Consider the following 47,771-nt stretch of genomic DNA (forward strand, 5'->3'; position numbering starts at 1 on the left):
CACGTTATGCCGACGTCGGCATAACGTGCACGTGATCCGTAAGCTTCCGCTACTGTCAGCGATGGTCGAAAAGTGAGCCAGCACCGCGGGGGCATCGACAAGGCGCTCAAGCCCGTCTACACGGCGCCGTCGGAGCAAGCGGCGAAGGTCTGGTTCGCCGCGTTCACTGCCGAATGGGGCCAGCGATATCCGGCCATCGTGCGGCTCTGGGAGTCCTCCTGGGCCGAGTTCGTGCCGTTCCTGGAGTACGTCGTGGAGATCCGATGATCTGCACGACGAACGCAATCGAGTCGATCAACGCACGCTACCGAAGGGTGGTAAGGGCCCGCGGGCACTTTCCGAACGAGACGGCGGCCCTGAAATGCCCATATCCAGTCACCAGATCTCTTGATCTAACTGGCAGCGGCCGTGCACGTCGGGTGCTGCCGGTTGAAGCCTTCACTGAGCGCGTTCTCCATTGCCTTCGCTGGCCGGTTCGAAAGAACCACTCAAAATGAAAACCGGCCGGACTCCACATACCGTTTATCGGAGAGCCCACTTCGACATCCATCCCGCCCCGAATTCGCGGGTTAATCGCCCGTTTGGCCTTCGTTGTCTCCGCCAGGAACTTTGGCGATCTGCATATGCTTTCCATTGCGGTCTATCTCATATTCCCAGAGGGATCGGACTGTGCCTGCGAGTGCAACCCGGTATGCGTTTAGCAGAACTTGAGGATTCATTAGTTGCGCTTCTGTCAGACCCGAGTGCGCCGGTCCAGCGTTTCTGGCGCAAATATTGGCGCGTCGAACTTTATTGCTCTCCGTTAGCAGGAAGTACCTGACGGATAAGAGGTCAGTTACTCGGTGCCAGTTCTTGGCCGGCTCGGGTGAGGAGTAGTAGATACGAAGTTGCTGCTCGATTACTTGTCCGCCCAAGCGGGCCCTCCCGTAAAGTTCGTCCAGCTTCTCGCGGGCTTCGGATAAGTCCGGCGATGTAGCCCGGTCGCTTATCGGCACGTCCCGTGCCTTCCGCCAAAACGCCTGCAGACCAAGGTATAGGCTGTTGCCTGTCTCTGTGACGCCCTTGGTGAGCACGTCCCGTGTTTCGTTAGCTTCCCGTCGGCGTTGCGCCCATCCGGTCACCTGATTTAGAACGAACAATGCCAAAACAGCAGTCAGGACAGGTCCGGTCGCGGCAACCAGAACACGCTCCCACAGCGGATCATCCATGCTCAGACACCTTCCAGTATTTGCTGTAGCCAGCATCTCGGTTCGGCCCAAACGGAACTAGAGCGGCCATTACCTCTTCGTCAGACCGTGAATATTCTGGCAATGCTCGTCGGATTGGATTGGACGGCTTACAGCAGTCGAGAGACAGCCACCTTCCGTTTCTCGAGTGTCCCTTGTCCCAAGGAGTTGTCTTCCTTCCTTTGGCTGGCAAGACGCGATTTCCGGAAATGACTGTCCCCGACACGATGTTGTTCTTCGAATCAGTTACAGCCGAGTTGGTCATATCTGGCCCGTTGCTCGCGAACACGGTTCTGTGCTGCGTTGATCTGCCGGACAATCTGGGCTTTCTCGCCAGGAGCGGCGTTGGCAAGGTCCTGCTGCAGGGCGGATATATCGGCCTGCAGCTCGGCTATCGCTGCCCGCACCGATACACATTCCGTGGCCTCCTCGACGCCGACGAATACAGCCGGCGTCATGGATCCGAACCATTCGTTGCCCTCCTGCAGCATGCGCCATTGAAAAGTGGCTCCCGGAGGAGGAGGTGCAGTAATAGTGAATGCAAAAGTCACCTGAGCCCCCGGTCCCACTGCGTTGGGGAGCTCTTGACGGCCTGATCCCCAAACGAGGTTGTCTTGCGGCGACTGCGAACCGAGTCTGTGGGAGTTGGCCGGAGTCCACGTGGTTGTACCGGAATTGCGCATGGTTATAGTCACGGGCAGGCTCGCACCCCTCGGCAGGGAGTTTGGCACCTCCTGCCTGACAAAAACAGCGTCATTGAGCATCCCTGTCCAAGGGTGGAGTTCCAGCGTTCCAACCCAGCGTTCGATATCGTAAGGCATCGGCGCACCCAGCCCTGACCGTTCGTCCAGAAGCGTCTGCAGACGGGCCTTCCCTGCATCTATGTCCCCTTGGAGGGCGGGGTCCGCCGCCTGCGCCCGCTCTGCCGGTCGAGTCGGGTCTTCATGCCCAAACCGGCGGTTCTCGAGGGACCACGTATCCCGCCTTTGCACGGCAATGTCCGTGGCCAAGGCCCACCGGCGCGTCTCCGTCCCGACCTGATCGAGGGCATCTGCCGCCCGCATGTACCCGTAGTCCCGATTAATTTGAATGAGTCCCGGGTCAATGGTTGTCACGTCGTGAATTTCCACATCGGGTGCTATGAGGAAAATCTTGGGGACCGGGCTGGCGGCGGGCGGTTGCACCCGGGTGTCATCGAGTCCAATTTCGTTGAGCATCAGGTCCTCAACCGAACGGGCCAGAATTTCGGCGAGATGTGCCCGTGCGAATGAGTCCCGCCGACTGACGTTGAAGGTGAAGGCGCTGACCGCGTAAATCGTGTCGGCGCCTAGGGTGACGGCAGCCTGGATGGGCAGGAGTTCACGAACTCCGCCGTCGACGTAATGCTCATCACCGATAGCGACAGGCGGGAAAATACCCGGAATGGAGGCCGATGCCAGAACGCCGGTCGAGAAGTCAACAGTGAGGGGAACCGGAGGCTGTGCCTTGCGGCAGGCTTCAAAGCCGGCCCGCGCGCGTTCAAGGGGCGCCCGTAGACGGCGGATCTCACGAACAATCTGTGCTTTTTCTCCGGGGGCGGCATTACGCAAGTCCTCCTGAAGGTCGGCAATGTCGGCTTCATACCCTTGAGCTTCCCCTAGGATCGTGGCGCATGCCGGAGTCAGAGGTCCGGCCCATAGAATAGGCGAACCGTCACGCTCGATCACCGTCCCGGCCTCAGTGACATAGCGGAGATTGCCGCTTTCTAGTGCAACCGCTGCCAACCGGAGCTTGCCACCTGCAGAAGCCCAGCCGTTCACGGCTGCCATATCAACTTCGTTACGGAGCCGACGTTCGATGGGGCCAAGGTTATAGAGTGCCCTCGCTCTTTTGGCGACAACGTTGAGGGATTTCAGGAGGTCGGCACCGTCGTCTATCAGAAAGCCGATATCACTGATCACCTGGATCAGCGGACCCAGATCACCCCACCGCCCGGCATCCGGGTTTGGGGCCGAGATACCCAAACCCTTGGAGCGGCCCGTGAGGACATCCCGCACACGCACATCCATGTCTGGGTCGTTAAGCCAGTCTTCCTCCGAAAACATATCGGAATTTCTTTGAAGGGCTGACCATTGTCGTTCGAGCCCGGCCAGTCCACGGTTTGGGTTGCCGGGGTCCTCGCCTTCGGCGAGTTTGATCGCATTGACGGAGCCAACGGAAGTGCTGCAAAGTATCGTCGGGCGAATACTTCGGTCGTACAGATACCGCAGCGCTCCAACTTGGAAGTCTCCCTTGGCTCCGCCACCGCTGAGACAAATACCCACTGTCATGTTCCTGCGCTCCCCTCCACTCGGCCTGCCCCGGTGGGCAGTCGCCACGTCTAGTCAGAATGGTCATGAAAATTCAGATGTGGGCATCTGGCTTCGTCCTAGATACCCGCGTATTATCTGCAGCCATATTTGTGGCTATTACCTCGAGTGTGGAGGCAGTCCGTTACCCACGCGTTACTATTGCCCGCTAGAGCGATTGCTACCGGTGTCGCGTCAAACGCCAGCTTCCGATCCGCTTTGAGGCTTACGCGTTACCGGATTTAGTTCTAACCCAAACTACCCGCTCCCGGCTGACTTGTTTTTGACCCGGAGCTACACCTTCGAGCCCCTCGCTTGCCCCTATCTCAAGCCTGCCCTCGCCTGGGGGGCGTGGTTCTACATTCGTCCCCCCTGGGAGCCCTTCCATTAGATCCTGTGCCCGCTTGTCCAGCAGACGCGAAAGTGCCTGTTGTGCAAAACCAAAGATGAGAGCATAGGCCAGAATTTGGCCTTGGGAGTCTAGACGGGAAAGACCCGGCACAAAGTTTCCCTGAACTGCGACGAGGCCCAGGATGGCAGCGAGCACTCCGAGCGGAACCTTGAGAAAGGCAAGTGCCATCGGCACGTCGTACGGTGTCGAGGATCCTTTCAGGTTCCGTATGGAGAGCGTGGCGGCTGTAGCACCGCCCAAGGCCCCCAAGAGGGCCACGACGAGAATATCGCTTCCCGTGGGCGCTGCCTGGGGTCCTGAACTTGTTGGACAATGCGTTGCCTGGATGACCGTTGGCGCGTTCGGTGACTGCTCTCCGGGAAAGCAGAATGGAATGAATGTTGGGTGCGTGGTGACAAAGGACACAGTCAGGACCAGGAGTAGAAGAAGGAAGCGGGCTGAGATTAGGACAATGTTACGGAAGCTTCGGAGCTGGGCATGCTCAAGGTCGAGTTGCTCGTAGCTGTCACCGACCACACGGCGCATACGAGGCCGAAGATTTTCAACGCTTTCCTTCTGAAGCTCATGGATTGTGATGCGTCTGGGATCGTCCCGATGAAGGGTGGCATTAGCTCGGGCAACCACCATCGGTATCTCTGCACGGAGCTCCGCTGGGCTATATAGGTCGATCATTTGGGTGCGGGCTGCATGGAGATTTCGATAGGCCGCCTCAACCAGCGTGCCTCGCCACCAGTTGGCAAGGGCGCGCGGTGCCGGATCCTCTTTGTTAGCCGCAAGCCAGGCTCTCTGGGAAAAAGCGCACACGGCGTTGGCAATGGAATCTTGGTAGGGAGTCAACGTTGGTTCACGCTTTCGTATTGCCCTTACTCGGCTCTCAATGCGGGCCGTGTCCACATCGACATGCTGGACCCAGATCCGCCTGCGTTTCTGAGGCCGGACTATTACATCCATCGCCACGCAATTTTCGGCAGCCCGGGTCCCGTCATCCTGCTCGTTCACGGCTACTTCCTCAGAGTCCATTGCGCATGTGGTCCAACATTTGCGAACAACAACTAGGTTTTTCCCGTTTCGGCCATGCATGTGTCCAAGCCATGACCTCAAAGGGTTGCTACAACCTAAAATTCAGGACCACTGGGTGGATCCCACAGCTGCTGAATACATGAGGTGAATATAAGTCATTGCCCGTTACAGGCGCGTTACTACCTCGCCTCGCACGAGCATTCTTTCCTTGCCAAAGCCTGCATGCCCTATCGCCCTTCTGGATAGCCCGGATTTCGACCTCTTCCGCGCTCTTAGAGATGCTTGACAACAATTCCCTAAGAATGCAATCCCTCGAATAGGAGGCTGATTCTTGAACTGCTAAAGCAAAGCCAATAGTTCCGGTCCAGAAGCTGACTCCCGGAGCGCCGTGCTGAAGATGAGCAGCCAGGGAAGACGGAGGACCAATCTAAGTGACCGCCTATAGAGCACGAGCCGCGCTCTGCGCTGTAGCCGTTAAGTGATAGCACGGAGGCCCCGTTCCGCGGCCCCCAGCAGACTGGGAGGACACTTTCACCACCTAGGGCACAAGGGATCCGGCAATGACTGAAACTACGTGGACTTTGAATCTTTTGGGCTGTTGGCAGTTACGGCGCCTCGGCCAACCGGTGCGGGTGGGGATCCGGCAACGACGCCTGATCACCGCTATTGCCCTCCTTGGGCCACGACCCAGAACGGCCATTGCGGGGCTGCTCTGGCCAGACAGCAACGACAACCAGGCGGGAGCCAGCATGCGGGTGGCACTATGGCATGTGGCACACGAACTCCCGGGCCTTCTGGTGGACGTGGAGGACCCGCTAACCCTGGGCCCAACAGTGGCCGTTGACCTCCACATCCTGCAACACTCCCTGACATACGCAGACGGGGAGCCTGTTCCGCTCGAGGAGTTGCGGACCGGAGAACTACTGCCCGGATGGTATGAGGACTGGGTCATCGACGAACAGGAGCGTTTCCGCCACCTGCGGGTCACCGCCCTGGACAGAGCAGCCGAGCGAGCGCTCGCCGCGGGTGATGCAGAGACGGCGGAAACGGCGGCGATGGCGGCAGTTAACCTCGAACCTCTGCGCGAAAGCTCGATGATTCTGCTGGTCCGGGCAGAACTCGCTGCCGGTAACATCAACGGGGCCCAGCGTTCGTATCGCCGTTTCCGCAGTCTCTGGCAGGACACGTTCGACCAGGAGCCCAGCTTCCAGTTAGGCCAGTTAATGCGCTCGGAGTTGCGGGCGCGCGTTTCGGCGCTCGCTGCATCCTGACAACGAGGCCCCCTTGCACCGATCCCCACTCAGGGGCGGGGATCGTGTCCGGCACGCAGGTAAGTAAGAACGGCCAGCACCCGCCTGTGGTCCTCTGGCTCAGGGTGAAGCCCGAATTTGAGGAAGATGCTGCGGACATGCGCCTCGACGGTACGCTCGCCCATAAACAGCGCCGAGGCTATTCCGTTGTTAGTGCGGCCCTCCGACATCAACCCCAGTACATCCTTCTCCCGACTGGATAATTCCTGACTGTAGCGGTCCGCGGTCCGCGGCCGGGAGACCATCCGAGTGACCAGGTCCGGGTCAATGGCGGTTCCTCCGCTGGCAACCCGCTGCAGTGCGTCCAGGAAGTCGTCCACGTCCGACACGCGTTCCTTCAAGAGGTATCCAAGGCTGCGGGCCCCGTTGCTCAAAAGGGCCATGGCGTTGTCCGTTTCGATGTACTGGGAAAGCAGCAAAACCCCGGTTTCCGGGTGGTCTCGGCGGATTTGTTCCGCCGCCCGGATGCCCTCGAGGGTGTAGGACGGCGGCATGCGAATGTCGACCACGGCCACGTCAGGTCGGTGGTTTGCTACCAGGTCGAGCAGGCCCTGTGCTTCCGAGGCCTCCCCGACGACGTCGAGGCCTTCGGAGGCCAGCAGCACCGCAAGTCCCCGCCGCAGCAGGGCTGAGTCATCAGCGATCACCACACGCAGGGTCATGGCAGGGACCGTTCGGCGTCATTGACGAAGGGTAGGACTGCGGTGATTGTGGTTCCCCGCCCAGGTGGGCTGGTAACGGTCAGGACGCCACCCAATGCTTCCGCGCGGTCTGTGAGGCCGAGCAGGCCGCCGTCAGGTCCAAATTCGGCCCCGCCGCGGCCGTCATCGGTAAGAGTCATGAAGAGTTCCTTTGTGGTGCTGGTCAGGGAAATGGCCATGGAAGTGGCCGCTGCGTGTTTGACGGTGTTGGTGACCGCTTCGGCGCAGATGAAATAGGCGGCCAGCTCCACCGTGGGCGGTGGCCGAAGGGGAAGGTCGGCCTCGACTTGAATGGGTAAGGCCGTGCGTTCAGCAAGTGCGGTCACAGACGCGAGGAGGCCGCGCTCGCGTAGTGACGGCGGGTAGACGCCATGTGCCAACTCCCGGAGCTCGGCCAGGGCCTCGTTCAGGTCCTGGCCCGCCTGCTCCAGGAGGAAGCGTATGTCTTTCGGATCCTCGACCCGCCGTGCCCTGGCCAGTGCCATGGCGACGGCCACGAGCCGCTGCTGGGCGCCGTCGTGCAGGTCCCTCTCCAACTGCCGCCTGCGGTCGTCGCCGGCCGTGACAATGCGCTGCCGGGAGCGTCTGACCTCGATCAGCTGTTCGCGCAGCTGCTGCTCCATATGCTGGTTTTCGAGGGTGAGGGCGGTTGCGCTGCTTAGGGCGGCGAGGAGTTCCGGTTGGTCCTTGAGCGTCTCGTCAAAGACCAGAGCGCCGAAGGGCGTGCCGCTGCGTTCGAGGACGATAGCAGCCCTGCCTGACGTGTCATTGGGCAGGGCCTGCGGCCGCCCGTCGTCGTCGATGAACTGCTCGGCTTCGGCGGACCAACGCCACAGTGCCAGGGTGGGGTCGTGAACGGAGCGGCGCAGGACGCGGACGAGCTTGTCGCTCACAGGTGCCGCGCCGATTTCGACCATGACCTCGCCGAGGGTGCCGCGGGCAAAGCGGTAGCGCCATAGTCCGAACAACACCGCAAAGGGCACCACCGCAGTCGCGGGATACTGCCATAACAGCGCTGCCGGCGAGAGGCTCCCCGATAGCTGCACTACCGCCAGAGAAACCCAGATGGTTGCAGCGGTCTTCAGGATGACGGCCAGCCATAGTGGCAGGAATGAGGCTCGATATGCGGGTGTCCCGGAGCGCCACCGTGCGACCAGGACAGCCACCACCGCAAGGCCCACGCAGATTTGGAATACCCTCGCCGTGTTGCCGATCCGGTTGGTGATCTCCGGACTGTTCCACAACAGGAACAGATTCTGCGAGCTTGAGGCGTGCCCGGGAATCTGTTGCCGCGGGTCGAAGAAAGCCCACCCGGCGATCGCAATGAACAGCCAGGAGGCAAAGAAAAAAACGACGAACCGTTTCTCCCACTTGCTGCGCAGTACGCCCCCGGGAAAGGACAGGGCCAGCTGCAGCAACGGGGGTTGGTACATCAAAGTCAGTGTCACCCCGAGGGTGAAGGCCAGAGGATGGCTCGACAGCCGCAGGCCGGCCGCCAGCCACATCCAGCCCGACACCACGAGCAGCAGACCTGGATTCCGGTTGGGCCTGCTGTGCCATGCAGTGATCCCTGCTGCGACGAACGCCAGGCCAACGGCGAGGAATAATACGAGTTCCAGAACCGAAAACGGGGTCCGGTCGGGATTCTGGCTCCAGCGCAGAACACCCTGAGCGTTCAGAAACAAGGTACGGGCTGGATCCGTCACGGCGGCCGGAGACCAGTCGACGTTGACCAGCACGAAGGCCATAAGTGCAGCCGTTGCGGCCAATACACCCCAGAACTGCCGGAAAGTCATACAGAATCCGTCCCCCGGCTTAGGAGTGCGGTGGAAGGGCGTGGGAGGCAAGCATGTATCCGATGGCGTCACGGGGCTTACTCCGCGTGCGGTTGATGCAGCAGCTTGCCCTGATCTGTCGTGAAGTTTCCATTTGCAGCCAGTCTCAGATCCTCGTTAGTTTTACTTCCAGATCTTCATCCGGACCACCCGCGAGGACCGGGTAGGCCTGCGTGGTGAGGTAGTCACCGGGGGAAAAGGTTCCGGTGCCAGCCAGATCAACATGCACCTGAAGGATATATGAGGGCCCCACGGTGTTTTTGGGCACAGAGACCTCAAACGGAGTCTCCGAGGCGAGATGAGCGTCTGTGATTATCTTCTCCACGATCACCTCGGAGGCGGCGTCGGCACGGCCCACGTCGAGGACCCGGACAACCAGCCGAGCGGCGTGCTGCGGTACCTCGCCGGGTACATGTAAGACACCATGAACCGTCCGTTCAGGGCTCTCTGGATCCCTTTCCTCGCTATGTTCTTCGCTCCTGGACACGGTTACCCCTCCTTGTCGAAGCGTCTCAACAGGCTCGCCATTGCCTCAGTGATCGGCTGCCCTGAGCGGTCACTCACGAACAGCCACTCGCCGGAAGGATTGACCTCCAAGAACACCAGTCTGCCATCGGGCAGGCGCATTAGGTCGACCGCCCCATAGACAAGTCCAAGCTCAGCCATCAGGCGCCGAAGGTGGGCGACCCACATCTCAGGCAGCTGCACGGGGCGGAACTCGGCACTTTCCATACTCATTCTGTAGTCGTGCGGGTAGAGATCGGACTGTTTATCAATTTCGACGGCGAATACCTCGTTCCCAACAACGGTGACTCGCAGGTCTGACACAGCGTCTATGCGCTGCTGGAAAATTGTTGGGGCGAGCCGCAGTTCATCGAGCCGCTCGAGCTCACCTTTTCCGACGAGGCGGGTCTCCCGCCACTGCTCCTCGGTCGCCCGGAAGCTCTTGAAGATCGTCCCGGCATCATTGTTCGTTTTGATGAACTCCCTAGCCCTCTCCGGGTTAGTCGTAATTAGCGTCCGAGGGAAGGGTATGCCAAGCCGCGCGGCGATGGTCAGCTGGTAGGGCTTGTGGGAGGCGCGTTCGTCGGCATAAGGCTCATTGACCCAGGAGGCCGGGGCGGAGGCCAGAATGCCGGCGAACGCCTCGTGGCACTCCTGGTACGCCCACTGCACAGCGGATGGGTCGAGCTCAGGGTGGAGCTCGTACGGCCTCGGACGCCGCCACCAGCCAGCGCGACAGACATCTAGGCTTACGACCGCACCATCCCTGGCCTCTATCACCATCCTTACCTCGTCGGCGCCTATCGATGCGTCTAGATGCATCTCAGTCGGAAACCTCGCAGTGTCGAGCAGCACGGCCGGGTGCTCGTCGCGCCCGAGCACATCGAGCACCGCAGCGGCGTGATCGTCCCCCGCATGGGAGACGATGAGGATCATTTACAGCCCCATTGCCAGCATGAGAGCGTCCCGTTCGTCGCGGAGTTGCTGCAGCTGGCTGGCGATCGTGATGAGCGATGCCGTAGCCTCCTCGATCAGGGTGTCGTAGGCAGTAAACAGGTCCCCCGTATTCGCATCCCCTGCGGCATACGCGGCAGCCATCGGGTCTTGGTGGCCGGTGGCCAGGCCGAACGGCAGGACGGCACCCTGCGTCGGGCTTACCACTTCGCCGGGTCCTGGCCTGCTTGGGAAGTCAGCAGGGGGCTTAACGAACCCATCGTCGCGCAGCTTTTTGATCCCGCCGGTGTCGTCGCGCAGCTTTTTGATTCCGCCGGTGTCATCGCGCAGCTTCTTGACCCCACCGCCGTCGTCCAGCAGCTTCTTGACCCCACCCCCACCGCCGTCATCGCGCAGCTTCTTGATTCCACCAACGTCGTCCCGCAGCTTCTTGACCCCACCGCCGTCGTCCCGCAGCTTCTTGAATGGGCTTGGATAAAGCTCCGGGTACATGGCACGAATTGCCGCGATATCACCCGCTGAGAGACCGTTGCGCTGACCGACCACAGCACCGGCTTGGACGGGAACAATCGTCGGCATCCCGTTCCTGCTGAATGCAGTGGCCGAATAGTGCATCACGGAGCCATAATCGTACGCTCCGATATCGTCACCATCGGCAATGTGCTGGTTGAAGTTATGCTCCATGCCAGCTTGGATGTTCACCCATTGAATCGTGACAAAGTTGTCGCGGTCCTCTCGGCTCTGCTCATGCCACAGACCAACAGTGTGGCCGATCTCGTGGATCGCGTTGCCGGTGCTGCAGCCCGGGCCCAAGCTGATCTGTTGTTTGCCTCCCTGGTGTCCCACCCGAGACCAGCAGGTGCCTCCGTCGAAAAATTCGACGTAGTCGGTCTCGGTGGTCCGGGCTACCAAGCGGATCGCCGTATTGGCATGCCAGTGGTTGATTGCGTCCGTGACTCGCTGCTGGTTCGGCATGCTGCCGGCGATCTCGAATGGAATGCGGCCGCCGGGCCAGCGGTGCCCGGTAATGGCGACGCCTGCGGCAACAGTCGGGTCGAGGGCGGCACGTACCGCGTCGTTGTGGGACTCAACCTCGTCGACCGGCCCGAGCGAGATGTCACCCTCGAACATGGCCTGTCCTTCGACAGATGCGTAGTTTAGAGCCCTGACAGCGAAGGTATCACCGGTGATTAGAGCGGTACCAGCGATATTCGAGGCGGGATCCTCGCCCCTGAGCTCGGCAGAATTATTCTTATCAGATTCATTTTTTGCCATTACGACCTTCTAGGATTATTACACCGGAGCCCGAGGCCGGCGGGAACGCACCGGCCGTCAGGACCTGTCCCATCGGGGTGCACAGACGGGCAGAATCACAGCGAAGTCTCTTGACCGCCGACTTTGGGCAGCACGAGAGGAACGAGTAAGGCCTTCTGCAAGGCCGCAATAATCTGATCTATACGCGTGGAGACGCCAATCGTAAAATCGCCGGTAACTGTAACAAATTGGTTCAGTGATGCAAGGGATGAGAGAGGAACGCTTTCGCGCTCCTCAACAGTGTGAAGATTTTCCTCAAACTCCTTGACGATCCGGTTCAAATAGGATTCTACGCCCTTGTACTCGCGCTCAAGATCAAGTGGAACGTTAACCACCCGGCTAACAGCTGGATTCGAATATAAACGCCGATCATTAAGCGTCGGCGCCGTTCTCTTCAAGTATTCAAAGGTCAGCTGATAGTTGTTCAGATCAAGTAGATGCCGCCTATATACCTCCTTTGAGATCGACTTTCGGCCCACAGGTCCTGTCTCTGCCTTTAATACTCGTCGGATCCTCTTCACACCATTGTAGGTTTCAAGAGTGTCGTTCAATATATTGCGGAGTGCAGCGTCCTGTCGTTCCCTCTCATCGCGAAGATTTTGGGTTTCTCTGCTGAAGTTCTCCCGTCGAAAGGTCCATTCTTGTTGAAAGAGAAATGTAGCCAGGGCCACGAAAGCACCAAAGAGAATTACCCCAGCAATCTGAAGGAAAGTTTTGGCGGCTTCAAATTCAAGAGTATTCGCTTCTACGCGCGGGTCGCGATAGAAGAACAGCGTCAGGAAAAGTACGCTTGCTAGCACAAAGGCAAAAATCAAGGCAATCACTACAACGGCAAGAATGCGCCTACTCCCAAAGTTTCCCATTTAGTTCGCCTCTCCCTTCCCTTCCAAAGCACTTCAAAGTGCGAGGGCCAATAACCAGTCTGGCAAGACACTCGGCCACTACACAGAGAAGTCATAAGCCAGCCGAACGCATCGACCTTTCTCGCGCCCAGACTACGGGCGGAACGTTACACCTGCGTTATCGTTCTAATATCTTCCGACTGAAGGATCGCGGGCACGGCGTCTTGTTGCCCGGCATCCCTCCTTAGGCGGATGCCCGCAGCAGTAGCACGTTCGCCATAGTGCATGTCTGGAGTCCGTTGCGCGCCCAGCAATCGACGCCGGTGTACCGCTGCGCCTTATAAGTGGACTGCTGGCGGCACCTTCCCGGCCGAAGAAGTCGGTTTCATGGTGGCCTAGACACCGCCGGACCCACGAACCCGGTGTGGTGCACATCAGTTTTGGGCACACAAGTTCCCGCTGGTTACCGGGTTTCTGGTTGTTGAACTGTAAGCCGATCGCCTCGCTTGATGGACGAGACGCACGTGCCGAGTAACAAGCCAACCAACTATGTGTGCTCACGCCGCTACCGTCTCAGCGAAGCCCGAGTGTCGTGTGCAAGCACTAGGGCATTCCGGCTGTTCTGATCGGAACTGTGCAATCAGCTGGCCTACGGAGGTGGCCAGTGCCCAGATTGCTGCCTTCCGCCGAGCGGGCTTGCCTGGAATGGGCCAGCCGCGCGAGAAGATCCGCAGGCTCAGTGGTTCAGCACACGATGTACCCCTTACATGAGCTTTAGTTTCTTGAATCTATTACAGCGAGCCGCATTTTCGCGCTGTGACTGCGGAGGAGCCGCGTCCTGGGGTAGCGCGTACTGTGGGGCTGCATGGCTCAAGCGGCACCTGAACGCGGAGTGACTGTGAGGCGCATACGGGCACCGGGGACTGCCTCCGGTTTTGTTGACTCCTTGACCTAGCGAGCTTGTGCTCGTGGAAAAATGTTGACCATGCCCACGGCTTATGGGGCGGAGTTCGGGCTCTCGGTCACGACGCTCAAGATCCATCAGTCGCGAGCAGCTGGAAAGGCATTTCCTGCATGGTTGGATGTACTAACCCGATCGGATGGTTTCACGGCCTGGGGATGCAGCTTCGAACGCGAGCATGGAGGGTTTGTGCGGTTGCAGTGCTCGAGCCATAACTTCTGCCAGCGCTGAGTCAGGCCTAACTTTGGCGTATGGCCCGATTGCATGTCGAGGGAGAACTCGTAAATCAATTAGGGCGTGTCCCCTAAGTTCTTCGCCAGATGCCGGTTTCTCGGAGGGCGTCCTCAGAATGCCGCAGGCATCGTTGCGAACTGGGCGCGGCAGTCGCTAGAGACGGACCAAGTGCCGTCGGCGGCCAAGGTGGCAACGGCCAGCGGCGCGTATTTGTGCTGAATGCCGTCGGGGGTTCGCGGTCGTGGCGTTTGTTCCTCGCCGTGTGCCTCTTGCGGCCAGAGAACGTCGCCGATGGCCGTGCGGGCGGGCACCAGCCAATAGTCGCCCGTGCGATAGTAATTCGGGCTGCCGTCGACTGTCGAGGCCGGGAACTGCACCATCACGCCGTCCTCGAGTTCGATCCAGCCGTCGTCCTCGCTTTTTGCCTCTCGCACCAGCAGCGCCCCCTCATCGCTAGTGTCTGGATCGTCGGCGTCGTGGTCCCAGCGCCGAATCACGGGGTGCAGCTCTGGGCGACTGCCGGTGCCGTCCGCGGCACCGGTCAGGACGACGGTCAGGACGTCGCGGTTGACGCTCTCGACCTGCAGGACCGGCGTGGCGGCGCCGCGCAGCGAGCTGGCGTCGTCGACGAGCTGTACCCGTTCGCCGGGCACTAGACCAGAACGACCGTCGCGGCCGGGGCTGGCCAGCTCCAAGACCGTCTTGTCCCCGTCGGTCGAGTGTTGGAGGACGGAGAAGAGCACCGAGCCGTTCTCACGCGACCAGACGAAGGTCGCGCCGCCAGAGACCTCACCGGCAGCCCGTGCGAGGCCGCCGCGGTGGATCTCGACACGGTACAGCTGATTCTCGGCGCCGCGGTACCTCGACTCGGGGTCGATGACGCAGGCGGCGAGGTCCTCCTCTGGCAGGCGCGCATCGGCGCGCAGCAGCGGCAACCGCTCCCGAGCGAGGCCGACGTAATCGCCGCAGGTAAGCGGCCCGTCGCCGCGGCGTACCTTCACCTGCCAGACCAGCTCGGTGCGAGTGGCCGTGTCCAGCCCGGACAGCGCGACGTCGAGCAGGTCGGAGCGCTCGGCCCCAGACACGTGCCGCTCCCACACGTCAAGGTAGACGAGCACTCCATCGACGCCGGCCAGAGCCTCGATCGTCGTGGCGTCGTCAAAGGGGTAGCCGAGCTGCTCGCCGTACGTCGTCGCGGTGTCGCACTCGCACAGCAAGCCGTCGACGTAATAGCGGCCCTGTCCAATGAGGAAGTCGCCACGCTTCATCCGGCCCTTTAGCTCATCGACCCGTTGGGCGGACAACGGCCTACCGAGGTCGTCGGTCAGGGTGTCTACGACCGCCGGGTCACGTATTAACGCGAACCCGCATGCTGCGGCGGGACCGCCGTGCGGACCGATCAAATCAGCCGCCAGGGTGCGGACGTGGTGCTGGGAGATGGCCGTCTGCTCGTTCCAGTCGGCGTCGAGCTGCACCCGCCCCTGCTGCATCAGCACGCGCGTATAGTGTAGCCGTCGGTCGAATGTCTCCCGGGTGAAGTCGCCCTTCATAGCCCCTCCTCTAGGTGATGAAGTAAATGCCGGTCTCGGAGCCGGCGGGGGTGTACTCGTCCAGACGGGCCCGCAGGTTCGCGGCCCTCTGCGGCTGGTAGAGGTCGTGGAACGCACCCAACTCGGCCTCGTCGTCGGCTCCGCGCCAGATCTCATCGGCAACCGGATCGGCGAGCTGGCCATAGCCCGGGTGCCCGTAGCGGAGGCTGGTGAACTCCGGCCGAAGACGCTCGGCTGCCTGCGCGGCTTGCGCGTCGTTCCCAGCGGAGGCTATCGCGGTATCCGGCTGGCAGTGGTAGCGGCGCGGTGTGCGCGAACCGGGTGGCAGGTACGTATAGCGCACACAACCGACCTGACGCCGGGCCACCCGCAGCCGACTGGTGAAGATGCTGTTCTCGACCAGGTCGACGGCGTGCACCAGCACCTCCCCCACGACCGTGCAGCGGGCAACCGACAGGTGCACGAACGCATGCCGCCCGTCGTCACTGCTGAGAACGAACCGGTCCGGGCTCGTGGCGTCGAGGAGGCTGTCGCTGAACGAGACAACGTTCGGGTCGGTCCGGCGCTCATCTGCGGCGACGACGATCGAGCCAACGATGCTGTGCTCGACAACAAGGCGGGCGCCGGTCCGGTCGACAGTGATGCTGGGCTCGTCCGGACGCCCGGGCGAGCAGTCGCCGTCGAGATCCCATCCGGGGACCAGAGTGGAGTGGCGGATGGTGACGTCGCACAGGTCTCCCGTCGCCGGTTCCGGAGTCTCCTCGTATGTCTCTGGTGACACGTCCATGATGTCGTCGGTGTAGCCACGGGGCGTTGAAGGGAGATCGGCTCCATTGGAACCGTCCCCATAGCTGTTGGATTCGGCGTCGGCGTCGGGGTCACTACCCGGCAGGCGGCCGGCCACGACCAGCCCGCGGCCAGTGACCAGGAACCCGTCGAGCACGAACCTGGCGCCGGCGCCGCCGGTGATGCGCAACGGGTCCGGCTGGTCGACGCGGTAGTCCAGCAGGCGCAGCACCGGGCGGCAGCCTGAGATGGCCCGCAGCTGGACGTACTCTCCGGGATCCAGGTCCAGAACCAGGCGCTCCTCGTAGACGCTGCTGTCGGCGACCTCGATGACAACCGACCGCGGCACCTCGGCCCCCTCCTCCAGGGACTTGCGTCGGAAAGCACGCCAGCGCAGCCAAGCCTGCTCGATGGTCTGGAACTCGCCGGCAGCCCGGTCACGCTGGCGGACCCGGTAAACCGTGACACCGGCCGGCTGGGACAGCTGACGGCGGTACTCCCCGCCGCCCATGTCGGCGCTGAAGCCGTAGCGGTAGCTGACCGACACGCGCCGGGGCGGCTGGCCTGGTGGGAACACCAATCGCCCGCGCTGCGGGTCGAGCAGCACCATATCGCGCGGTGCGCGGTAGGCGTGCCATTCCGACAGGTCGGCCGGAATCACCGACTCCGCCGGCACGACCCCGCGGCGCCCGCGCCGCGGCCAGTCTTGGACCGAGACCCAGACGCTGCGACCCGCTCCGTAGTACGTCGGCGAAGCGTCGGCACGCAGCGGGTGCTCCGACAGCCGGTGCTCGAGCGCCCGTCGCCGCAGTGGCGCCGGCACGTTGGTCTCCTCAGCGACATGGGTGGGACCCGGCTCCGGGGTGGGTCCGATGAATAGCGGAGAGTCGTTGCCCAGCACGCTGAAGGTGAAACAGTGGGACCCTTCGCGCTCGATGCACTTGGCCGGTGTGCCGGTCACGGCGTAGGAACCTAGGCGCCACACGAACAGTCCGGTGCTCGGCACAGAGTAGCGGCCACGCGTGCGGCGTGAGACCGGGCGTCGTACGTCGACGGTGCGGGCCAGGTCATCGAAGCCGGTGTCGACGGGGGCCGCGCGGTCCAGCCGCTCGCCCTCACGCAGGTCCACCGTGCGGGCGCGGGCCGGACGCACATGGTCGAGGTGCTGGGACCATCCCAGGAGGGAGTAGAACTCCACGACCCGGGCTGGCCAGCCCGTCACGTCCGTGGCCAGATCCTCGAGCAGTGCGACGGTGCCCTTGCGCCGCCTGTTGGCGATCGTGTCGGCGACGTCGCGCCGCGGCACGAGGGCTCGGATACGTCGGCGGGCTTCGGGGGTGGTCGGGTCGGCGGCCAGCCCTGCGTCCGCAAGAGTGCGATAGCCAACCAGATCGCCGAGGTAGGGCACCACCCAGTCGTCGCATGTCTCGATGAACCAGTTGTCGTAGAGGCGGTCGATGTCCTCCTCGATCACCTGGACCTGCTCGCCGATCACCCGGAGCAGCTCGCGCAGCGGGCCCCCCCGGACCTCGTCCCTCATCCGGTGCAGGGTGGGCAGCAAGGCGTAAAGGTAGTCGTCGCGGCGGGTCATCGCGTCACCTCGTCGGGGATCTGGTTGAGGATCAGGGAGTCGGGCACGCCCGGCTGCAGGTAGGCCAGCTCGGCCGCCCGTATCTCTGCCTTTACCAGCCGGGCCGGATGCACGGCCACACGGGACGGCGCGGGCCGCTTCACCATCTGGACGACGGCAGGACCAGCAGGCGGAGACGCCGTCCCGCCCACTCCCGTCGAGAGCCCGCGGATGAGGTCGTCGTCGCTGAACGCGGTGAGGACGTCCAGGTCCACGTAGTCGACGCCGCGCACGGCCTGGATGCACGCGATCACCTCGCTGGGCAGGACGTCCTGGCCGAGCTCACGCCGGTCAAACCCTAAAGTCTCCAGCAGGGCCGCCCGCACCATCGGTTCGACGCTGTCCCAGTTGTGGTCAGGCAGCACCTTTACCCTGGCGCTGACGACAAGCGCCAGCAGTTGCCTGACCTGCACCCTGAGCGGAAGCCTCGGATCGCCGAAGCGGTGCAGCGCGTCCGTCAGGTTGCGGAAGAGGTCGGACGTCTCGTCCACTGGCTCATCGTCTACCCCTGCGATCGTGACCTGCACCAGCTGCCGTCGCCCGTCGGTCAGCCGGGTGGCCGCCGCCTTGCCGACGCCCGCGAAGGTACCGGCGAAGTCGGCGTGGTCCTGGATCGAGACGAGACGGTCCAAGGCCAGCACCCCCAATGGTGCGTTGCGCCGGATCTGCTCGCGGCTCTCGGCGTCGGCGCCGCCGGTGGCGTGGATCGGGTTGACGACCTCCTTGACACCCAGCGGCCGGGTGCCCAGCTGGCTGAGCTGACCGGCGGCGAGGTTGCCGACTTTGCCGAGGCCGTTACGGTACGTCGCCCGGACGTTGTCGGTGCCAGTCGGTAGTCGCGCGCCATGCACGCCGTCGCCGAATACCACCGTCGTAGCCCCCGAGTCGTCCCGCCTGGTCAGGAAGCCGCGTGTCGCCGGCCCGAGCCCGACCACACTGGGCGACTCGTGCCAAGTGACGTCATCGACCCGGACCTCCAGGGTGCTGGCCACGCCCGATATGGTCAGCGCGGACGTCCACGTCAGCGGTGGCTGGCGGAGGCGGAACTCCTGCCAGCGCTTCGTCGGATCGCCGCCGCCCAGCACCTCTTGGCGGGTCTCCCCGTGCGTTGCGTGGACGACGTTGCCATAGAGCACGACAGTGTCGAGGCGATAGCAGTAGGCAAGCGGCGCGGCGAGGGTAACGAACGTATGCAGCGCGTCACCGGGCAGTGGCAACCCCCCGTCCCCGCCGCCGTTCCCGTTGTTCCCCGCCGACGAGGGCTTCTTCGCATTCGTCAGGTAGCCCGTTGACGGCACGGTCTTCACCCGTTGGCTCACGCCGGCGAGCATCACCAGCTCCGCGGCTCGCACCCCGGACGTGCCGCTGAGGTCCGCGCGCTCGCCGGCCACGACCATCCAACGTCCCGACCGCAGGCCGTCGTACAGGCCGTCGAGCTCGATCTCTCCACCGCATATCGGAGCCTCGATCGGCGCGTCCGCCAGACCCAACTCCTCTGCCCCACAGTGCACGAGGGCTGCCCGGAGCACGTCGAAGTCGTCGACATCGTGGACGTCGTCCGGGATCGGGAGCCACCAGTCCTTCTTGAACGTCAGCTTCGTGGACTTCCCTGCCAGCCCGTAGGCGTTTCGCGAGAGATGCTCGACCTTATGGACCTCGGTGACCACCGCCAGCCCGAAGTCGTCACTCACGGGCCGGGTGATCAGAACGGGCATGTCGGTTAGCACGTCCGCGTGGTCGCGGTCCAGAAACGCGGCGTTCGACCGCTCGTCCTTCTTGAGGTCCCACTCGTCGAACCCGGTGAACACACCGCGGGGGTTGAACTCCGCCTCGAGAGGCGCGTTGTGCCCGAACAACGGCGCCGTGAGCCGCAGCGCCCAGACCCGCAGCGGTGAAACGGGGGCGGCATCGAGCCTGGCGAGCGCGCCGTACAGCGTCTGTGCCAGTTCCGGTCGCAGCGTCGCCAACAGTGCGGGGTACGCGTCCGCGCCTCTGGCCAGGGTCGCCTCGGTCGTGCGGACGAGCTGACGCGAGCCGCGTGGCTGGATCGAGGGCGGCGCCGCCAGGCCGTCGAGCAGCTCGTCGAGACCGTTGCCCTGCTGGCGTTCGCCAAGGCGCGAGTTCGTGGTGGTCGTGCCGTCCGGCAACGTGTTCCCGAGCCGGAGGACGCCTTCCTCCAGCCAGGTGGCGAGCTTCGTCCAGTTGTTGCGCTGGGCGACCTCCAGCTGCTGACGGCTCACCGCGAGCGCGGTGACCACGGCGCGTGCGGACGACTCATCGCCTGCCCGTGCCTGCTTCTCGACGGCTGCCAGCGCGGGCAGCACTTTTTTGGCGGTGGCCCCCGCGGGATCGACGTCGAAGGCGGCGGTGTCGGCCAGCCGGTGCACAGTGGCCAGGAGCACCTCGACCGACATCGCATCCCCCGCCCAGGACTCGATAGTTATGCGGGTGCGGTCGGCCTCGGGCTGGGGCTCCACGGTCCGCACCCGGGCCGGCGACAGGTCGAGTCCGAGTCCGAAGTCGACGAGCAGCGCGTCGCCGACGGAGAGGCCTGTGGCGGTGCCGGCGAGCATGAGCCCGGCGGCGACGACGTCGGCCGCCGTCTGCGGCTGCGTCGTCCGGACGCCGAGCCGGTTCCACTCGTGGCGGGCGACCAGCGGCTCCGAGGTTTCGAAGGTCTGCATGACCTCGCCCGGACCCGGCACGCTGGTGATCCGGGAGCCGGCCGGGATCTCGACGGGTCCGGCGTTGTCGTCGACGGTGTAGGAGAGGTATGTGCTGGCAGCGACGCCGGGCCGCGGACGGTAGCCGACCAGGGCTGCCTGTTCCACCAGCGAACGGCGTTCGGTCGCGGTGCGCAGGTAGCCCTCGTTGCCGATGCGCTCCTGGTAGAAGGTCAGCACGTCACCGACAACCGCCCAGGCATCCAGCAGCGCGGTCGCTGGATCGGCGGTGTCATGCGTCGTCAGCGCCGCCAAGGCCGGCAGGTCTCGCGACGAGAGGCGGGCCTTCATGTCCGCCAGGAACGTGCGGTGCGTCCGGACCCGGAGTGCCAGCTCGCTCAGTCCCGGCCGGTGCACCACCGACACGGGTGACCCGCAGCTGCCGCAGGTGCTCATCGTCCGCCTCCCATCACCAGGACCAGCCGGCCGTTCTCCGGCAGGCTGGGGTCACCGGACAATCGCGCGATCTCCAGGTTGTGGACCGTCAGGACGCCCGCGTCAAGCTCGCCTGCGTCCGAGCGGTCGAGCCGCCTGAGCCTAGTGACCTCGACGCTGGCCACGCCCGGGATCGCCTGGACTAGCGCTACCACCTGCGAGGTGCGAACGCTGGTGCCGAACGTCAGCCGGTCCGGGTGGAACAGCCCGAGGCGTCCGTTGGCCAAGCGCCGGTTGCCCAGGACGTCGAGGACGGCCGCCTTGACCACGCCGCGTGAGTGATGAGGGTCGACGCATACCTCGACGCGGAGGTCGACCGGGACCGACCGTGCAGGCTCAACCGCTAGGTCGTGGCCGAGGCGGCGTACGTCGTCGAGGCCCGCGCCGACCCGCTGGAGCAGCTCTGGCCCGGCCTCGTCGGCACCGAGCTCGTCGACGGCGACGGTCGCTTCGTACCAGCTGCCCGTCCACGCCAGCTCGGCGGCGGCCGACTGGACGCCTGGCAGGCCGCCGGCGATCGTCGCGTAGTCCTCCGCTGTGATCGCCCGGCGCAGGCGCTCGCGGAACGCGTCGGGCGCCATCAGCTTGGCCTCGGCCACCGGCTCTGGAGCCGTGCCGCCTGTCGCCGGTAGAGGGTTGCGGGGCCGCACGTCGGCCCCGCTCCAAGTCTGGGTGCGCAGCACCATGGTCGTGATCGCGTCAGGCCCGACGTTGCCGAGAGGTCCGCCACCGACGCGGTACGCCGCGGCAAACGTCGCTCCGACCGGCGGCAGCTTGCCGAGCTCACCGTCGCCGAAACGCAGGTGGGCCCGGCCGTCGTCGTCGACCTCTACGACGACGTGCCTGTCGTCCGGCCCACTGGTGAGCAGGTCGGGTCGTGGCGTCCAGCGGGACCGCGGGCCCGTGGTCGATGTCAGCGCCAGCGCGGGCAGGCCCTGGCGAGGGTCGCGGACCGCGGCCGCGGCGGCGGGGGCGCGGAGGTCGACGGGATCCGCAAACGTCAGCGGACCGGCCCCCAGGACGGGCGTGAACCGGAAGGGCAAGGGCGTCGACTCCAGGACAGCGCCGTCGCAGCCACAGGCGTCGACGACCGTCGAGCCGTCCACGGGGTCGAGCGGCTCGGTCACGCCCTCGCCGTGGTCGACGAGCAGGACGTTGCCGCGGGCGACGGACACGTCCGTGACCAGGGTGCAGTCGGGTGCGGGCAGGCGCACCGAGAGGCAGAGCGCGAACGGCAGCGCGTCGGCCGGGCTCCAGGTGATCTCGACGACGTCGATGCCGAGCAGCTCGTCGGTGGCAGGGGTCACGGACCTGAGGCGGATGACGTGGCGGCGGGTCGGGTCGGCGTCGGCCGGATGGCCCGTGCGGGTGCCCTTGACCTCCTCCAGCACGAGCACGTCGCCGACCTCGAGGCACAGTGCCCGGTCCGGGTCGAGCAGCGTCGCCGAGCTCGTGCCCGACGGCAGGCAGCACTCCTCTTCACCCCAGGTGTAGAACCGCAGCTCGCTGTGCGCCGCCCGGAAGGTGACCTCTTCGTCGGGGTCGCCGACCGGTTCGAACACCAGATAGCTCCCCGGTGCCGCCTTGCGTAGGTCCTCGGACCGCAGAAGGCGATGGTTTCCGGGGACGTCCGGCAGCCCGGGGACGGCGGTCACGAACGACAGCTCGGACCGCGGCACCGCGGGCGTGTCGGAGTCGGTCCACACGCTCACCCACGCACGCGCGTTGAGCCCCTCGTGCAGGTAGTAGTCGACCAGGCGCACGTGCCGTCGTACGGAGATCCGCTGGCGGGCGGTCTGCAGGTAGGCCTCGGTGCCCACGGCGTCCTGATAGTAGCTCAGGTGGTCGCCGGCGTAGGCCAGCAGCTCGACCAGCGTGATGCCGACGTCGGCCTCGTGTCGTTCGCGCCAGTCGGGCATGGTCACGGCCAGGCGGTCCAGGATGAGCCGGCGGAAGGTCGCGTAGTCCTTCGCGAGATAGCTGATCTCTGGTTCGGCCGCGTCGTCGTCATCGTCGCATCCATCGTCGGTGTCGCAGTCGAGGTCTGCCGCGCAGTCCAGTCGGAACGTGACGTCCGCGCACATGTAACGCGGGTCGAAGCCGTCGACGCCGACGATGCAGACCCGGTACGTCGAGAAGTCGCCCTCGCGGTCCAGCCGCAGCCGCAGGCAGTCGTCGCGCTCCGGGTCGCCGCTGGACTCGATCTCGAGGCGGAGGACACGCAGTCCGGTGATCCGCCGGCCGCCCCGGACCACGAAGTTGTCGGGCGTCAGCCCGTGGGGGTGCTTGGGGTCACGGACCAGGGGGACGTCGCCGAAGAAGTGCACGCACAGCGAGGGCCCAGGGAGGACCTCGACGTAGTCGATGCCGTTGTGCCCGCCCTTCCCGTCCCGCTGCCGGAGCAGCTCGGCCCGACGCCCGCCGGGTCGGCAGACGAGACTCTCGCCCGTGGTCATGCCATTACCTCCCTGGTGAAGGTCGCCGTCGTCGTCGCGCCCGTGCGCCGGACCACGTAGGCGAGGTCGACGCGCAGAGTCGCGTCATCGCTGGCGACGATCAGGGACTGCACCTCCAGCAGGTCACCCAGCCACCGCTGCAGGGAGGCGCGGACGCCGAACTCCACGCCCGCGGCGGCCAGGTCGGGACTGTTGGGGGCGAACACAAGCTGCAGCAGGCCGCATCCGAAGCCGGGCCGGTTGACGCGCTCTCCCGGACTGGTGAACAGCACCTGCTCCACCATGGCCCGCAGGTGCTCGTTGTCGTCGGTGCGGGCGGTGCGCCCGTGCTCGTCGTAGTGCCAGGGGAAGTCCACCTGGGTGTTCATCCGGCTCCAGCCGGTCGGGTAGATGGTCATTGCGCGCTCACCCTCGTCTGCACCACCGTCGGCGTCAGGGGCGTCCCCGTGGGCGCGCAGATTGCCTGGCTGTCCATCAACAGGAGCGGCACGCCGCTCGACGTGACCCGGGTGGCCGAGGTGACCCACTGCGCGGTGAGGCACGGGCCGTTGCCGGCAGTGGGAGGTGGCAGGGCGCACCCGGCGACGACGTACGGGCTATTGACGCCGACCACGGGCTGACCCAGGACGGACACGCGTGGGTTGGGAACGGTCGGCTGCGCCTGACCGCCGTGGGCGCACAGCACTGTGGCGCCGACGTGGAGCAGTGGGCCAGGCACCTAGACCACCGTCAATGCGCCGTTGTTGATGGACACCGTCGGGCCGGTCATCACGATGGTCGCGCCCTTGCCGTTGCTGATCGTGATGCCGATGTCGTTGACCATGATCACTGCCCCCGTCGAGCTCTTGAGCATGATGCCGCCGGTGGGACCGGGGACGTCGCTGAGGAGGACGGTGTTCTGGAGCCCCGTCTGCAGCACGATGCTCGGGCTGACCGGGTTGCCGGTGAGCGCGAGTGGCGGCACGTCGGCGGCCACTCCCCAGAAGCACCCCGACCAGATTGGATAGTCGGCGTCGCCCTGCTCGTATTCGATCCAGACTCCCGAGCCGATCTGGGGCACGACGTAGGTGCCCATCGACTTGCCCGCCAGCGGCACGCACGCGGTCGCCCAGGTCGAGGGCACCAGGCTCGAGACGTCGGGCACGATCGCCTGGATCCGGCCGCGCTGTTCGGGGTCGATGTTCTGCACGACTGTGCCGCGGTACTTGCCGTAGTATTTCGTGGGACTCATGTGGGAACCTCCGATACCGTCGAGATCAGCCCGTTGCGGGCCAATGCGAACGACTGCTTGTACTCACCGTGCTTGATCGAGTGCTTGACCTGTGTGACGTAGTAGAGGCCGTCGAAGGCCAGGCCGACCCCTCGGACCCCCACTAGCGACCGGGCCTTGAGGATGTGGCCGTAGCGCTGCACGTCGAGGCTGCCGGTGCCGGTCACGCAGTCGGCCGACCTGCTCGCCTCCGCGAGGCCGACGAGGACCGCCTGGACGGGCGAGTACTTCGCGGTCTCGGGCAACGCGTTGAACTTCGTGGGCAGTGGACCGACCAGGCCGAGGGGCGGATTGAGCGGGCCGATGTCCGGAATGGGGACCGGGATGGGCACCTTCGTCTGCTCGTTCTGGATGAAGATGACGGGGAGCGAGCGGGACTGCGAGTCGAAGCTGAAGGTGATCGCGTCGGAGTTGGTGTGCGCGTCGAGGTCGAGGTTCAGCGCCGGTTGCGGGACGCCGACCTTGACTTTGGGACCCCAGTAGGCGACGGACATCCCCGGCTCGGGCCCGGGCTCGAGGTAGAACACGTAGCCCACTCGTCTGGCCAGCCACTGGACGTACTCCAGGTCCGTGCCCTTCTGGGTCGGGATCCGGCTGGTCGGGATGGGGACGTCGAGCATGATGCTGGGCACGATCATCGGCACGATGCCGAGGGCGAGGTACTTGGCCAGGATCACCGCGACGATCGCCTCCGCCGGCATGGCGGGGTACGGCAGCCCGGTCATCTCGATCTTGTCCATCACTGTGGTCAGGTCCTCGCCCATGATCTGCAGGGTGGAGTGACCCGTATCTGAGCCGGGCGCGACCTGGGTCTTGGTGACGACGCCGTCGACCAGCACGTGCGGCGTGCCGTTGAGGGTCGCGACCACCACCACGCGCACGATCGGGATCGGGCTGCCTCCGGCCACCATGAACAGGGTCGGCAGGATCGAGCGGTTGCTCATCGTGAACGACAAGGAGAAGCCGCCCACGCCCTCGTCCTGCGCGGTCACCTCGACCGACGTGAGCGCGTCGAGCACCTCGCGGGGCACCGGGACGGCCACGACGGGACCGACCATCAGCGTCAGGTGCACTCCCTCAAGCATCGGCCACCCCCGGGATCCCGGCGGGCAGGGTGATCCGCAGCCGGCGACCGACCTCCATCAGGTCGTCGGGCCGCATTGCACGGTTGGCGTCGGCGATCCGCCAGAACTGTTCGGCGTCGCGGAGGTGCGTCGCGGTGACGTTGTCGAGTCGGTCGCCCTCGGTGACCTCGTGCTCGGTGAGCAGCGCGAAGCTCTCGGGCTGCGGCACGAAGCGGCGGCGCAGGTACGCCGACCGCCGTCCTTCGGCGTCTTCGTACACCGCCACCTCGATGGCCGCGTACCGGCTCGTGGGCTGGAACGGCGCGGCCATCAGCGGATCCCCGTCAGGCCGAGCTTCCGCAGGGCGCCACCGGTGGCGCGGCCCGCGAGCTGCTCTTTCTGCTGCAGGTAGGTCATGAACAGACCGCCTCCCTGGTGCTGGAACCCGAGGTCGTCGACCGACAGCACGCGCATCCCGAGGCTGACTTTCGCCCGGATCGGGTTCAGCGCGGTGTCGAAGGCTTCCTCCGTGATCGAGAACTCCGTCAGCCGCACCGGGATGATCCTGCTGCGGCTCCACACGAACAGCACGAGCGCCGACTCCATCGGGACTATCTCGAGCGTCCCGGCCGCCGCCAGCGCGTTGTTGGCCTGCAGCCGGCTGCTGCTGGGGTAGACGATCGTCTCCAGCGCCGCGAGCACCGGGAAGATGCCGAGCTCGGTGACCCCCGGGAACTGGTCGGGCAGCTCGAGCTGGTCGGTAGCGTCGATCTCCGCCTCCAGCTTGATGGTCTCCACCGGTGGCCCGGTCAGCCGGAGCGCCTCCGCGTGGTCGGGGGTGTCGTGGCCCGCGTTCTTGACCTGGAGGGAGCGGCTCAGCGAGTCGGGGTTGTACTGGAGCGCGATCACTCGCTGTACCACGGCCGACGTCGGGTCGACGAGGACCAGGCCGCCCTTGAGGACGGCGGGCGAGCCGGGGAAGCCGGTCATGGCAGCCACCCTCCTTCCGCTTCCGGTACAGCCGAACGATCACTGGAGCGGCCGCCACCCACCGTGACGTGACCCGAGTCGTCGACGTCCACAACAACCTCCTGGGCCTCGCGGCCGCTCCGCCACCAGAAGCTCGTCCGGGTGATGCGACCGCTCGCGACGTCGGTCTCCAGAGCCGGCGTGGTGACGGGGCCCTCGCCCGACGCCGACGCCGCGACATCTTCATCAGTGAGCAGCGGCTCCCGCCGCGACATGGGGTCGAGCAGGAAGGCCAGTGCCTGCGCCACTTGTCCGGCGGCCGGCGTCGATGCGGCGCTCCAAATCTCCATAAGAGTCTCCATGGCGTGGCCTGGCAGCAGGTCGGGCTCCTTACCGGCGTACAGCAGGCCCGAGAGCGCGTCCTCTGAGCCGCCCGCGCCCCACGAAGCATGGAACAGCCGGTAGCCCGGAGTGGCTGGAACCTCTGCGTACGACAACACCACGTCGTCCGCCCGCAGGACGGCGCCGAGGTCCCGGGCCCGGGCAACGACCCGCTCGCGGAGCTCTCGCTCGCTGATCCCGGCGGTGTTCATCGCGTCCCCACGATCGGGTCAACGTTGGTGTCGAACCACGACTTGGTGTCGGGATCCTTGTCGTTCAGCTTCATGCCCTTGCCGCGCGAGTCCGGCTCGTAGTACCAGGCATACGTCTCGGCGAACCACTCCCCCGCGTCCCGGAACTGGTAGTCGGTCAGCTTGCGCTCGGGCCTTCGAGCCTGGTGCTCATAGCGCACCCAGATGGGCGTGTAGCTCTCCTGGTAGATGTGCGTGCCGAGGTGCGTACCGCCGTCCTCCCGGTACCACGGCATCTGCAGCCCCACGCCCACGGCCTCGAACGTCGGGTCGTCGGTGACGGCCGTCTTCACCGGCGCGGCGAGGCCAGCATACCAGGGCCGCGCCCGGACCCGGGCGACCTGCCCAGTGGTCGATCGGCTGGTCATGGAGGTGGCAATCTCGGCCACGACGTCCGCCTGCTGTGGTGCGGCCAGGCTGGCGATCCCGGACTTCGCGTCGGCGATCATGTCCGTCGCGGCTGCCGCATGGGTCGGGTAGGTATGCCAGCCCCCGCGTTCGGGCTTGCCCGGTTCGAGGCCGGTGCTCCAGCCGATGTTCTGGTCCACCGAGTGGCCCGTTTCGTGGCGGATCGTGTTCGCGTCGGCGGAGCCCTGCGCGTTGATGGCCAGCTCGCGTCGGCTCGCGCTGTACACCCCGGCGGTGATCAGGTTCCCGGCTGCGGGCTGGGTGAACTGGCCCAATCTCACAAGCTCACGGTTCGTCGCGGTGTGTGCCTCGGGGAGCTGGTCGAGCACGAGGTAGGTGCTTCGGAGCTGACCGGCGTCCCATCGGGAGGGGGTCCGGCCCGGCACGGAAGTAGGGCCGGTGGTCATGTTGAAACGGACCTTGGCCGCCATCATGAGGGTAACCAGGTCGAAGGTGTTCGCGACGACGGTGCGCAGCAGCTTCTGCTGGTCGGGGGTCAGACCACCGGCGGTGAGCGTCCTGATCCACGGGTGCAGGTAGAGGCTCAGGTGGCCCGCACTGGAGTTGGACACAAGGCGCGCCAGCCGTCCGACGCCGTTCAGCCGCATCAGGAACGCCTCCTGCTGATCCGACTTTAGGTTGACGAAGGTGTTGTAGACCCGGGTGACCTCGGTGTCGGTGACCGCCCAGTCGAACAGGCCGTAGCCGAGATCGGAGACGGCGGTCCCGGCGGCGCGCGCCGGACCGAGGGCCTGCACCACACGCTGGTAGCCGGGGCCGGACCGTGCCGCATCGGGCAGGTTGTCCAGCAGCCGGTTGAGGAATTTGTTCTCCAGCCGCGCCAGTCCTGCAGTGAGCTGGGCGTCGGGCAGCGCGTTGAGCAGAGCCAACGACTCCATCGCCTCGGAGTCGGTGACTGCCCAGTCAAGAACGCCGTACGACAGCAGATCCTGGATCTGGTCGATCGCGTCGAGCTGCACCACCGGGTCACCGGCCCGCGCCTGGGAGACAGCGTGGCCGACCTCGTGGGCCAGGACCCGGTCGGTGCTCGCTCCGGCGCCGATGAGGACGTGCTGGCCGGCCGTCAGCGCACGCGCGCCGAACGCCCGCGCCGTGTCGGCGGCGTACTCGTCACGGTGCACACGTACGTGGCTGAGGTCGTGGCCGGAGGCCGCGCCGAGGAAGGTACGGGCGGCCGCTGTCAGCGGCTCTCCCGCAGACGGCAGGCGGTCGACAACCTTGCGCGCGAGGAAACCGGACACGTGGCCACCGGCGACGTGGGCGTCCACGTCAACGGTCACAGGCCGCTCGCGCATGAGGGTCATCGATCCACCTCCTCGGAGCGCGTCGACAGCCCGGCTACCGCGAGCGGCAGCCACGGGTCGGCCTGGTCAGGCGTCAGGTTCAGGCCGACGTGTCGCGCCAGGACCAGGGCGGCGAGGGAGGGTACGTCGACACAGTCGTCGAGGCGGCGCAGGACCGCCTCCCCGGCGATGCGCTGGAGGTACTCGCGGTGGATCTCCTCGCACAGCCAGCGGGCATCGGCAGCGTCGGCCCGCGCAAGCGCGGCCAGCAGCGCGGTGCGCAGGGCGTGCGCACCCGTGGGCGCGCCGATCCGGGCGAGCCAGTGGCCGGGGTCCTCGTTCCCCAGCACTAGGTCCCGCGTGGCGTAGGCGAGCAGCTGTTCCTCGGTGGTGCAGACGACGGAGTCCTCGCCCAGGTAGCTCGCGCCGGGCGGGTCCTCCACCAGCCAGGCCAGATTGCGGACGACGTCGAGCGCACCCGCCGCGAGCCCGAGCTCCATGCCCTCCAGGCCGCGGCGTGAGTTGGCGAGCGACTGGTCCTCGTCCGTGCCGGGGCGTATCCGGAAGGCGACGGTCGTGAACAGCACGCTGCGCCGCCACAGGTCGCGAATCTCCTCGGGCGCCATCCCCGTCACGGCGCCGAGGAGGCCGAGGTCGCGCAGGTAGCCCGCGACGAGGACGGCCCCCACCGGGTCGTCCTCGTCGCGGTCCGGGGCGCCGTCGAGCTGCAGGCGGAGGAACCCCGTCAGCTCGGCGGCCCACGTGTGGTCCAGGCGCAGCTGGTCAGGGCGCTCGTCACGGAACTGGTCAGGGGACAAGGAGCACCTTCCTCGCCTTGTAGATCCAGTCCTGGATCACCATCGTGGCGCCGGCGGCGTCCTTGACGACTTCGGTGCTGTAGGCCCGGCCGCGCAGCCGGCCCTCATCGAGGGCTTTGGCCAGGGTGCCGGCCCACTTGCGACCCTCGGGTCCGCCCTCGCGGTAGAGGCGCTGGATGTTGGTAACGATCCAGTCGATCTCCATCTGTCCCTTGCGCAAGCCGGCCTCGCCGCCCTTGTGCTCGAGCACGTAGATCAGGTCGGTCTCCAGGGACGGTCCTTTGACCGCGATGCCCTCGATCCCCTCGGCTGCTTGCACGGCCACGTCGTCGAGCCCCTGCCCGTGCGAGCCCATCTTGAAGGGCGACTCGAACGCCGTGACCTTCAACCCGTCCTTGGCGGCCTGGGCCCGGCCGCCCAGGACGCCGATGTCGTGCGCGAGGTTGCGCCGGGCGAGCTTGACCAGCGGGTCGTCCAGCTTGGTGATCGCCTTCGTCGGGTCGGTAATGAACGCGAGCCAGGTGTTGAGGTCCTTGGCAGCCGTGCCCGCCTGGATCCGCTTGGTGTTGGCGATTGCCCCCAGGTCGTAGATCGCCGAGTCCAGCAGCTCACGGCGCTTGTAGAGGTACTCGCGCAGCAGGTTCTCGTCGTAGTCTCCGGTCTTCGCGACGCGTTTGAGCAGGGTCTCGAGCCGCTGTACCTGCCCGGCGGTGGCGTTCTCGGGGAAGCACGGCGAGGCGCACTTCTTGAGCACCTTGGCCGCCAGCGAGTTCTCTTTCAGGGCTCCCCGCAGGGCGTCGTTGCCCATCAGCAGCTTCTCGGTGTCCGGGCTCATCGGGCCGGTCGAGAGCGTCACGGCTTGCAGCTCGCGCGCTGCGGCCGCCTCGATCTCGCGCTCGGCCCCGGGCATCAAGGCCTTGGCGGCCGCCTTGTCGGTCATGCCGAGCTCCTTGAGCACGCCCTCCATCTCGCGCAACACCTTGGGGTTGTCGACCCGGCGCCCGGCCTTGATCTCGTCCAGTCCCCAGCCGAACAGCTTTGCCCCCGTCGACCCCGGCTCCAGTCCGGTGTACATCCGGTACACCCGGGCGGCCTCGGCTCCCTCGAGCCCGTAAGCCTTGACGACCTTGCTCGCGACGAAGGCCTCCTTGCCCAGCTTGAGCGTCTTGAAGATACCCGGCAGCGCGGCACCGAGGCCCACGATCGTACGCTCGGTCGTCGACAACGGATGCCCATGGAGGTCCCGCCCCGATAGGGCCTCGATGATCCCGACGGCGGCACCGACGAACGGGATGAACCCGACCACCACCTCCTCAGCGGTCTGCCAGGCCGGGATGTCGACCTCGTCCTCGAAGCTCTCGACGACCGGGTGCTCGACGGTGAGCTGGAGGGCGGCGAGCTGCTCCGGGTTATGCATGAGGTAGTCCGCCAAGTCGGTCGTGACGTCGGTCTTGAGGTAGGCCTCGGGCTCTCGGACCAGCCGCTCCATCGAGCTGTGCAAGAAGTCCGTGGCGATCTTGTCGCGCATCACCCGCTCCGCCGGGCTCGCGGTGATCAGCCAGCTCTTGGTGACGACCTCGCCGCTCGTCTCGGAGATGAACTCCTCGCTCGAGGACGCCGACGTGGTCGGGGTGACCGGCCAGATCCGCCGCTCGGCGAGCTTCAGCGCCTCACCGAACTTCTCCGAGCCGCGCTCGAGGGCCACATCGCGACGCTTCTGGGCTTCCGAGTCCATCTCCTTCTTGACCTGGAAGGCAACCTCGCCGCGGACGACGACCATGTACTCGCGGGTCCACACGTCGACCGGAGACGTGGTCGCGAGCTTGGGGTCCTTCTCGTGCTTGCTGAGCCACGCGACGAAACGGTTGTTGGTCTTCTCATAGGTTGCCCTCTCGGGCGCGGGCATGGTCGCTGTTCGCGCCATCTGACGGCGGGAGAAGGCCAGGAACTCCTGGGTCGGAGTGGGCTTGGTGAGCTGCTCGTAACGCGTCTGCGCGCGCGCCTTGGACTGCTGCCACAGCTGCTCGGGGTCGTCGTACTGGTCGAGGCGCTCGTCGACCTCGCGGTGGTAGAGGGAGACGGCCATGTCGAGCACCGGCATGCCGAAGTTCGTCCAGGGCACGTGGTCGCGGAACCGTTCGAGCTTGGTCTTGCGGGCCTGCTCCACCGGGTCGAGCGGCCGGCTCGCGCCCGGGGCCTTGGTCGGGTTCGACAACGTGCCGAGCGAGGTGTAGAGCGAGCCTCGGCGGACAGGCTCCAAGGTCACGCTCAGCTGGCTGAACCAGCGCGCGTCCACGTAGGCCTGCGCTATCTTGCCGGCCGCGGCCTCCAGGGTGAGGCCGGCGGCGTCGATGCGGGTGCCTAGGTCGAAGAGGCCGACCGCTCGGTCAACCACCTCCAGCTCGCGCACGTCGCGCGGGTCGGTAACGCTCTCGCCCGTAGGGCTCGTCACGGTGTTCGGGACCCCGCGCGAGGAGAGGAACGTCAGCCGCAGCACGTCACCCGGCATCACGTAGCCGCTGTCGGGCGACATCCGCAGCTGGATCAGGGCGTAGTACGACGCCTGGAGGTCGCCGGGCAGCTCCGCGCGCAGCGTCTGCCAGTCGTCTCCCATCTTCATGGCCTGCACGACCTCGTAGAGCTCGACGGGGTCCGACTTCTCCAGCGCAAGCAGGATCCCCAGCGCTGCAGCCGCGTCCTCGTCGGTCACGACCCAGTCGGTCAGGGTGCGCCCGAGCAGCTGGTGGATCCGCTGCCGGGCGGTGCCCTCGCCGGCTCCGCGTCCCGTGTTGGTCAGCGACCCGGCGACCCACGCGCCGAGGGCAGCCCCTGCGGCCAGTCCGACAATGGCGCCCAGAGGTCCCGCGAGGGCACCGACCAGACCACCGACCACTGCCCCCGCGAGACCGCCCAGCACTGCCCAAGCCGTGCTGAAGCCGACGCCGCCGTGCCGCTCCGCCGGGCGCACGACCCGCACGGACGGGTCGAAGACGTCGGTCGACGTCGCCCGGGCCTCGTTCTCGGCCCGCACCTCGGTGGTCAGGTCGTGACACCCACAGTCGTCGTCGCGCGCATCGCCCTGCTGCACCACGTGGGCCAGCTCGTGCGCCACCAGGGCCAGTCCTTCAGGGGTGTCGGTGCTGCCAGCGCGCGGTCCGAGGTAGACGTCGTGGCCGAGGGTCCACGCCAGCGGGACCTGCCCTCCAGGGGTCGCGGGCGGCAGGGCCGAGGGGTGCACGCGCACCGCACTGAAGTCGTGGTCGAACCGGCCCTGCATGAACGCTCGGACCCCTGTGCCGAGAGGTATGCCGGCACCCGCTGCCGAGGCACGGCGGACAGCCGGCACGGCTTGCGATCGCCCGAGACCCTCGGGGGCGAGCGTGCGGCGCTCGTGCGTCGGCCGTGGGCCGGTCATGACCGCACCGCCCGGTGGATGCTCTCGTAGACCCGTTGGGCCACACGGGCTGCGCCGTCGACGACCGACCCTCCCCGGAGGTCGATGGGGACCACCTGCCTGGGCGCTTCGTGGTCGTTGCGCGAGGTGGCGCGGTCCGGCCCGCCGGGGAGACCGTGCTCGGTCAGCAACCGGGCCAGCTCGCTCTCGAGCCCTGCGCGGAACCGCTCCCGATCGCTTGGCTCCAATGAAAGGCCGTCGAGGACGAGCCGCTCGATGCGCAGGTCGATCCGGGCCTCCGGCTGGGGGTGGGGGCGGATCATGCCGATCCCTCCGCAGGTTCGAGCCAGCGGAAGTCCGCCTCGTTGACGGGCTTTTCCAGCTTGCGCAGCTCGGCGCGCGCCGCGTCGAGCACCAACGGCATAGTGATTCGGCTGCCCATCGCCGCCGCGGCGAACGCCGCGTTGACGGCGACCGTGTGGATGCTCCCTCCGGTTAGGTCCAGGCGCGCCAGCCGGGCGACGTCCAGCTCGTCTGCCCTGGCCTGCTCGGGGAAGACGCGCGACCAGATCGCCGTACGTTGCGCCACCCCGGGGAAGGGGAAGGACACGATGAAGCGCAGTCGGCGGAGGAAAGCCGTGTCCATCGAGCTCTTCCGGTTGGTGGCCAGGATGGCCAGGCCACGGTAGCTCTCCAGCCGCTGGAGCAGGTAGTTGATCTCGATGTTGGCGTAGCGGTCGTGGCTGTCCTTGACCTCGCTGCGTTTGCCGAACAGGGCGTCTGCCTCGTCGAAGAACAGGATCGCTCCGCCGCCCTCGGCGGCGTCGAAGAGGCGGCGCAGGTTCTTCTCGGTCTCGCCGATGTACTTGTCGACGACGGCCGACAGGTCGATCCGGTAGAGCAGGAGGTCCAGCTTGCGGGCAAGTGCCTCCGCCGCCATGGTCTTGCCCGTGCCGCTCTCGCCGGCGAAGAGCACGCTGATGCCGAGACCGCGGTTCATCCGCTCCCGGAAGCCCATGCCGTCGTAGACTTCACCGCGATGCCAGACCTGGCCAGCGATCTGCTCCAGCTGTCGTTTCTCGGGGTCGGGCAACTGGAGGTCGTCCATCGTAGCCTTCGGGTCTAGGCGCTGGGCCAACTCGTCGAGGACCGGCCGCGAGTGCATGAGGCAGGCCCGCCAGAGTGCGGTCAGACGCTGCTCGCCCGTGACATCCGCCGTCTCGTGCGCGATGCGGCGGATGGTGGCCAGGTCAAGGTCGAACTGGCCGGTAAGGCGCGACGGCGCGACGTCGTCACCGGACGCGCCCAGCGCGTCCCGCCACGCCGACAGCTGCTCAGCTGGCATCGGGCGAGCCACGTCGACCGGGACGACCGCGGTGTCGGCGACGTCCGGCCATGCCTCACGCACGTCCAGCAGGGCCAAGCCTGGCCCCTCTCGCAGCCATCGGCGCACCGAGCCGGCGACCGACCCGCGGCGGTCGACGTCGTGTGCGTCTATGTGGAGGCCGAGGGGCGCGAGCAGCGTCTCGCGGTGCCACAGGCGGCTCAACGACTCCAGGTCGGCGACAGCCGGAGGCAGGTCCTCGGCGGACAGCGTGAACAGGTGCAGGTTGACGGCGCGGGCCACGTCGCCTGCCACCAGCCGCTTGCCTGCCCGGTCGGGGCCGATCAGCAGGATGGCCGGCGTCTGCGCGCCGGCGGCCGAGACCCGTCGCAGACCAGTAGCCACCTCGTCGACGACGGACTGTTGCGAAGGCGCGAGGTCGTCCGAGGAGGTCTCCGGCAGCGGGCGCAGGAGCGGGCGCAGGCGCTCATCGAGGTAGTGCAGACCCTTGACGAAGCCCACGATCCGGTCATCAGCTCGCAGCCTGCTGGAGGTCAGCGGCTCTGACCCGGTCCGGACCACGTCGACCAGCTGCCAATAGCGCAACGGGCGTTCGGGTGAGATTGCATCCCACGCCGGGTCGTCGAACACCGACATCGCCAATGCGAACGTCGGGTAATCCATCGCGGGCACGCGGTGGACCCGTGCGCACAGACCCGCGATGCGGGTGTCGAGCTCCATCGCGACCGAGAGCAGCAGCACATTGCGCTCGAAGGCCGTCATGCCCAGATGGCGCGCGAGCACGATCAACGGTGGTGAATCGTCTTTGTGCTCGGCCTCATCGAAGGGCTCCGGCAGCGCAGCCGGACCGGGTCGACCGATCGCCGCTTCGGGCGCCACAGCCCGCGAGGCCGGACGCCACCCGAAGCGCGCCCTGGGCTCTTGCGCTTTCGCGGTGGTCTCTCCCCCTGACTCCCGTCCCGCGGCCGCTTCGAGGCGCTTGCGCAGCCAGGCCACGGACCCGGTGAGGAACCGGTCGTTGACGGCGAACCAGGCATCGTACTCGGTCATGGCACCGACACCTGCTGGTCGGGGTCGAAGGTCGGCAGCGGCGGGTCGCCTGCGTAGGTCACGGGGATGCTGTCGACGCCGTCGACACGCAGCCGAGCGGGGTAGGTCCCCCCCGGCATGTCGGGTACCTCGAAAGTGATCGTCGTCGGGGTATCGGCGAACGTCGGCGAGGCGGGGTCGGGCTGAGTGAGCGAGGTCGGCGCGAGCTGGCGACCTGCTAGGAGCAGTGTGACTCGCTGCCCCGAGCGTACCCGCGGGGCGCAGGTGACCGTCAGGGTGCTGCCTGGAGCGGCCGGCCCGTCGGTGGCCTTCGGGCTCACCGTGATCAACGGCGCCAGGGCCACGGCCACGGCGTTGCTCACCACGACCGGGAGGTCGGGCGGCGTGAGCAACGCCGTCACGGAGACGAACCCTGGCGCCCACCGGCCGAGCGCGTCGGGGTCCTCGGCCAGCGGAAGTATCCGCAGTGACACCTGGTCAGCGGGCTCGTCGGGCATCGGTGGGCGGCGCTGCAGCTCGACGGGCGGCAGCGGGTCCGGGAGCAGGCTTGCGAGGCGGAAAACGGTCGACGGGTCCGTGAGCCGGGTGCCGTCGACGACGACCTCCTCACCCAGCCGCACCGCCGCCCGGCCGCGCGGCGGCACGAGTGCCCGCACTGCCGGGCCCGCACCACTGACGGCCGCCGGGCCACGGTCGTCCGGGCCGCGGGTAAGCACGGGTAGCGCGCTGCGGGTGGGCCGCCGGCTGTCGATGAGCACGACGCTTACGACGTACGCCGCCGACAAGCGGTACTGGGTGGCGAACCCGCTCCACAGTTTGGACAGGTCGTCGACCGACAGCGGCACCGGGCTGATCCGGATGCGCTCTACCTGGTCCTGGACATCGCTCCCGGGCAGGGCCGCCAGGATCGCGTCACCGTCGAGCAGCGGGTGGTCGTGAAGGACGCTCATAGCCGCTCCGAGCGCTCGATGGCTCGTCGCCGTGCTGTCAGTGTCCTCCGCGCCGTAGGCTGTCAGCAGGTAGTGCAGGTCCAGCGCGAGCGCGGGGAAGCCTGATTCCCCCGGCCGCACCGCCAAGGGTGAGTCGAGGTTACTCCAGCCGGCGTTGGTCGCCGTCCCGTAGAGGAAGAGGTTGAGCGAGGGGCCGTCGACGTTGGTGCGCGCTGCGTCGGGCGTCCGGGTAGTGACCTGCAGCCCGACCAGACCGGTGTCGAGCACCGGTACCGCGGTGTCGAGCAGGCCGCGCAGGGCCAAGGTGATCGCGGCCACCGACAGGGAGTTGCTCACGACCGGCTCCCCTGGTTGCGTTGCTCCAGGTAGTCGTCAAGGCTCTGCGTCCTGCGCTCGCGCCGCGAGGTCCGCGCCGGTGCGGGATCGGGGACGGCACGGATCTCGAGTCGGCCAATCGACACCCGCACGACAGGTTCTGCGGGACGGGGCAGGTCAGGCGTCGCGCGGGGCTGCTCCGGGCGCGGCACCAAGACCTCGCGACGGGTGACGACGACCGGCGGACCGCCCTGATGGCGGTCCGCCTGATTCGCCGGCCCCTCGGGTGCCGGCACGACGAGCTCGGTGGCGAGGTGTCGCAGTGCCGGACCTTCGTCAGGCGGGCGCACCGCGCGGCGCGGCCAGAGAGGCGCGCCGTCCTCCGGCGACCGCAGGCGTTCGTGCTCACGCGGGATGTCCGGAGCCGCGGGTCGTGGCCGCGACGCCCCCCTGTTGTCGCCGTCCTGGTCGCCCGACTTGCGCGGCTTGCCTGCCTCAACCAGCACCTGCCGCTCGACGCGGACCACCTCATGCCGGTGCTGGACCGGCTCCTCATCGCCACGGGAAAGAGCCGACCTGTCGGGCCACGGCCCGGCGCCGGCCACTGGTGGAGCCGCATAGCCGGGCCGTGCCGGTCGAAACGGCGCCACCACTTCGACGTCGGCGGCGGGCTCCAGGGCGTCGCCAGCGGGCGCCGCCTCGAACATCGTCGGGAGCCGGGGCACCAAGCTTCTGGCGGTCCCGCTCTCGCGCGCGATGAGCGAGTCGAACAAGGCGCCGGGCGAGTCGTCGTGGTGATCGATGCGATCGCTCATCCGGCCACCAGCCCCAGATACGCCGCCCGGCGACGAGGCGTCATCGCCAGGATGTCACGCTCCCGCCAGCCGTAGGCGCGAGCCAGGGTGTGCACCTGGCGCAGCGTGCGGCGCGCCCAGGCGTTCACCTCTGCCCAGACGAACCCCACGACGTCGAGCACCTCGGCCCACCGGTGCCCGCACTCCGCGCAGTCCAGGACCAGCTCGATCGAGGCCCCGGGGTCCCGCTTGGAGATCTCCTCGGCGACCGCTGCCGGCACCCGGCCCGCAGACGGCACCACCGACGGCCCCGTGACCCGTACGACACAGCGGTCGAACAGCCTCGCGCCGGCCTCTCGTACTGGTTCCTCCTCAAGCACAGCGAGGACGTCCGCACTGGTCGGCGGCCGGACCAAGACGGCGTACCCGTCTACGACCACCTCGGCGGGGCCCGGACCGCCTTGGGTCTCGGGGAGCGACCTGAGCAGGCCCGACACACCGAACACGATGTCCAGCTCCGCGCCGCACGCAGGGCATGAGCCGATCGCCTGCACGTGGTCGCCGAAGAGGTCTCTGCGCAGACGCAACAGGGCCACGTCGCGCTCGCCGAGCGACAGCTCCGCCAGCTGGGCGGTGCTCATACCGGGGTGCACGGCCCCGAGCAGGCAAAGGGCCCGACGCGTGTGCGATGCGGCGACGCCCTCTTCCCAGGCATCGAGCAGCCCGTCCACTGTAGGTGCCCCCATGATCACAGATGTCCGATCAGGCGGGCTCGGCGAAGCTGGGCTCCGCCGGTTCAGGCACATCGTAGTCGCGTTCCCAGCCCTCGTTCTCGAGCTTGAGGTGCTGGATCGCGACGGCGTTGGCGTTGGCGTCGAGGTCGGGGAGCGACTGATACTCCGAGACCCAGCAACGGAACAGCTTGTAGGCGATCGCGAGCTGTCCGGCCTCGTTGTACACCTCGAGGGTGATGTCCTTGCGGAAGTCCTTGAGCGACACCTCCGCCCCCAGGCCGGACCCGAAGTTCCACACCTTGTTCGCCCACTGTTCGAAGTCCCGGTCGTGGGTTACTCCGCGCTCGATGGTGATCGCGTCATACTCCGTGCGGCCCGGCGACTTCCGACTCGTCGACGGGTCGCCGCCCTCGCGGTGCTTGACGACCTCCGTTGTCCGCTTGAGGCCGCCGACCTTGCTGATGCCAGCGACGTATCGGCCCTCCCACTTCACCCGGAACTTGAAGTTCTTGTAGGGGTCGAAGCGCTGCGCGTTGACACTGAACTGAGCCATTTCGTCCTCCTACGCTTGGATCTGTCCGGCCAGCTGCTGGATCGTGATGACGACGAACTCCGCAGGCTTGAGCGGGGCGAAGCCGACCAGGATGTTGACGATGCCCAGATCGATGTCGTTCTGTGTCGTGGTGTCCTTGTCGCAGCGGACGAAGTAGGCGTCCTGCGGTGTGCTGCCCTGAAACGCGCCTTGACGGAACAGGTTGTGCATGAACGACCCGAGGTTGAGCCGGATCTGCGCCCAAAGCGGCTCGTCGTTCGGCTCGAACACTACCCAGTGAGTCCCGCGATAGAGACTCTCCTCAATGAACAGGGCCGTCCGCCGCACGGGCACGTACTTCCACTCCGACGCGAGCCGGTCGTCGCCCCGCATGGTGCGGGCACCCCAGACGACGCGTCCCGCGGCGGGCATGGCCCGGAGGCAGTTGACGCCGAGCGGGTTGAGTTCGCCGTTCTCGGCGTCGGTGAGCGGTACATTCAGCTCCGGCACGCCGACCAGTGTTGCCGCTATCCCGGCCGGCGCCTTCCAGACGCCTCGTTCGGTGTCGGTGCGGGCCATCACGCCCGCCACGGCGCCGCATGGGACGAAGCTGTCCATCTGGCCCCCGCGCAGCGGATCGGGCTGGCGCAGCCGGGGGAAGTACAGAGCGGCGTTCTTGCTCGTCAGCCCCAACTTCGCCACACCCGCTTTGGCCGCGTCCTTGTCAACCCACGTCGACTGTGGGTCGACGAGCAGCATGGCCCGACGCTGCTCGCAGTACGCCGCGGAGGCTTCCACCACCGCCTGGTCGACGTTACCGTCCTTAAGGTACGGCGGCACGCACAGGAGGTTGAACAGGTCGACTTTGCTCAGGGCGTAGAGCCCCTCCTTCGCCTGCTCCTTGCCGGAACCGATGAAGTCGTTGTCCCCCAGAAGGCCGCCGTCGGACGCCATCCCGCCGACCTCTACCTTGGCGTTGGTGGCCGGCTCGTGGTCTCCCCACACGTCCCTCTGTCCGCTCGCGAGGTCCGCCGAGGCGGCGGGCCGCGTCGGCGGCAGGTCCGCGGGGTCGGTGACCCGGATCAGCCGCGACTCGTTCGCTAGCACTTTATCGACGCGACGTACATGACCGGAGGTCACTGAGAGGTTGCGATGGTTCTCGACCGTGCCGGTGAGGCCGTCCCGCACCGACAGGTTGAACAGGTCGACGGCATCGCCCGCGACATCATGATCGACGCGCGCTCGCAAGTTGTTGCCCCAGGCGCCAGGGCTGACGGCCACCAGCGGGATGCCCACGTTGAGGGTCGCACGGTCCTTTGGGGTCGCTCCGGCTGCGGCACTGTCAGCAGCCGCTTTCACGCTGGCCTCGGAGACCGTGCTCGCCGCTTCGGCGGCGTCGGCCACGGCCTTGGCGGCCGACTTGTCTGGGTCGGTGGTGTACGTGTCGGCCTTCGCCCGGCATGCCGCCGCCGCAGCCGCAGCGTCGGGGCCTTTCGCCTCGGCCGCAGTGTCCTTCGCGGCCGGCGAGCCGTCCTTGGCGGCGTCGTCTGCGGCCTTCTTCACGTCGGCGGGGGTGGGCGTCGCTGCCGCGGCCACCTCGGCGGCCTTTGCGACGTGCTCGGCGGCACTTTTCTCGTGCGCTGTCTTGTAGCTGTCGGCCTTGGTGCGCGCGGCGGTCGCCGTGGTCGCTGCGTCTCCCCCCGTGGCCGCGGTCGCCGTGGCCTGAGCCGCGGCGACCGCTTCGTCACGCTCCTTGTCCGAGGCGTACTCGGCGTGGTGCAGGCGGACGATGACCGCGCGACTGCCACCGTTGCGGTAGAAGTCGCGAACGGCGTACCCGAGCGTGCTGTTCAGAGACATGCCTCCAAAAAGGCGCTCGAAATCACCGAAGCTGTTGATCGTGATCGGCTCGTTCGTCGGGCCGCGGTCGGCCCTGCCTACGAAAGCTGCGATCGACGTCGCGACCCCGGTGATGGTGTGCACCCCGCTGCTGGCCTCGGTGACGTACACCCCTGGATAACTCGTAGTGACAGGCACTGCCCCTCCTCGATGGATGCCTCATCTCGGGTGACCGAGACCCCGCCATATCGCTCAAACCACAGATATGGGGCCAACCTACCGACGCAGCGTTACTGCAGCGTTACTGAAGAACAGGACGGGCTTGACCCCGTCACTCCTAGGCTTCACGAGAGCCGACACTGCCACGTTCCTCGTGCCCTGCGTACCGAACTTGGTCTTCCGGCATTTGGGCTCTCCTACGGCAGGTCCCAGAGGTGACAACTGGCCATGGCTGGAATCTCGCCCACCTTATGAGTTGTATATTCAGAAGTATTCACGGCCCGGCACCTACGTTCTTTTCCGCAGCTGAGTAAGTTGAGGATGGCGAGTTCCACGGCTCGATTAGCGCTTCGCTCCCGGCGTCGCCACCGACCTCGCGACCCAGACGGCACTGCAGACTCAGGCAGTGGGCGTCAGCACGAGTGGCGGGCGTCTGGTCTACGACAGAGCCCGTGCGTTACTGCCCCGGACGACGAACATCGTGCGCCGACTGGTGCCGCTCGTCTCGTCAACATGAACGGGCCGCCGGCCTCGACCGCCGGCATCTCCTCAGTCGCGCGCAGCAAGGCCTGGTGCACTAGCCTACAATGCACTTTTGCTCCCGACCGGCTGATCGTTATTGGGAGGAAACACCCGACTGCACAGGTCATCTCCGAGCTGGTCGACAGTTGGAAGCAGCGCCCTTTTTGTGAGACGTGGGAAGTCTGGTGACCAGAACGATCCTCTGTCGATCAGCTTGATTTTGGCGATTAGCCGACTCGAGAAGTCATTCCGCCCGGGATCGAGCATCCAATCGCCGTCAAAAGGATAGCGACACACGAGGACACCTTCCTGCAGATGAGGTCGGACAGCCCGTGGCGGACATACCGCATTCAACCGCACCGTCACAAGACCATTAGAGCGTTCGACCGCATCGTTGTCCGGAAGGGCCATCAAATCACTCTGTAGCCTGTCAACACCGGTGATGTACAAAAACCCGGATTTTTCCGCTGATGGATTCGATATCTTGTGTTCTCCGGAATTAAAGTCCTCGGGTTCCCCGAATGCGAATGTTGCGGCAACCCGGAGCGAGGTGCTGAAGTCAAGCATGGGCGTCGGCCACAGTTCGTAGTGCTGGATGACTGCCCACCGGGCGAACCTGCTGTCGCGAATATGTCGCCATCGTGGAAGCCCCTTTTCGAACAGGACCTCCCTGACCTTCTCCTCGATGCCTTCGAGTTTATTCCAGTACCACGCCCGGTTAGCATCCATAGTCCCGGCGACCGCCCATCGTGCATCCGGAGGGCAGGTCGGCCTTTGCAATGTCGGCAGTAATTGCGGGTAATCCTCTCTCTGTCCTCGGAACAGGAGCGTCAAGTTCTTATTCATGACGGCCAGGAAACTGACAATATCGGCAAGATCTTCATAGCGTTCGACAGCCTGACTCGGTGCTTCCTGCAGGCTCGTCCTCCCAGAATCGCATTTTGTGGCGCTGAGATTGTCCCAGTCTTCTGGCCTTAATCCCTCGACTTCTTTCCATTTCCGCCACGCTCCCAGCCCATATACACCATGAATTTCCTTCAGGCGGGTCGGGCTGACGTCGGCCGCCACCATTTCGTTAGCCCAAGCCAACAGCTTCCATGATGAGTCGACGGACGAGCGAACGAAAATACGATGGTTTTCATACTTCTTACCGTCCAATTCGACGAGACAATCCACCGCTGCGCGGTGGTGCCCCAGAACATTCACCGATGTCACCTTGGTTGAGCGATGGGAACCCGTTCCAGCGAGAGTGACGTTATCCAGGAATGTTTCGCGTGTTTCATTGGCTCCGCTGGCTCGACTTATAGCAAATGCCGGTGCTAGGAGTGCCTCAAAAAAGCGCCTATCCCTAGCGTCCTCTTTGATCCCGATTAGTCGATTCAGGTCACCCAATTTTCTAATTTCGGCTTCTCTGTCCATGACTACAGAGTGGCACTGCAGGCGCTTCACTCGCTAGGCAATCTCGGCCACTTCCGCGCGATGAAACTGAAGTTAGTGGTTCCCGCCCTGGCTCATCCAAGACTGCAAATCCCGGTAAACCTGCGCCGGCTTGATCCCGAAACAACGCGCACGTGAAAGGGACCTGGGGTTGCTCGGTCGCGTGCACCGTGAAATGGTTAGCTTCGGATTTGGGACCCGCAGATGATTGCTTGCCAGACGGCGTCGGCGACCGCCGGGTGCGTGATGTCGCTGTGGGAACCAGACGGCCCCGAACCATTGGCGATCACGGACGTCGCGTCGAGGTTGACGACGTCACCCGCTTTGAGCCGTAGGTCGGAGCCGCCGTCCTGGAGGGCTTCGGCGTGAGCGCGGGGTCCACACACCATCACTCCGAGGCGGTTCCGGAACCATGTCGGCAATCCCCAGTCGTTGCAGCTGTACGAGCACTGCCCACACAATTTTGCCCCGTGCGGGGAGGAGTTCATGCCTCTGACGTTTCGGACAGCGTTAGCAAGCCACGGCTTGGCCAGTCCCCCAAAAGCATCTGCAACGAGAAGGTACCACCTGTCGCAAGCACTGCAGAGCGGTGGCAGGAATCCCGGAAGTCATGCGGCAAAGATCTCATTGATGCATGAACCTCATGTAGACGGAAAACCCAGGAGCGAAGCCCGCAAGAGCGGCAACAAAAAGCAGACTTAAGTGTGGACAGTGTCCACACCCCCTTTGACCGGACAAAACGCCACCGGCCGCCATGCCCGGGCCCCAGGGAGCCCCTAAAGGACGGAAAACCTGGAATTAAACTCTGCTTGGTCATGTCGTCAGCAGGATTCCCAGCCATGAATGAGTGATGGCCCACAAGGGGCACAAGGACAGGGCAGAGAAGAGGACGGATAACCCCATCCCAGCAAGCGGAGGGCCCACCAGCCAGGACCCTGAGCCCGCCACCCACACAAGTGAATAGGCCATCGCGGCGGCCCGGCCACAGCCCGCGCACCTAGCGTCAGAGGGACGCCACAAGCTATGTCCACACATTAAAGCAAAAACCCCTCTGACGAGGGGTTTTGCCTGCCCGAGGTGGGACTCGAACTGTCTCCCAGGCCTTGCAAACACTGCGAACTCCCGAAAACATGCGGGATCCGAAGCGGTCCGACGGCTCTAAAGCCTGATCCACTGCTAAAAGTGTGGACAATGTCCACAGGCCTATTTAGTTCAGTTCGGGGCACTTCGAACGGTTGTGGCCAGGTGTCCGGCAATGTCCACACTTGCGGGTCTTCGCGGCCTGTGTTGATGAATCTGTTTCCTGTCCTGCGGGAACATAGGTTTGCGTCACGGTCGCCTGCAGATCATCAAAATAGCCTGGGGCGGCCAGAGCATCTGCTGTTCGCTTAAGCTCGGTGAGCTCGCCGACTGTCAATACTTGGTCTGCGAACGCGGCTTCGCGCATCAGCTCCAAGAACCGTTCATTGAGGCCCCGAACCTGTTCTGCCCCCATGCCGCCCCTCCCGGCGACTTTGGCCAGGGCTTTAGCCTCATCACCGACAATCTTGCCGTCTTCCAGGGCAACGGCAAGCGCTTCAAGATATTCGGCGGCCGCGGCGTCACTGACATCGCCTGCACTGATGGGCAGGCGCGACATCACGGAGTGCATCCAACCGTCGGTGCCCTTTCTCAAAGAAGCGGCACGTGTCATCGGGTTTACTGCACCCAGGCGGTAAGGATCAAAAAGACCACGCGCTGGATCGTGCCCGAACCCAATCACCGGCTCATACCGGTCAAGCATCAGGGGAAGCAACGCCGCTGTCGCCCTAACGTCTCCCAGGGCAGCGTGAGCATCAACCAGGGGTATTCCTGCGTGCTGGGCGAGAGTGCCCAGCTTGTGATTCGGGGTATCGAAGGTTTGCTGCCCCAGCCATAGCGAACAAAGGGCCGGCAGCGGCGGTGTTGTCACTCCGGCGCGAGCAAACTCGGCCGCGATGAAGCGGTCTTCGAAGACTGCGTTATGCGCGACGATGACGGCGCCGTCCAAGCGCGCTAAAACATCCGCTACAACATCGGAAAATAGCGGGGCCTTCCGCACAGCTTCGTTGCTGATTCCGTGGACAAAAACGGCGCCCGTATCGCGTCCTTCCGGATTCAGAAGTGTCGCATATTCGTCTTCGATGCGCCCGTTCTTATCCACGCGAGCAATTGCCAATTCGATGACACGATCGCCTTTGCCTGGTGAAAACCCCGTTGTTTCGACATCGATAACGGCAAAGGAACCGTCATGTATATAGCTACTTCCTGATGAGGGCCCGCCGTAGCTGAAGAGCTCACCTACACGGCCAGGCTCAGCAAAACGCATGGAAGTGCGCTGTGCAGGGGCCGGTTCTTGGACCGCGCGGGGCCGCGTATAAATCGGCGGTTTACGCACCTCAGCCTTCGGAGCCTTGCCCTGCGAGGAGGGTAGAACTTTCGGCGTCCGCCACTTCTTTCTGCGAGCTAGCCACCAGAAAACGACAGCTACAAATAACAGACCAAATAGAGCTTCCATGGGCATTCCTTCTTCACGGCAAGAGCCCGATATTATCACCGGCCTTCCCGCGGAAATGTAACGCAGGCTTTGTATGTCCAGTGCCCTAGAATCAGTGCTTCATTCCCCTATGGTCAACACCGCTGCCTACACAAGGTGGCCGAGATACGCACCGGCGGCAGGACGAAGGGCAGTAGATTCGCCGAAAGTCATGCGGCTTGTTTCGTTTACGCCGATGAACGGGAAGAAGTTCAATCGCTGCTTGTCATTCTGATATGTCCCATAATCGCTGGGCGGGTCCTCCGCGCAACCAGGGCGCTACCGCACCGACCCCGGAAACAAAAACTTCCCAGAGTGGAGCGGATGGCTCCGCGACGAAGTTTTCGCCCCCGGCGCCGGTCCCCCAAGTTGCACTCCGGCCCCTCAACCCAGCGGGTGGTCCCCTACCAGAACGACGCCCACAACCAACAACCGCAGAAACACGGCAAAACAATAGGGTGAACGGAAATCCGGGATCATGGAAAAGCTCACGATCACAACACCATCAGATGTACTTAGCTTCATCGGGCACACCCTGGGCTTCTGGCCGCAGGAAAGCCTGGTCTGCATCACCATGAACGAGAACAGCATCGGCGCGACCCTGCGCATCGACCTCCCCCGCCAACCCGGCCAGGAACTCCCCTACGCACGCACCGTCGCCCACTACCTCACCAGTGACACCACCGCCACATCCATCCTCTTCGCCGTCTACACCAGCGAAACCACCCAGCACGGACAGGCCAAACCCCAGGCCGGCACCATCGCCGCGCTCACCGGGGTCCTCGCCCAACAGGGCATCACCATCCGCGAAGGACTCTTCGTCGGAGACGAAACCTTCTCCCCCTACGACGGCGAACCCGGCACCAGCCTCGCCCTGCCCATCAATTCCACCCAGACAAGCGCCATCAACGCCGAATTCATCTACCGCGGCAGCTTCGTCGAACCTACCGACCGGATCACTCTCCCAACCACCGTTCAGGAAGCAGCCAAAGCGACGGCCGTCGAACACCACATGGACACCATCGCCTCCCAACCGACCGACACCGCGGTGCAGCAAGGCCGGAAACTCTGGGCAGACATGCTCGACGCCAAGACCTTCCCCAGCGACGACGACTGCCACGCCCTGGTTGCTAACCTGCAGTTCCCTGCCATCCGCGACCGGCTCATCGCCGACATCCCAGGAGTGGACGAACCCATGCAACAGATCCTGTTCGCCCAAACCGAGACCGCGCCGAAGTGGTCACGGATCGAGTGGGCACAACAACTGCTCCTGCACGCCTACACCCGCACCAGCCCCGAACACGCAGCACCCGTCCTTACAACCATTGGCTACATCAACTGGTGGGAAGGCAGAGGCAGCAAAGCACACCAATTCCTCCAACTCGCACTCGACACCGACCCCGCCTACCGCCTAGCCCGCCTCAGCGACCAAATGATCGGCTCAGGCATAGTCGCCGGCTGGAACATGAACAAAGACACCGCCTACAAAACCCTGCCCTTCGACCTGCCTTGAAGCACGGGACTGTCTGAATAACGGTGTGTGGGGTCCGGCCTGATCCGAAAGGAGACGGCCGTGTCAGAGTCCACGACCGAGATGGCAGGGGTGATGATCGATCCTGTGACGGGAGAGATTATCGATCAGAAGGAGCTTGCGGAACGGTTGCTCGCGCAGGACAAGGAATAGGGCGTGAGCCTGGTAGGCCCGGCCGGGCTGCTGAACCAGCTCACGAAGAACGTGCTGGAGACCGCGCTGGAAGCGGAATTGACCGAGCACCTGGGCCACGAGCATCGCCAGACGCCGATCGGCGCCAACATGCGCAACGGCACCAGGCCCAAGACCGTGCTGACCGAGATCGGCCCGGTCGAGATTGAGGTGCCCCGGGATCGTGAGGGATCATTCGAGCCGGTGATTGTGCCCAAGCGGAAACGGCGTCTGGACGGGATCGTCCAGATCGTCCTCTCGCTGTCCGCCCGGGGGCTGACCACCGGGGAAATCGCCGCGCACTTCGAGGAGGTCTACGGGGCTAAGGTCTCCAAAGACACCATCAGCCGCATTACGGAGAAGGTCGCCGGGGAACTCGCCGAATGGTCGGCCCGGCCCTTGGATCCGATCTATCCGGTGCTCTTCGTGGACGCGATCGTGGTCAAGGTCCGTGACGGGCAGGTGCGCAATACCCCGTTCTACGTCGTCATGGGCGTCACCGTGAACGGGGAGCGGGAGATTCTGGGCATCTGGGCCGGCGACGGTGGCGAGGGTGCCCGCTTCTGGCTGCAGGTATTCTCCGAGCTGAAGAACCGGGGCGTGGAAGATGTGTTGATCGCGGTCTGCGACGGGCTCAAGGGCCTGCCGGAGGCGATCACGACCACGTGGGAGCGAACGGTCGTGCAGCAGTGCATCGTT

Annotated in this window: 35 protein-coding genes and 2 pseudogenes; 4 read left to right on the top strand and 33 right to left on the bottom strand. The window is 65.4% G+C overall.

Annotation, left to right across the window (positions count from 1 at the left end):
• Positions 1 to 93: 93 nt before the first annotated feature.
• Positions 94 to 474 (top strand): annotated as a pseudogene (locus ACS5PJ_RS21260) (transposase); the annotation flags it as partial.
• Positions 475 to 569: 95 nt separating this feature from the next.
• Here ACS5PJ_RS21260 and ACS5PJ_RS21265 read toward each other — a convergent pair.
• The 3 genes from ACS5PJ_RS21265 to ACS5PJ_RS21275 all read right to left on the bottom strand — a co-directional run bounded on the left by ACS5PJ_RS21265 (position 570) and on the right by ACS5PJ_RS21275 (position 4,964).
• A complete protein-coding gene (locus ACS5PJ_RS21265; protein ID WP_439436838.1) occupies positions 570 to 1,208 on the bottom strand; it encodes a hypothetical protein in 639 nt (212 codons plus the stop codon).
• A 260-nt stretch (positions 1,209 to 1,468) separates the two neighbouring features.
• Entirely contained in the window at positions 1,469 to 3,535 is a 2,067-nt protein-coding gene (locus tag ACS5PJ_RS21270) for a patatin-like phospholipase family protein (protein WP_439436839.1), read from the bottom strand.
• A 244-nt stretch (positions 3,536 to 3,779) separates the two neighbouring features.
• The gene (locus ACS5PJ_RS21275; RefSeq protein WP_439436840.1) at positions 3,780 to 4,964 is read right to left on the bottom strand and encodes a hypothetical protein; all 1,185 of its coding nucleotides are present in this window, start codon (positions 4,962 to 4,964) and stop codon (positions 3,780 to 3,782) included.
• Between the two features lie 581 nt (positions 4,965 to 5,545).
• Here ACS5PJ_RS21275 and ACS5PJ_RS21280 point away from each other — a divergent pair.
• Positions 5,546 to 6,256 carry an AfsR/SARP family transcriptional regulator gene (locus tag ACS5PJ_RS21280; protein WP_439436841.1) on the top strand — a complete coding sequence of 237 codons (711 nt, stop codon included), beginning with the start codon at positions 5,546 to 5,548 and terminating at the stop codon, positions 6,254 to 6,256.
• A 29-nt stretch (positions 6,257 to 6,285) separates the two neighbouring features.
• Here ACS5PJ_RS21280 and ACS5PJ_RS21285 read toward each other — a convergent pair whose 3' ends face one another.
• The 30 genes from ACS5PJ_RS21285 to ACS5PJ_RS21430 all read right to left on the bottom strand — a co-directional run bounded on the left by ACS5PJ_RS21285 (position 6,286) and on the right by ACS5PJ_RS21430 (position 45,352).
• Positions 6,286 to 6,957 (bottom strand): response regulator transcription factor, encoded by a 672-nt coding sequence (locus tag ACS5PJ_RS21285; RefSeq protein ID WP_439436842.1) that lies wholly within the window; start codon positions 6,955 to 6,957, stop codon positions 6,286 to 6,288.
• Entirely contained in the window at positions 6,954 to 8,792 is a 1,839-nt protein-coding gene (locus ACS5PJ_RS21290) for a sensor histidine kinase (RefSeq protein ID WP_439436843.1), read from the bottom strand. The genes ACS5PJ_RS21285 and ACS5PJ_RS21290 overlap by 4 nt, the downstream gene beginning before the upstream one ends.
• Before the next feature lie 145 nt (positions 8,793 to 8,937).
• Positions 8,938 to 9,318, bottom strand: coding sequence for a YbaY family lipoprotein (locus ACS5PJ_RS21295; protein WP_439436844.1), 381 nt, complete (start codon positions 9,316 to 9,318; stop codon positions 8,938 to 8,940).
• A gap of 2 nt (positions 9,319 to 9,320) precedes the next feature.
• Positions 9,321 to 10,271, bottom strand: a complete 951-nt coding sequence (locus ACS5PJ_RS21300; protein ID WP_439436845.1) for an MvdC/MvdD family ATP grasp protein — start codon at positions 10,269 to 10,271, stop codon at positions 9,321 to 9,323.
• Entirely contained in the window at positions 10,272 to 11,564 is a 1,293-nt protein-coding gene (gene legP, locus ACS5PJ_RS21305; RefSeq protein WP_439436846.1) for a Dot/Icm T4SS effector Zinc-dependent metalloprotease LegP, read from the bottom strand.
• Between the two features lie 95 nt (positions 11,565 to 11,659).
• Positions 11,660 to 12,466: a hypothetical protein gene (locus ACS5PJ_RS21310; RefSeq protein WP_439436847.1), complete on the bottom strand. Its 807-nt coding sequence runs from the start codon at positions 12,464 to 12,466 to the stop codon at positions 11,660 to 11,662.
• Between the two features lie 1,284 nt (positions 12,467 to 13,750).
• Complete coding sequence (locus ACS5PJ_RS21315) at positions 13,751 to 15,190, bottom strand: DUF6519 domain-containing protein (RefSeq protein WP_439436848.1); 1,440 nt, start codon at positions 15,188 to 15,190, stop codon at positions 13,751 to 13,753.
• Positions 15,191 to 15,200: 10 nt separating this feature from the next.
• Positions 15,201 to 17,567: a hypothetical protein gene (locus tag ACS5PJ_RS21320; RefSeq protein ID WP_439436849.1), complete on the bottom strand. Its 2,367-nt coding sequence runs from the start codon at positions 17,565 to 17,567 to the stop codon at positions 15,201 to 15,203.
• Positions 17,564 to 20,725 carry a putative baseplate assembly protein gene (locus ACS5PJ_RS21325; RefSeq protein ID WP_439436850.1) on the bottom strand — a complete coding sequence of 1,054 codons (3,162 nt, stop codon included), beginning with the start codon at positions 20,723 to 20,725 and terminating at the stop codon, positions 17,564 to 17,566. The genes ACS5PJ_RS21320 and ACS5PJ_RS21325 overlap by 4 nt, the downstream gene beginning before the upstream one ends.
• Positions 20,722 to 23,220: a putative baseplate assembly protein gene (locus ACS5PJ_RS21330; RefSeq protein ID WP_439436851.1), complete on the bottom strand. Its 2,499-nt coding sequence runs from the start codon at positions 23,218 to 23,220 to the stop codon at positions 20,722 to 20,724. The genes ACS5PJ_RS21325 and ACS5PJ_RS21330 overlap by 4 nt, the downstream gene beginning before the upstream one ends.
• The gene (locus ACS5PJ_RS21335) at positions 23,217 to 23,618 is read right to left on the bottom strand and encodes a GPW/gp25 family protein (protein WP_439436852.1); all 402 of its coding nucleotides are present in this window, start codon (positions 23,616 to 23,618) and stop codon (positions 23,217 to 23,219) included. The genes ACS5PJ_RS21330 and ACS5PJ_RS21335 overlap by 4 nt, the downstream gene beginning before the upstream one ends.
• The gene (locus tag ACS5PJ_RS21340) at positions 23,615 to 23,938 is read right to left on the bottom strand and encodes a hypothetical protein (protein ID WP_439436853.1); all 324 of its coding nucleotides are present in this window, start codon (positions 23,936 to 23,938) and stop codon (positions 23,615 to 23,617) included. Before ACS5PJ_RS21340 ends, ACS5PJ_RS21335 begins: the two co-directional genes overlap by 4 nt.
• Positions 23,939 to 24,451, bottom strand: a complete 513-nt coding sequence (locus ACS5PJ_RS21345; RefSeq protein ID WP_439436854.1) for a phage baseplate assembly protein V — start codon at positions 24,449 to 24,451, stop codon at positions 23,939 to 23,941.
• Entirely contained in the window at positions 24,448 to 25,563 is a 1,116-nt protein-coding gene (locus ACS5PJ_RS21350) for a hypothetical protein (protein ID WP_439436855.1), read from the bottom strand. The genes ACS5PJ_RS21345 and ACS5PJ_RS21350 overlap by 4 nt, the downstream gene beginning before the upstream one ends.
• A 4-nt stretch (positions 25,564 to 25,567) precedes the next feature.
• Positions 25,568 to 25,885, bottom strand: coding sequence for a hypothetical protein (locus tag ACS5PJ_RS21355; protein ID WP_439436856.1), 318 nt, complete (start codon positions 25,883 to 25,885; stop codon positions 25,568 to 25,570).
• The gene (locus ACS5PJ_RS21360) at positions 25,885 to 26,544 is read right to left on the bottom strand and encodes a hypothetical protein (RefSeq protein WP_439436857.1); all 660 of its coding nucleotides are present in this window, start codon (positions 26,542 to 26,544) and stop codon (positions 25,885 to 25,887) included. The genes ACS5PJ_RS21355 and ACS5PJ_RS21360 overlap by 1 nt, the downstream gene beginning before the upstream one ends.
• A complete protein-coding gene (locus tag ACS5PJ_RS21365; RefSeq protein ID WP_439436858.1) occupies positions 26,541 to 27,023 on the bottom strand; it encodes a hypothetical protein in 483 nt (160 codons plus the stop codon). The genes ACS5PJ_RS21360 and ACS5PJ_RS21365 overlap by 4 nt, the downstream gene beginning before the upstream one ends.
• A gap of 89 nt (positions 27,024 to 27,112) precedes the next feature.
• The gene (locus ACS5PJ_RS21370; protein WP_439436859.1) at positions 27,113 to 28,888 is read right to left on the bottom strand and encodes an eCIS core domain-containing protein; all 1,776 of its coding nucleotides are present in this window, start codon (positions 28,886 to 28,888) and stop codon (positions 27,113 to 27,115) included.
• Positions 28,885 to 29,685 (bottom strand): hypothetical protein, encoded by an 801-nt coding sequence (locus ACS5PJ_RS21375; RefSeq protein ID WP_439436860.1) that lies wholly within the window; start codon positions 29,683 to 29,685, stop codon positions 28,885 to 28,887. Before ACS5PJ_RS21375 ends, ACS5PJ_RS21370 begins: the two co-directional genes overlap by 4 nt.
• Positions 29,675 to 33,100, bottom strand: coding sequence for an eCIS core domain-containing protein (locus ACS5PJ_RS21380; protein ID WP_439436861.1), 3,426 nt, complete (start codon positions 33,098 to 33,100; stop codon positions 29,675 to 29,677). The genes ACS5PJ_RS21375 and ACS5PJ_RS21380 overlap by 11 nt, the downstream gene beginning before the upstream one ends.
• On the bottom strand, positions 33,097 to 33,327 hold the full coding sequence (locus tag ACS5PJ_RS21385; protein WP_439436862.1) for a hypothetical protein: 231 nt from the start codon (positions 33,325 to 33,327) through the stop codon (positions 33,097 to 33,099). Before ACS5PJ_RS21385 ends, ACS5PJ_RS21380 begins: the two co-directional genes overlap by 4 nt.
• A gap of 71 nt (positions 33,328 to 33,398) precedes the next feature.
• Positions 33,399 to 35,474: an ATP-binding protein gene (locus ACS5PJ_RS21390; RefSeq protein ID WP_439436863.1), complete on the bottom strand. Its 2,076-nt coding sequence runs from the start codon at positions 35,472 to 35,474 to the stop codon at positions 33,399 to 33,401.
• Positions 35,471 to 36,760, bottom strand: a complete 1,290-nt coding sequence (locus ACS5PJ_RS21395) for a Pvc16 family protein (RefSeq protein ID WP_439436864.1) — start codon at positions 36,758 to 36,760, stop codon at positions 35,471 to 35,473. The genes ACS5PJ_RS21390 and ACS5PJ_RS21395 overlap by 4 nt, the downstream gene beginning before the upstream one ends.
• Entirely contained in the window at positions 36,757 to 37,554 is a 798-nt protein-coding gene (locus ACS5PJ_RS21400) for a hypothetical protein (protein ID WP_439436865.1), read from the bottom strand. Before ACS5PJ_RS21400 ends, ACS5PJ_RS21395 begins: the two co-directional genes overlap by 4 nt.
• On the bottom strand, positions 37,551 to 38,129 hold the full coding sequence (locus tag ACS5PJ_RS21405; RefSeq protein ID WP_439436866.1) for a hypothetical protein: 579 nt from the start codon (positions 38,127 to 38,129) through the stop codon (positions 37,551 to 37,553). The genes ACS5PJ_RS21400 and ACS5PJ_RS21405 overlap by 4 nt, the downstream gene beginning before the upstream one ends.
• A gap of 166 nt (positions 38,130 to 38,295) precedes the next feature.
• On the bottom strand, positions 38,296 to 38,820 hold the full coding sequence (locus ACS5PJ_RS21410) for a phage tail protein (protein WP_439436867.1): 525 nt from the start codon (positions 38,818 to 38,820) through the stop codon (positions 38,296 to 38,298).
• A gap of 9 nt (positions 38,821 to 38,829) precedes the next feature.
• The gene (locus tag ACS5PJ_RS21415; RefSeq protein WP_439436868.1) at positions 38,830 to 40,809 is read right to left on the bottom strand and encodes a phage tail sheath family protein; all 1,980 of its coding nucleotides are present in this window, start codon (positions 40,807 to 40,809) and stop codon (positions 38,830 to 38,832) included.
• Positions 40,810 to 41,439: 630 nt separating this feature from the next.
• Positions 41,440 to 42,798, bottom strand: a complete 1,359-nt coding sequence (locus ACS5PJ_RS21420; protein ID WP_439436869.1) for an FRG domain-containing protein — start codon at positions 42,796 to 42,798, stop codon at positions 41,440 to 41,442.
• 197 nt (positions 42,799 to 42,995) lie between these two features.
• Positions 42,996 to 43,205, bottom strand: a complete 210-nt coding sequence (locus ACS5PJ_RS21425; protein ID WP_439436870.1) for a hypothetical protein — start codon at positions 43,203 to 43,205, stop codon at positions 42,996 to 42,998.
• Between the two features lie 818 nt (positions 43,206 to 44,023).
• Positions 44,024 to 45,352 carry a 3'-5' exonuclease gene (locus tag ACS5PJ_RS21430; protein WP_439436871.1) on the bottom strand — a complete coding sequence of 443 codons (1,329 nt, stop codon included), beginning with the start codon at positions 45,350 to 45,352 and terminating at the stop codon, positions 44,024 to 44,026.
• A 496-nt stretch (positions 45,353 to 45,848) separates the two neighbouring features.
• Here ACS5PJ_RS21430 and ACS5PJ_RS21435 point away from each other — a divergent pair, with 496 nt between their 5' ends.
• Both ACS5PJ_RS21435 and ACS5PJ_RS21440 read left to right on the top strand, forming a co-directional pair.
• Complete coding sequence (locus ACS5PJ_RS21435; RefSeq protein WP_439436872.1) at positions 45,849 to 46,883, top strand: DUF4192 domain-containing protein; 1,035 nt, start codon at positions 45,849 to 45,851, stop codon at positions 46,881 to 46,883.
• 171 nt (positions 46,884 to 47,054) lie between these two features.
• Positions 47,055 to 47,771 (top strand): annotated as a pseudogene (locus tag ACS5PJ_RS21440) (IS256 family transposase); the annotation flags it as partial.

Origin of the sequence: Pseudarthrobacter cremeus (assembly GCF_051857465.1) — a bacterium.
In the GTDB taxonomy this organism is placed as follows: domain Bacteria; phylum Actinomycetota; class Actinomycetes; order Actinomycetales; family Micrococcaceae; genus Arthrobacter.

Coding starts and splice junctions, on each gene's coding strand:
- ACS5PJ_RS21265 (WP_439436838.1), bottom strand. CDS start 1,208: ATGGATGATCCGCTGTGGGAGCGTGTTCTGGTTGCCGCGACCGGACCT.
- ACS5PJ_RS21270 (WP_439436839.1), bottom strand. CDS start 3,535: ATGACAGTGGGTATTTGTCTCAGCGGTGGCGGAGCCAAGGGAGACTTC.
- ACS5PJ_RS21280 (WP_439436841.1), top strand. CDS start 5,546: ATGACTGAAACTACGTGGACTTTGAATCTTTTGGGCTGTTGGCAGTTA.
- ACS5PJ_RS21285 (WP_439436842.1), bottom strand. CDS start 6,957: ATGACCCTGCGTGTGGTGATCGCTGATGACTCAGCCCTGCTGCGGCGG.
- ACS5PJ_RS21290 (WP_439436843.1), bottom strand. CDS start 8,792: ATGACTTTCCGGCAGTTCTGGGGTGTATTGGCCGCAACGGCTGCACTT.
- ACS5PJ_RS21300 (WP_439436845.1), bottom strand. CDS start 10,271: ATGATCCTCATCGTCTCCCATGCGGGGGACGATCACGCCGCTGCGGTG.
- legP (WP_439436846.1), bottom strand. CDS start 11,564: ATGGCAAAAAATGAATCTGATAAGAATAATTCTGCCGAGCTCAGGGGC.
- ACS5PJ_RS21310 (WP_439436847.1), bottom strand. CDS start 12,466: ATGGGAAACTTTGGGAGTAGGCGCATTCTTGCCGTTGTAGTGATTGCC.
- ACS5PJ_RS21315 (WP_439436848.1), bottom strand. CDS start 15,190: ATGAAGGGCGACTTCACCCGGGAGACATTCGACCGACGGCTACACTAT.
- ACS5PJ_RS21320 (WP_439436849.1), bottom strand. CDS start 17,567: ATGACCCGCCGCGACGACTACCTTTACGCCTTGCTGCCCACCCTGCAC.
- ACS5PJ_RS21325 (WP_439436850.1), bottom strand. CDS start 20,725: ATGAGCACCTGCGGCAGCTGCGGGTCACCCGTGTCGGTGGTGCACCGG.
- ACS5PJ_RS21330 (WP_439436851.1), bottom strand. CDS start 23,220: ATGACCACGGGCGAGAGTCTCGTCTGCCGACCCGGCGGGCGTCGGGCC.
- ACS5PJ_RS21335 (WP_439436852.1), bottom strand. CDS start 23,618: ATGACCATCTACCCGACCGGCTGGAGCCGGATGAACACCCAGGTGGAC.
- ACS5PJ_RS21345 (WP_439436854.1), bottom strand. CDS start 24,451: ATGAGTCCCACGAAATACTACGGCAAGTACCGCGGCACAGTCGTGCAG.
- ACS5PJ_RS21355 (WP_439436856.1), bottom strand. CDS start 25,885: ATGGCCGCGCCGTTCCAGCCCACGAGCCGGTACGCGGCCATCGAGGTG.
- ACS5PJ_RS21360 (WP_439436857.1), bottom strand. CDS start 26,544: ATGACCGGCTTCCCCGGCTCGCCCGCCGTCCTCAAGGGCGGCCTGGTC.
- ACS5PJ_RS21370 (WP_439436859.1), bottom strand. CDS start 28,888: ATGACCCTCATGCGCGAGCGGCCTGTGACCGTTGACGTGGACGCCCAC.
- ACS5PJ_RS21380 (WP_439436861.1), bottom strand. CDS start 33,100: ATGACCGGCCCACGGCCGACGCACGAGCGCCGCACGCTCGCCCCCGAG.
- ACS5PJ_RS21390 (WP_439436863.1), bottom strand. CDS start 35,474: ATGACCGAGTACGATGCCTGGTTCGCCGTCAACGACCGGTTCCTCACC.
- ACS5PJ_RS21400 (WP_439436865.1), bottom strand. CDS start 37,554: ATGAGCGATCGCATCGATCACCACGACGACTCGCCCGGCGCCTTGTTC.
- ACS5PJ_RS21410 (WP_439436867.1), bottom strand. CDS start 38,820: ATGGCTCAGTTCAGTGTCAACGCGCAGCGCTTCGACCCCTACAAGAAC.
- ACS5PJ_RS21420 (WP_439436869.1), bottom strand. CDS start 42,798: ATGGACAGAGAAGCCGAAATTAGAAAATTGGGTGACCTGAATCGACTA.
- ACS5PJ_RS21425 (WP_439436870.1), bottom strand. CDS start 43,205: ATGGTGTGTGGACCCCGCGCTCACGCCGAAGCCCTCCAGGACGGCGGC.
- ACS5PJ_RS21430 (WP_439436871.1), bottom strand. CDS start 45,352: ATGGAAGCTCTATTTGGTCTGTTATTTGTAGCTGTCGTTTTCTGGTGG.
- ACS5PJ_RS21435 (WP_439436872.1), top strand. CDS start 45,849: ATGGAAAAGCTCACGATCACAACACCATCAGATGTACTTAGCTTCATC.